This window comes from Dolichospermum planctonicum (assembly GCF_005402965.1).
Classification (GTDB): Bacteria; Cyanobacteriota; Cyanobacteriia; order Cyanobacteriales; family Nostocaceae; genus Dolichospermum; species Dolichospermum planctonicum.
In genome coordinates this window covers 1-57,671 of record NZ_BJCF01000010.1, presented here as the reverse complement: position 1 = coordinate 57,671, position 57,671 = coordinate 1, and the positions used below count along the sequence as shown (strand labels likewise).

At 36.9% G+C, this 57,671-nt stretch carries 44 protein-coding genes and 4 pseudogenes (1 of these 48 running past the window's edge); 34 read left to right on the top strand and 14 right to left on the bottom strand.

Annotated elements, in window-relative coordinates:
* On the bottom strand, positions 1-87 hold the 5' portion of the coding sequence (locus FFO06_RS06700) for an S-layer homology domain-containing protein (RefSeq protein ID WP_137907331.1). The gene continues 1,206 nt to the left of window position 1, outside the view; 87 of the gene's 1,293 nt are visible here — the first part of the coding sequence; its start codon is at positions 85-87; the stop codon falls past the left edge of the window.
* 285 nt (positions 88-372) lie between these two features.
* Between FFO06_RS06700 and FFO06_RS06695 the strand changes: the two genes are divergently transcribed.
* The 7 genes and pseudogenes from FFO06_RS06695 to FFO06_RS06665 all read left to right on the top strand — a co-directional run bounded on the left by FFO06_RS06695 (position 373) and on the right by FFO06_RS06665 (position 7,588).
* Positions 373-1,578: a histidine kinase gene (locus tag FFO06_RS06695; protein ID WP_190372509.1), complete on the top strand. Its 1,206-nt coding sequence runs from the start codon at positions 373-375 to the stop codon at positions 1,576-1,578.
* An 87-nt stretch (positions 1,579-1,665) separates the two neighbouring features.
* Positions 1,666-1,926 (top strand): CRR7 family NDH-1 assembly protein, encoded by a 261-nt coding sequence (locus tag FFO06_RS06690; RefSeq protein ID WP_137907367.1) that lies wholly within the window; start codon positions 1,666-1,668, stop codon positions 1,924-1,926.
* 458 nt (positions 1,927-2,384) lie between these two features.
* Entirely contained in the window at positions 2,385-3,104 is a 720-nt protein-coding gene (locus FFO06_RS06685; protein WP_137907330.1) for a rubrerythrin family protein, read from the top strand.
* A gap of 276 nt (positions 3,105-3,380) precedes the next feature.
* Complete coding sequence (locus FFO06_RS22545) at positions 3,381-3,590, top strand: hypothetical protein (RefSeq protein WP_370743528.1); 210 nt, start codon at positions 3,381-3,383, stop codon at positions 3,588-3,590.
* An 83-nt stretch (positions 3,591-3,673) separates the two neighbouring features.
* Positions 3,674-4,009 (top strand): annotated as a pseudogene (locus FFO06_RS06675) (RNA-guided endonuclease InsQ/TnpB family protein); the annotation flags it as partial.
* Between the two features lie 121 nt (positions 4,010-4,130).
* On the top strand, positions 4,131-5,372 hold the full coding sequence (locus tag FFO06_RS06670; protein WP_137907329.1) for a glycosyltransferase family 4 protein: 1,242 nt from the start codon (positions 4,131-4,133) through the stop codon (positions 5,370-5,372).
* A 521-nt stretch (positions 5,373-5,893) separates the two neighbouring features.
* On the top strand, positions 5,894-7,588 hold the full coding sequence (locus FFO06_RS06665; protein ID WP_137907328.1) for a serine/threonine-protein kinase: 1,695 nt from the start codon (positions 5,894-5,896) through the stop codon (positions 7,586-7,588).
* Positions 7,589-8,026: 438 nt separating this feature from the next.
* Here the strand turns inward: FFO06_RS06665 and FFO06_RS06660 are convergent, their stop codons facing one another.
* A complete protein-coding gene (locus tag FFO06_RS06660) occupies positions 8,027-8,992 on the bottom strand; it encodes a DUF4351 domain-containing protein (protein ID WP_137907327.1) in 966 nt (321 codons plus the stop codon).
* 57 nt (positions 8,993-9,049) lie between these two features.
* Here FFO06_RS06660 and FFO06_RS06655 point away from each other — a divergent pair, with 57 nt between their 5' ends.
* The 5 genes from FFO06_RS06655 (at position 9,050) to FFO06_RS06640 (ending at position 11,658) form a co-directional block, all read left to right on the top strand.
* Positions 9,050-10,240 (top strand): M20 family metallopeptidase, encoded by a 1,191-nt coding sequence (locus tag FFO06_RS06655; RefSeq protein ID WP_137907326.1) that lies wholly within the window; start codon positions 9,050-9,052, stop codon positions 10,238-10,240.
* A 94-nt stretch (positions 10,241-10,334) separates the two neighbouring features.
* The gene (locus tag FFO06_RS06650; RefSeq protein WP_137907325.1) at positions 10,335-10,649 is read left to right on the top strand and encodes a chromosome segregation ATPase; all 315 of its coding nucleotides are present in this window, start codon (positions 10,335-10,337) and stop codon (positions 10,647-10,649) included.
* A 223-nt stretch (positions 10,650-10,872) separates the two neighbouring features.
* On the top strand, positions 10,873-11,097 hold the full coding sequence (locus FFO06_RS06645; RefSeq protein ID WP_137907324.1) for a DUF167 domain-containing protein: 225 nt from the start codon (positions 10,873-10,875) through the stop codon (positions 11,095-11,097).
* Positions 11,098-11,103: 6 nt separating this feature from the next.
* The gene (locus FFO06_RS21885) at positions 11,104-11,247 is read left to right on the top strand and encodes a DUF7680 family protein (RefSeq protein ID WP_168359252.1); all 144 of its coding nucleotides are present in this window, start codon (positions 11,104-11,106) and stop codon (positions 11,245-11,247) included.
* 9 nt (positions 11,248-11,256) lie between these two features.
* Positions 11,257-11,658 (top strand): helix-turn-helix domain-containing protein, encoded by a 402-nt coding sequence (locus FFO06_RS06640; protein ID WP_137907323.1) that lies wholly within the window; start codon positions 11,257-11,259, stop codon positions 11,656-11,658.
* Between the two features lie 105 nt (positions 11,659-11,763).
* Here FFO06_RS06640 and FFO06_RS06635 read toward each other — a convergent pair whose 3' ends face one another.
* Positions 11,764-15,519: an Eco57I restriction-modification methylase domain-containing protein gene (locus tag FFO06_RS06635; RefSeq protein WP_137907322.1), complete on the bottom strand. Its 3,756-nt coding sequence runs from the start codon at positions 15,517-15,519 to the stop codon at positions 11,764-11,766.
* 4 nt (positions 15,520-15,523) lie between these two features.
* Positions 15,524-18,955 (bottom strand): helicase-related protein, encoded by a 3,432-nt coding sequence (locus FFO06_RS06630; protein ID WP_137907321.1) that lies wholly within the window; start codon positions 18,953-18,955, stop codon positions 15,524-15,526.
* 696 nt (positions 18,956-19,651) lie between these two features.
* Here FFO06_RS06630 and leuB point away from each other — a divergent pair.
* From leuB to FFO06_RS06590, 7 genes and pseudogenes are all read left to right on the top strand, one after another.
* The gene (gene leuB, locus FFO06_RS06625; protein ID WP_137907320.1) at positions 19,652-20,746 is read left to right on the top strand and encodes a 3-isopropylmalate dehydrogenase; all 1,095 of its coding nucleotides are present in this window, start codon (positions 19,652-19,654) and stop codon (positions 20,744-20,746) included.
* Positions 20,747-20,846: 100 nt separating this feature from the next.
* Positions 20,847-21,104, top strand: coding sequence for a hypothetical protein (locus FFO06_RS06620; protein ID WP_137907319.1), 258 nt, complete (start codon positions 20,847-20,849; stop codon positions 21,102-21,104).
* 151 nt (positions 21,105-21,255) lie between these two features.
* Positions 21,256-21,540 (top strand): annotated as a pseudogene (locus FFO06_RS06615) (hypothetical protein); the annotation flags it as partial.
* A gap of 602 nt (positions 21,541-22,142) precedes the next feature.
* Positions 22,143-23,096: an acetyl-CoA carboxylase, carboxyltransferase subunit beta gene (gene accD, locus FFO06_RS06610; RefSeq protein WP_137907318.1), complete on the top strand. Its 954-nt coding sequence runs from the start codon at positions 22,143-22,145 to the stop codon at positions 23,094-23,096.
* A gap of 184 nt (positions 23,097-23,280) precedes the next feature.
* Positions 23,281-23,394 (top strand): annotated as a pseudogene (locus tag FFO06_RS06605) (MerR family DNA-binding transcriptional regulator); the annotation flags it as partial.
* 74 nt (positions 23,395-23,468) lie between these two features.
* On the top strand, positions 23,469-24,554 hold the full coding sequence (locus FFO06_RS06595) for an RNA-guided endonuclease InsQ/TnpB family protein (RefSeq protein ID WP_137907317.1): 1,086 nt from the start codon (positions 23,469-23,471) through the stop codon (positions 24,552-24,554).
* A 184-nt stretch (positions 24,555-24,738) separates the two neighbouring features.
* Positions 24,739-26,058, top strand: a complete 1,320-nt coding sequence (locus tag FFO06_RS06590) for a recombinase family protein (RefSeq protein WP_137907366.1) — start codon at positions 24,739-24,741, stop codon at positions 26,056-26,058.
* Positions 26,059-26,109: 51 nt separating this feature from the next.
* Here FFO06_RS06590 and FFO06_RS06585 read toward each other — a convergent pair whose 3' ends face one another.
* Positions 26,110-27,714 (bottom strand): radical SAM protein, encoded by a 1,605-nt coding sequence (locus tag FFO06_RS06585; protein ID WP_137907316.1) that lies wholly within the window; start codon positions 27,712-27,714, stop codon positions 26,110-26,112.
* A gap of 253 nt (positions 27,715-27,967) precedes the next feature.
* Here FFO06_RS06585 and FFO06_RS06580 point away from each other — a divergent pair.
* Positions 27,968-29,320: pseudogene (locus tag FFO06_RS06580) on the top strand (ArnT family glycosyltransferase); the annotation flags it as partial.
* Positions 29,321-29,567: 247 nt separating this feature from the next.
* Here FFO06_RS06580 and FFO06_RS06575 read toward each other — a convergent pair.
* Entirely contained in the window at positions 29,568-29,945 is a 378-nt protein-coding gene (locus tag FFO06_RS06575; protein ID WP_137907315.1) for a hypothetical protein, read from the bottom strand.
* A 325-nt stretch (positions 29,946-30,270) separates the two neighbouring features.
* On the opposite strand from FFO06_RS06575, the gene FFO06_RS06570 reads away from it, so the two are divergent.
* Complete coding sequence (locus FFO06_RS06570; RefSeq protein WP_137907314.1) at positions 30,271-32,169, top strand: chloride channel protein; 1,899 nt, start codon at positions 30,271-30,273, stop codon at positions 32,167-32,169.
* Positions 32,170-32,249: 80 nt separating this feature from the next.
* Here the strand turns inward: FFO06_RS06570 and FFO06_RS06565 are convergent, their stop codons facing one another.
* Entirely contained in the window at positions 32,250-32,660 is a 411-nt protein-coding gene (locus tag FFO06_RS06565; protein ID WP_137907313.1) for an AbrB family transcriptional regulator, read from the bottom strand.
* A 364-nt stretch (positions 32,661-33,024) separates the two neighbouring features.
* Here FFO06_RS06565 and FFO06_RS06560 point away from each other — a divergent pair, with 364 nt between their 5' ends.
* From FFO06_RS06560 to FFO06_RS06545, 4 genes are all read left to right on the top strand, one after another.
* Positions 33,025-33,468, top strand: coding sequence for an Rrf2 family transcriptional regulator (locus FFO06_RS06560; protein ID WP_137907312.1), 444 nt, complete (start codon positions 33,025-33,027; stop codon positions 33,466-33,468).
* Positions 33,469-33,514: 46 nt separating this feature from the next.
* Positions 33,515-34,477 (top strand): adenosylcobinamide-phosphate synthase CbiB, encoded by a 963-nt coding sequence (cbiB, locus tag FFO06_RS06555; RefSeq protein WP_137907311.1) that lies wholly within the window; start codon positions 33,515-33,517, stop codon positions 34,475-34,477.
* Between the two features lie 97 nt (positions 34,478-34,574).
* Positions 34,575-35,111: a bifunctional pyr operon transcriptional regulator/uracil phosphoribosyltransferase PyrR gene (gene pyrR, locus FFO06_RS06550; protein WP_137907310.1), complete on the top strand. Its 537-nt coding sequence runs from the start codon at positions 34,575-34,577 to the stop codon at positions 35,109-35,111.
* Between the two features lie 13 nt (positions 35,112-35,124).
* The gene (locus FFO06_RS06545) at positions 35,125-36,423 is read left to right on the top strand and encodes an ABC transporter substrate-binding protein (RefSeq protein WP_137907309.1); all 1,299 of its coding nucleotides are present in this window, start codon (positions 35,125-35,127) and stop codon (positions 36,421-36,423) included.
* Between the two features lie 44 nt (positions 36,424-36,467).
* On the opposite strand, the gene FFO06_RS06540 is transcribed toward FFO06_RS06545, so the two are convergent.
* The 3 genes from FFO06_RS06540 to FFO06_RS06530 all read right to left on the bottom strand — a co-directional run bounded on the left by FFO06_RS06540 (position 36,468) and on the right by FFO06_RS06530 (position 38,861).
* A complete protein-coding gene (locus FFO06_RS06540) occupies positions 36,468-37,727 on the bottom strand; it encodes a bifunctional folylpolyglutamate synthase/dihydrofolate synthase (RefSeq protein ID WP_137907308.1) in 1,260 nt (419 codons plus the stop codon).
* A gap of 135 nt (positions 37,728-37,862) precedes the next feature.
* Positions 37,863-37,988 (bottom strand): photosystem II protein Y, encoded by a 126-nt coding sequence (locus FFO06_RS06535; RefSeq protein WP_028082918.1) that lies wholly within the window; start codon positions 37,986-37,988, stop codon positions 37,863-37,865.
* A gap of 366 nt (positions 37,989-38,354) precedes the next feature.
* The gene (locus FFO06_RS06530; RefSeq protein WP_137907307.1) at positions 38,355-38,861 is read right to left on the bottom strand and encodes a gamma carbonic anhydrase family protein; all 507 of its coding nucleotides are present in this window, start codon (positions 38,859-38,861) and stop codon (positions 38,355-38,357) included.
* Positions 38,862-39,100: 239 nt separating this feature from the next.
* Between FFO06_RS06530 and FFO06_RS06520 the strand changes: the two genes are divergently transcribed.
* The 5 genes from FFO06_RS06520 (at position 39,101) to map (ending at position 44,618) form a co-directional block, all read left to right on the top strand.
* Positions 39,101-39,616, top strand: a complete 516-nt coding sequence (locus FFO06_RS06520; RefSeq protein WP_137907306.1) for a TIGR02652 family protein — start codon at positions 39,101-39,103, stop codon at positions 39,614-39,616.
* A gap of 153 nt (positions 39,617-39,769) precedes the next feature.
* Positions 39,770-40,204 carry a VOC family protein gene (locus tag FFO06_RS06515; RefSeq protein ID WP_137907305.1) on the top strand — a complete coding sequence of 145 codons (435 nt, stop codon included), beginning with the start codon at positions 39,770-39,772 and terminating at the stop codon, positions 40,202-40,204.
* 143 nt (positions 40,205-40,347) lie between these two features.
* Positions 40,348-43,173 (top strand): M16 family metallopeptidase, encoded by a 2,826-nt coding sequence (locus tag FFO06_RS06510; protein ID WP_137907304.1) that lies wholly within the window; start codon positions 40,348-40,350, stop codon positions 43,171-43,173.
* A gap of 88 nt (positions 43,174-43,261) precedes the next feature.
* Positions 43,262-43,675 (top strand): plastocyanin/azurin family copper-binding protein, encoded by a 414-nt coding sequence (locus FFO06_RS06505; RefSeq protein WP_370743535.1) that lies wholly within the window; start codon positions 43,262-43,264, stop codon positions 43,673-43,675.
* 115 nt (positions 43,676-43,790) lie between these two features.
* Positions 43,791-44,618, top strand: coding sequence for a type I methionyl aminopeptidase (gene map, locus FFO06_RS06500; RefSeq protein WP_137907365.1), 828 nt, complete (start codon positions 43,791-43,793; stop codon positions 44,616-44,618).
* 76 nt (positions 44,619-44,694) lie between these two features.
* Here the strand turns inward: map and FFO06_RS06495 are convergent, their stop codons facing one another.
* From FFO06_RS06495 to FFO06_RS21880, 3 genes are all read right to left on the bottom strand, one after another.
* Positions 44,695-45,267: a peptidoglycan-binding domain-containing protein gene (locus FFO06_RS06495; protein ID WP_228036594.1), complete on the bottom strand. Its 573-nt coding sequence runs from the start codon at positions 45,265-45,267 to the stop codon at positions 44,695-44,697.
* Between the two features lie 434 nt (positions 45,268-45,701).
* Complete coding sequence (gene cax / locus FFO06_RS06490) at positions 45,702-46,814, bottom strand: calcium/proton exchanger (RefSeq protein WP_137907302.1); 1,113 nt, start codon at positions 46,812-46,814, stop codon at positions 45,702-45,704.
* Between the two features lie 13 nt (positions 46,815-46,827).
* On the bottom strand, positions 46,828-46,995 hold the full coding sequence (locus FFO06_RS21880) for a hypothetical protein (protein ID WP_162501179.1): 168 nt from the start codon (positions 46,993-46,995) through the stop codon (positions 46,828-46,830).
* 154 nt (positions 46,996-47,149) lie between these two features.
* Here FFO06_RS21880 and FFO06_RS06485 point away from each other — a divergent pair, with 154 nt between their 5' ends.
* Both FFO06_RS06485 and FFO06_RS06480 read left to right on the top strand, forming a co-directional pair.
* Entirely contained in the window at positions 47,150-49,840 is a 2,691-nt protein-coding gene (locus tag FFO06_RS06485) for a DUF3536 domain-containing protein (RefSeq protein ID WP_137907301.1), read from the top strand.
* A 334-nt stretch (positions 49,841-50,174) separates the two neighbouring features.
* Positions 50,175-51,893 carry a serine/threonine-protein kinase gene (locus FFO06_RS06480; RefSeq protein ID WP_306420187.1) on the top strand — a complete coding sequence of 573 codons (1,719 nt, stop codon included), beginning with the start codon at positions 50,175-50,177 and terminating at the stop codon, positions 51,891-51,893.
* A 51-nt stretch (positions 51,894-51,944) separates the two neighbouring features.
* Here the strand turns inward: FFO06_RS06480 and FFO06_RS06475 are convergent, their stop codons facing one another.
* Positions 51,945-52,244 (bottom strand): 30S ribosomal protein PSRP-3, encoded by a 300-nt coding sequence (locus tag FFO06_RS06475; RefSeq protein ID WP_015079494.1) that lies wholly within the window; start codon positions 52,242-52,244, stop codon positions 51,945-51,947.
* 813 nt (positions 52,245-53,057) lie between these two features.
* On the opposite strand from FFO06_RS06475, the gene FFO06_RS06470 reads away from it, so the two are divergent.
* A complete protein-coding gene (locus FFO06_RS06470; protein WP_137907300.1) occupies positions 53,058-53,303 on the top strand; it encodes a hypothetical protein in 246 nt (81 codons plus the stop codon).
* Between the two features lie 157 nt (positions 53,304-53,460).
* Positions 53,461-57,141: a DUF7149 domain-containing protein gene (locus FFO06_RS06465; protein ID WP_137907299.1), complete on the top strand. Its 3,681-nt coding sequence runs from the start codon at positions 53,461-53,463 to the stop codon at positions 57,139-57,141.
* Positions 57,142-57,671: the final 530 nt, after the last annotated feature.

Genomic DNA, 57,671 nt, shown 5'->3' with positions numbered 1-57,671 from the left:
GGCAGATGGACTGTTGGTACAAGCTGTTAAGGAAGATAGTAAAACAGCTAAACTCAAGAAAGCAGCAGGGTAGTTACGGAAAAACACAAAGAAATCACAAATTGATTTTCACCTTCTACCCTAGCATTTTTAACAACAGGTAAAAGACAAATTCGATTTGATGGGCATCTAGTGGCAAATTCGGGCTAATAGGTGTAAAAATCCAGGTAAAAGTCGGCAAAATTCCGCAAAAATTCGTCTGATGTCAAAAACCTAAATCGGACTACAGTAGGAAAAATCTAAAATAGATATTAAATTGGAAAAAACAACGGCCATCGACCAACGTTAGTTAGTCCATTTTATTTTCTGTAAAGCGTCGCCAGGTTGTTACCAGTGCTGAAACAAGATGTCATGCAAGTTTCCCAGGATCAGCCTAACTATTCTGAGGCTCCACTCCAATTGTTGCTGTTTGTTGATGGACGACCTAAGTCTCGACAACAAGTACAGCGAATTCGCGCTTACTTAAAAGAATTAGAGGCTGTGTATAGTTTTGAACTACAACTTATTGATGTTGAACAACAGCCTTATTTAGCGGAACACTTTAAGTTAATAGCAACTCCTGCTTTGGTGAAAATTCATCCAGAACCACAACAGACTATCGCTGGTACTAATATCATCCCGCAGTTAAAAACTTGGTGGCCGCGTTGGCAAACCACAGTAGATACGTTTTTGAAATTACAGGAGGATTTACAAGAACGTCTGGATGAAAAGAATCAAGTAATATCACCTAAGTATACTATTCATTCTGTTGCTACTTCATCTGCATTGATTCAACTCTCAGATGAAATTTTTCGGCTAAAGCAGGAAAAGGAAAAACTACAAGAACAGCTACAGTTTAAAGACCGCGTCATTGCCATTTTAGCCCATGACCTCCGCAATCCCCTCACGGCTGCGGCGATCGCTATTGAAACTCTTCAATCTCATTACAATCCAGAAACAGGGGAATTTCCCCGCTTAAAACCAGCCATGGCACTGCATTTATTAAAACAAGCCCGCGCACAAACACGGATTATTGATCGGATGATTGCTGAACTTTTACAAGTAGGGTTTGGTCAAGACACAGAACTACCAATTACACCCCAAAAACTACAATTAGGGGAACTGTGTTTAGAGGTGTTAGAGGAATTGAGCGATCGCTATATTAGCAAATCCCAAACTATAGAAACAGATATTCCTCAAGATTTACCATTAGTGTATGCAGATCCAGCCCGAATTAGGCAAGCATTAATTAATCTTTTAGATAATGCCATCAAATATACACCTGTTGGTGGTATTATCAGTTTGTCGGGACTACATCGCACTACGCAAAAGGTGGAATTTAGTATTGGTGATAGCGGTCCTGGTATTCCTGAAGAAAACCGCGATCGCATTTTTGAGCATCTTTTCCGTCTCCAACGTGATCAAAACGTAGATGGATATGGAATTGGTCTTTGTTTATGTCAACGCATTATCCGCGCTCACTACGGTCAAATTTGGGTGGATTCATCTCCCCACGGTGGTGCATGGTTTCATTTTACTTTGCCAGTATATCCATCGTAGTTATTAGTTATTAGTTAGTTATCAGTGGTAAAACTATTACCCATTACCCATTACCAATTACCAATTACCAATTACCCATTACCAAAAATGCCAAATTCATTAATGTATCAAGAGGACGATTTCGTGGTTTTGGAAACAAATCAACCAGAACAATTTCTCACAGCGGCTGAGTTATTAACAAAACTAGAGGAAATTGTATCACAACTTCCTGATCATGATTTACCGCCAGATGTACAAAAATTCCAGTCTGTCACCGAAAAAGCACGATATTTACTAAATACAAGTTGTAATTTGGATGTTGGACCAGGAAAATATTTACAGTGGTATGCGGTGCGCTTAGAAAAATAAAATCTCTTGAAAATCTCTTGAAAATCTCTTGGTGACTAGAAATCAAAGGGGCAAAAAACGCCTTGGCATCTGGTTTTAATGGGTTTTAATTCATACAATTATAAACAGTAATCATACCAATTTAGTATCTTTTGGTCTGCTATTTATAGCCAATCCAGATTTACCAAAAGACTTAGAAATTAACCCACATTTGCATACACTAAATCCTGAAAAGATTTATGGTTCAGAAGCCAGAGAATATATTGATTATCCCAGTTTATAATTCCCTCAACCGTCTCAACCAATTACACCACTATCAAAGATTTTGAGTTGGATAATTATCCTGAAATAGCTCAAAAAACTGGATTATTAAAAATGGGCTGATCACTATTCTATGAATACTTGAGAAATTGGTTAAAAGAGCCAATTTTCAAATCCTGTACCACGACATAAAAAATACTTCACAGACATTCAAAATTATGGATTTATCAAATTTTACCACACTACAAAATTTAGAATCTGCCTTTGCTGGTGAATCAATGGCAAATCGCAAATACTTATTTTTTGCAGCGGTAGCGCGTCAACTGGGTTTTTCCGATTTAGCGAAACTTTTTAAAGAAACAGCAGATCAAGAAACTGAACACGCTTTCGCACATTTTGAATTATTACATCCTGAACTTGTAGTTAAAAATGCTGCTGCTTTAAATGATGAACAAAAACGGGAAATAATTTCTCGTTGTTTATCTTTAGCCATTGAAGGTGAAACCTATGAATACACTACAATGTATCCCCAATTCGCGGCGGCTGCCCAAAAAGATCGAGATGATTTAGCAGCGGCAGAATTTCTCAACCAATCTCAAGAATCTAGTGATCATGCTAACACATTTCGCACCGCAGCCCACCGTTTTGGGTTGCTCAAATTCATTGAAAATTATCATGCAGATCGCTATATTGAGGCTTTAGAAGTATTAAATGGTGGAGAAACTATCACCAGAGTAATAAGCGAAGACCCTCACACTCAAAAATGGATTTGTAGACAATGCAGCATGATTTATGATCCTGTTATCGGTGATCCTGATTCGGGAATTGCAGCGGGTACAGCTTTTACTGATATTCCCGATGATTGGAGTTGTCCTATTTGTGGCGCTACTAAAAAGACTTTTAAACCTCTTGAGGAAAAAATGGCGACTAGAAAATAAGTAATAAAGAATATAGGGATGTTCCATAGTTAACTTTCAGCAAATGTACATTAGTCCATGCAGATGATAACAGAGTTTATCAAAGTGTGGACTTTATTTGTCTAGTAGTGAATTATATTTGCAATAATGTATTTTGTTCTATAAATTTATTAATAACTCAAGTTGCTAATTATCTAGTTGAGACTAGTAATGGGTAATGGGTAATGGGTAATAGGTAATGGGTGATAAAATCCCTGAAAACATTTGCAAGTATCACGTCAGCGTCAAGACTTGGCTGTGACAACAGCATTGTGCGTGGTCAAATCTAACGATTTGGTGGTCTTTGAAAAACTGCAAGTGAAAAATATGGTTAAGAATAGCAAATTAGCCAAGTCAATTAGTGATGCGGGGTGGTCAGTGGATTTTGGATTTACGATTTTGGATTTTGGATTGACTCCACCCTCAAGTGTGGATCTTGGGGATTTTAGATTAGCAATTTTGGATTAGTTCCGCCCTGAAATTGTAGGGGTCAACGGCCGTTGCCCCCTACTTATACCGAAAATTCCCAATCTAAAATCTAAAATCTAAAATCTAAAATTTCTTGGTCATTGTTTACTCAATGGTTAGAATATTTTGGTAAAGTCTATGGTCGTGTGGTTGTACCTGTTGCACCACAATATACTTCTCAAAATTGTTCTAATTGTGGAGAAATCGTCAAGAAGTCACTTTCAGTTAGAACTCATGTTTGTAAATGTGGGTGCATACTTGACCGTGACCACAATGCTGCAATTAACATTCTAGCAAAAGCACTAAAACAAACTGGCTATGATCTAAGTACGGTGGGGCGCACCGGAACTTCTAACCCTTGTGGAGAGATGACCCTCTGCTCAGACTTGGTAACAAGTTTGAGTAAGGTTGCTCATTGAAACAAGAATCCCCGTCCCTCTATAGGGCGGGGAGCGTCAATAATATCACCCTCAAAATAAAATGGCTGTAATGTATTATAAAATAAGTATCACATTGACTCAAAGATAAGTATTTACATATATGAAAAATGCTGCGACAATTCCCAAACGGATTTTATTCTTACATCCCAACTTTCCCGCTCAATTTCGCCATTTAGCCGCAGCTTTAGCCCAAGATAGCAATTACCAAATTGTATTTGGCACTAATCGTCAGGAAGGAACTATACCTGGTGTATTTAAAGCTATTTATCAACCTTCCCGTCAAGCAGCACCCCAAACCCATCATTATGTCCGCAATTTAGAAAATGCAGTTATTACTGGACAAGCTGTATATCGAATGGCAGAAAATCTGAAAACACAGGGTTTTATCCCAGATATAATTTACGGTCATTCGGGTTGGGGTCCGACATTATTTATGAAAGAAATTTTCCCCGAAGCAGAATTATTGTGTTTCTTTGAATGGTTTTATCATGGTCGCGGTTCTGATGCTGATTTTGATCCCAGTGAACCACTAAATGCAGATGATTTATGTCGTATTCGTGTGAAAAATGCCCCGATTTTAATTGATTTATATAATTGTCATCGTGGTCTTTCTCCTACTAATTGGCAACGGCAGCAATTTCCCCCAGAATATCATAGTAAAATCAGTGTTTGTCACGATGGAATTGATACTAATTTTTTTCAACCCCAGCCAGATGCTAAATTAGTTTTACCTCGCATTAATCTTGACCTTTCCCAGGTTACAGAATTAGTAACCTATGTAGGCAGGGGAATGGAACCTTATCGCGGTTTTCCTCAGTTCATGGAAGCAGTAGCATTAATTCAACAACAACGGCCAAATTGTCATGTTGTAGTTGTGGGGGAAGATAGGGTAGCTTATGGAAAAACTCTACCAGATGGTAAAACCTATAAACAGTTAATGTTAGAAAAGTTAGATTTGGATTTATCCAGATTACACTTTACCGGTAGACTACCTTATAGTGAATATCTCCAAGTTTTACAAGCTTCCTCAGCCCATATTTATTTAACCCGTCCTTTTGTCTTATCCTGGTCAATGTTAGAAGCCATGTCTACAGGATGTTTATTAATAGCTTCTGATACTCCACCAGTTTTAGAAGTAATTGAAGATGGTAAAAATGGACTGTTGGTAGATTTCTTTTCTCCCCAACAAATTGCTAACAAAGTCAACGCGGCTTTGGATAATTCCCCAGATATGATTCCTATTCGTGCCGCTGCCAGAAAGACTATAATCAATAACTATGATTTAGCAACATTATTACCACAGCATTTAAATTGGTTGTTGGGTCATACCAATTCTATGTGAGGAAAAACTCCCCAGAAAAAGAGAGTGGGAGGAGGCATTACCAAGCGCCTTTCTCTCCCACTCTACCATTTGCTGCTGAAGCGTTTAGGAATTTATTCATATAGACGAAACCCGTTAATTAGGGGGGTAATTTGCAGGTTAACGATCACGTCTATATTTAGCAGGTATTCCTGTGCAGCAAATACTAATTCTATTGATTTTTTAGACAATCTCCACAAGAGCTTTATGTTAGTTGATTTAACCTCTTAACAATCCCTTGTTTTTGCTTGTCTCATATAATTTAGCCTGGTTTATTTAACCATGGTTGCCAATTTGGCATTTTTCTGAAATTTTTTCATTCTTGATTATTAATCTTTTTTAATTACATTTTTACCGGATAATTAATAGGGGGTCAGACCCATCATTCCTGATCTGAATTGATTTGAATGGTCTGTGTTTGTGCCAATTTTTTTCTTGATTTTGATTTAACCCTATCCACAACCCTCAAGAGACGCTAAAATCAATCCAGCCTTTGTATTTTCGTGGTTTTGACCCAGATAACTCAGAGTGCAGTTCACTGCATAAATCCTCATTGTCAACGTCCTTATCCCCAACCCTGGGGAAACAAATTTTGTAACAGTTGTGGCGCACAGTTGCATTTGTTAGAACGTTATTTCCCTCTTAAACCACTAGGATCAGGGGGATTTGCTCAAATTTATACAATTTGGGATGAAAAGACACAAACAGAAAAAGTCCTCAAGGTGCTTGTAGAGACTTCAGCGAAGGCACTTGAATTGTTCATGCAAGAGGCGGAATTTTTAAGTAATTTCCGTAGTAATGCCGTCCCCAAAGTGGACAATGATGGGTATTTTCAAGTTAATTTGATCAATCCTCAACCCCTTCAATTACCATGTTTGGTGATGGAAAAAATCCATGGCTATACTTTAGAGGAAGTATTAATAAATTCCCCCCAAGGTTGTCCAGAAGATTTAGTTTTATGTTGGTTTATTCAAGCTGTACAGATTTTGCAGGAGTTACACAAGCGCCAAATTATTCACCGAGATATAAAGCCTTCTAATTTAATGTTACGAACCTCTACACCCGCTAAACCCCTCAAGGAGGATAAGTTAGTCTTAATTGATTTTGGGGGCGCTAAACAAGTTAGTGGTTCAGTTTTAAAATCCCATTCTACCTCCACCCGCTTATACTCCTCCGGTTATAGTCCTCAAGAACAAATTCATGGTAGTAATGTCGGTCCTGGGGCAGATTTCTATGCTTTGGGACGGACGATGATTCAACTCCTAACGGGTAAATATCCACCTGAATTGGAAGACAGTCTCACGGGAAAATTACGGTGGCGTAATTATTGTCAGATTAAACCAGATTTAGCAGACTTGCTAGATGAAATGGTACAGGATGACGCGCGATCGCGTCCAGCACACGCAGGTATTATTCACAAAAGATTATTAAAGATTGCTTCCCCATTACCACGGGAAGGATTATTTACCCGCATTGGCAAGTATTTAGTAAAATTAGTTGTTCAATTTTTCCAAGCTATAGGTAATACAACTTTATTTATTATTCGGGGAGTATTTAAGTTTTTATTTGCTGGTTTGGTGACTATTTGGGTAATGATTTTGACTAGTATTTGCATGGGAATAGCCACTATCATCGGTTTTATTCTGGCTGATTATACCAGTTTAGGCGATCGCTGGCTAGAATTACTAGCCTATCTATTACCAACATTAGTCAAAAATCAACCGTACATAGCCGCAGAAACCATAGTCTACGCTTTTGCAGGTTTGGGAACAGGTTTGGGACTAAGCTTGTCAGGTTGTTTTGGACAAAAGCGACGGTTTCTGGTTTCCGCTTTTATGGGTTTGATTGGTTATAGTCTAGGCTGGATAGCTTGTCAATTCATTCCCACTCAAAATAGTAGTGAAAACTTCGTAATATGGATTTTGATATCACTTCCCATACTGACATTAGGTTTAGGTATTCGCACTCATAAAATCGCTTATGCTGTAATTGCTGGTTTGGGTAGTGCTAATTTGATAGGTGTTTTCACTAACTTAGGATTAAGACTACATTTATTTCATTTTTATAGAGAACCACAAGGGTTTGATATATTTTCACCTCTGGGTTTTTTTAGTTTTGTGAGTATCTTAATTAGTTTTTCTTTAAGTATCAGCTATTACTTAATTAGTCCTTGTTTACGTTGGTTAGGTTGGAGGTAAATTCTGTTAATTAGCCCCAAAACACAGATACCCCCGGTTCATTTTGTGGTGAACCAGAGGTATCTCATAATTGGTAGACTATAAATCTTTCGGTATACTCAAGTTGACACTAATATACAGTCTTTGTTCCCATTTGCATAGTTCTGTAATAACAATTTATATAATTTTTGGATATTCTTAATTATTTCTTTATATTTGAGATTTACCTAAGTAGCAAATTTTCTAACTTTTCCAGGACTTACCCAACTGGCACATTGGTAGGGTGCTTTGCTACTGGATAAATCCTGCAAATAAACAGATTGTTGATATCTGACGCACCCTACAAGAGATTTTTGGGGTGACAGTTGCGTAAGTCCTAATTTAATTTCTCCCAAGAATCTCGGCTTCTAGAAAGTTGTTTTACCCCACAGTAATTAGTGAACCATGGGGTTTTGTTTTCTAAAACTCTGAGTTATTTTCTAACCATTGTTCTAAATCAGTGACAGTGGAGAAATCTAAGAGTGCTTCACCGAGTAATTCTAATTGGTCAATTGTCAATGTCCGAATTGTCTCAATGAATGATGATTCAATTCGACCAATTCGCCGATTTAGTTGCCGGAAAATCAGTTGTTGTTCTCCCTGCTCTATTCCCCTTTCTACCCCTCGTTCCATTGCTAATTCTTCTGTTGGACTAATAAAAGGCATTTGATTTTCCTCCTCCAAATGTTTAATTTTAGCGACTAATCCCTGTTGCAATTCTTTGGGCAATGTCATCATTTTATCAATTATCTTAAAAAGGTTAACAATCTTTTCTTTTGTTAAGCCTCGCTCGTAAAGTCCCCTAACTAATGTCCATTTCCACTGTTCCCGTTCTGCTAAATTACCTGTGGTGGCTTTGGTTTTCAAATGCGCCATTACTATGATAGCAAAGGGATTATCACTTGATTCTAGTTCATTCCACCGTGATTCATAGTCCAGGAGTTTAGCAATGGGGAACTTCAGACTTAATTCACAATCTAACATTGCTTGATGATAACTGTTAGGTCGCCAAGTGGAACTCGTATCACCTAAAATCGCCAAACTCACGACAAATTGGTGATAAAGGTCAAAGGCACGATAATTATAAGTGTACATCCGTTCTTGGAAGTCAACATCATATTGGCTTTGAATTTCAATATGAATTAAAATCCATACTTGTGTTTTATCCAATAACCAAACTTTATAAAGTTTATCGGCTATGCGTTTTTCAGTTGCTGATGAAGCCGTAATTTCTTGCAGTTCTTTATCTAGTGATTCCGGTGGTTTTGTCCAATCAATTGCTTTATAAGCTACAGGAAAGAAGAAGGATAAAAAACTATCAAAATATTCGTTTAATGCTTCTTTCCAGGATTCATCGTAATTCGCCGTGATTTCATTTTTGTTCATAAAATGCTATACTAATAATTGTGGTAATTCAGTCCCAATTAATTTAGAATTATTTCCATGCTCAACAGAATCAAAGAATTATCAATAAGTATATTATCTCGATTAGTCGAAATCCGCCGACATATTCATGCACATCCAGAATTGAGCGGAGAAGAATATCAAACCGCTGCTTTTATTGCTGGTGTATTATCCGCCAATGGACTGCACGTAGAAGAGGGAATAGGCAGAACAGGTGTGATTGGTGAATTAAAAGGGACACAATATAGTGATAATATACTGGCAATTCGTACTGATATGGATGCTTTACCCATTCAAGAACGTACAAGTTTAGAATATGCTTCTCGCATTCCCGGAGTCATGCACGCTTGTGGACATGATATTCATACTACAGTAGGTTTGGGAACAGCGATGATACTTTCCCAAATTGCCTCAGAATTGGGGGGAAAAGTGAGGTTTATATTTCAACCAGCGGAAGAAATAGCTCAAGGTGCAAATTGGATGGTAAAAGATGGAGTTATGAATAATGTTGCGGCCATTTTAGGGTTGCACGTTTTTCCTTCCATTCCCGCAGGTTCGATTGGTATTCGTTATGGTGCATTAACAGCCGCAGCAGACGATTTAGAGATTATTATTATTGGTGAATCTGGACACGGTGCGCGTCCCCATGAAGCCATAGATGCGATTTGGATTGCATCACAAGTAATTACATCATTACAACAGGCCATTAGTCGTACCCAAAATCCTTTGCGTCCCGTAGTATTGAGTATTGGTAAAATAAATGGTGGGAGAGCGCCAAATGTAATTGCTGATAGAGTACAATTATTGGGGACAGTGCGATCGCTACATCCAGAAACTCGTAATAATTTACCAGATTGGATTGAAAAGATAGTAGCTAACGTTTGTAATTCTTATAATGCGAAATATCAAGTTAATTATCGTCAAGGTGTACCCAGTGTCCAAAATGATAATACGCTAACGCAGCTATTACAATCAGCAGCCGAAGAAGCATGGACTAATGAGCGTGTACAGATTTTACCAGAACCATCCTTAGGTGCAGAAGATTTTTCTGTTTATTTAGAACACGCCCCTGGTGCAATGTTTCGCTTGGGTGTAGGCTATGAAGAGAGAATAATTAATCATCCCCTGCATCATCCACAATTTGAAGTTGATGAATCTGCTATTATGACAGGAGTAGTCACCCTAGCTTATGCAGCTTACAAATATTGGTTAAATAAGTCAGAACTGTGATTTGGCTGATTAGGATTTCCATGATCAATTAATCAAACAAATCAGGTTTTGAAATTCCTCTTGAAATAAATTCAAAAAAGTCAAACCTGCAATCATGTCACAAATCGAAACCATAGATTCAAACCCATCAGAAAAAAGCATTGATAACTGGTACTTGGTAACTGTTCGTTCCAAGAAAAGAGAAGTATTTTTGAAATATTTGAATATAGCTATCAGCCAAAATCAACTACAAGACTTGGTAATAGAAATAAAAATTCCCCAAGAAGCAGTTTATCAAGACATTGTTTTATTAAAAACGAGTAATTTCAAAACTGCTTACATACAACTAAAAAATATTGAATGTTTCCAAAATATCGAACGCAAACCCCTAGCATTACAACAAGTAAATAGAATGTTAGGGATTACTTAAAACCTCCAGAAAAAAATAGAGACAGGGAAAGTAGATAAAGAGTGAGAGTTTGAGAAATGGAGTTTTTGATTTTCACACCTCAATTCAGCAGCGCCAAAAAATTCCTCGTTCCCTGTTCCCAGTTAAGAGTTCCCAGTTAAGAGTTCCTTGTTCCCTGTTCCCAGTTAAGAGTTCCCTGTTCCCTTGTCATAACGACAATTTTTAACGCCAACCTACTTAGATAATGCAAAAAATAGTAAAAGTTAAACCAAATTCCCAGCAGCAAAAGATTGAAGAATTAGCAGATGGTAGTTTAAATGTACATTTAAAATCACCACCAGTAGACGGTAAAGCCAACGAAGAACTAATTAAACTATTAGCCAAAAAATTTGATGTTCCTAAATCATCTATTACAATTAAATCTGGTGTAACATCTAGAAACAAACTCATTATAATTGATAAAAATTAGACATCAATGGTACAGCACCCCCAGAATATGCCAAGCCTGGCTATGGGTAAGGAGGAAGCTGCTTATTGGTTGAGAATGGCTATGCAACGCAAAAGTCCTAGACGGGTATTAATGGCGTTACGGTGTTTGTTGACAGACCCGAATAGATAATAAAAATTAATGACCCTTACTTTTAATCGGGAAAAATACAAGGAATTATTAACAGCTTATCTTCCCAAGTTGATAAAAACTGAAGCGGAAAATGAGCAAGCTTTAGGAATCGTGGAAGATTTAATGCACCGGAAACGTACACCGGAAGAAGATGAATTATATCAGTTGTTAATTACTTTAATAGAAAAGTTTGAAAAAGAAAATTATCAACCTAATCAGCAAAATCATCCTCTATCTATGTTATTATTTTTATTGGAAGAATCTGAAAGAAGTCGAGATGATTTAGTAGCAGTTTTAGGAAATGAAGATATAGTTAATAATATTTTTAATGGACAAGAAAAGATAAATGCAGAACAAGCACGGAATTTAGGAGATTTTTTTCATGTAGAACCGAGTTTATTTATGGAATAATAATTAAGGCTTGCTGAAAAAGTGGAAAAAGGCAAAAAAAATTGGGTAGTTAGTTAAGCAAAAGAAAAGATAAGTTTTTGATTTTAATTTCTTTGATTCGCTTCATTATTTACTTTCCAAGATGGGTTTTAAAATATCAGGACTTCTGACAGCAAATAGTTTGATGCGGTTAGGAATTTCATTATCTGGATCTGTCCATTTGTCATAAAGTTGTTCAATTACTTTTTGTTTTTCTTCATCTAATAAATTTTTAAATTCCTTACCTTGCATAACTTCTGTAATATCTCTTTCGATAAAATCTAACACATTTATGCCACAATTTTTCATATGTTCAGGAAAATACACGTTGAAAACCAAAGAATCTAAAATATCATCAAGTTGCTTGTAAAATCCTCTTTTTTGAAAATTAGAAAAAATAATAACTTCAACTATAGTAGCAATCAATTTATTATTTGTTTCCGTATAGTTTGGAATTGGTATTCTCTTCAAATAAACAATCTTAACTTCGGCAAATGTTTTATCTAACTCTTGAACAGCCATACTATACCAAAAATCTATTAGCTTGGAATTAATTATTCCAAGAATAGCCTCTAAACTATAGCTATTTTTTGATTTTAGAATACCAATATTTACACTATTAAGAACAAGATTTTTATTCCTATCAATTGTTGCAATTATGCCATCTGCCGTTGTTCTTATTATAAGTTTTGGATTGGTATAGTGGTAACTAAGATCACCTCCCGATTTAATATTTTCTGATTTAAGTATAAAATACTGTTCAATTCTACCCAAATAAAATTTATTAAAATCACGTCCTTTAATGATAGGGTAAGTTCCATCAATTTGATCCTCAAAAATGGAATCATTGTTGCCCCTAGTTTGTATTCCATGATAAAATTCTATTAAATCATCAAGCTTTAAGATTTGACGATTTAATTTTTGGAAAATTTCAATTTCATCTTTACTACCAACACATATAACTTCTTGAAATGAACTTAACAATACATCTAGAGGAATGTTTGTTGGAGGTATATTATTTAGCGATTCTAGATAATTATTTTTTCTTAAATCGAGTAATGAACAAAACCTATGACTTGTATTTTTTTGAAGAAATATAATACAAGTATCTACTTCTGCTGCTTCAAATACTTTTTTTCCTAAAACTGTTAATTTTTTTAGACAATTATTCTTAATAAATTGTCTAAACTTTGAAAAGTATGTTCCTGACAAAAATGTGTAAGGTGTAATAAAATTTAATATTCCATCATTTGACAATAAATTTGTTCCTTTTTCAACAAAAACAGAATACGCCTCGATCTTATATTCTGCTGTCAAATATAATTTCAAAATTTGATCGAACATTTTTTTGTCTTTAAAAATGTTTCCATAAGGCGGATTACCAATCACGATATCAAAACCATCTGAAATATCAAACATCCATTCTGAATCAAAGAAAGGAGAAGAAACATTTTGGTTGTATGGGTCCCAGTTTGCTAATTTATTTGCAGTATCAGTTTCCCAGCCATTTTTTTGTAAAACTACAGCAATTTTTTCTCTCAAAGCCTTATCTTGATCTCTCAACTTGCGCTTATGACTAGGAGACTTAGAACTAAATAAACGATGCCTGACCTTCTTCAAATCCGCCTCTAATTTCTTGATTTCTGGCGTATCAAACAAACTTAACTGCACCTTTGGTTTCTCAATCCCAATCAAAGTATTAGCCGCTACAAACTTAGTTTCGAGGTTAGGCAAAGGACGAATCCCAAAATTATCCTTATTTAGATCAACCTTTTGATCAACCACCAACGAAATAAAGAACCGTAGCTTAGAAATTTGGGTAGCAATGGACTGTATATCTACCCCATAAATACAATTCTCAATCAGATATAACTTACGTCCATAATCTAACTCATTATTAGCAAAAGCCTCCTCAATATCCTTAATTTGAGCATTCAAATCTTGAATACTTTGCTCCCGATATTGAGCATCATCTAACTCCTCTAACTGACTAATAGCCGCTTCAACTCTGGCAATTTGACGGTGTTTCCATTCCGTATTTTTCGGGTCAACTTTAAATAGAATATGTACCATCTTTTGCAAAATCCCCATCGGGAAAGCACCCGAACCACAGGCAGGATCAAGAATAGTACATTTATCCAAAGCCTTAATAATCCGTTTCTGAACCTCAGCATTTCCTTCAAATGGATTAACAGCATCAAAAGAAACCAGTTGACGCAATTGCCGATCTAAATCTTCCTCTTTATATCCAGATTCTTGAGCAAGTAACTCATTTTTTAAGTAAGCAATGAGACTCTCATCCACCATGTAATTAACAATTTCACGGCCCGTATAAAAAGAGCCTGTTTGCTTTCTGGCTGTCGTCTTTGTCTCAGGATTATAACTAGCCAAAAGATTCTCAAATACTTTACCCAACAACTCAGGATCGAGTGCGACATCTTCTTCAATTGGGGTATTTTCTGTAATCGTAAATTTGTAAGCTTTGAGAATATTGATTAAACCCTTGACCGCCGCCTCTTTTGTCCCCTTATTAGTTGCACCATATTCTGCACTTAAATCAACTTTCTCTTCTGCTCCAAAAAACAAATAATCAGGAACAATCAATTGCTCTGTTTTAGGTAGATTGTCTGAAAATCCGTCAATAAATACCTTGTTTAACTTATCGTCCAAACATTCAAATAACCCACCGTTGAGGAAAGGGACAACACCATTCACCATTTCCACAAGTCTCTCTGGATTCTGGAAGTGTTCCCTGTAGCGCATCAAAAAGTTAGCGTCTCGGTGCTGTCCATAGTTATCCATTTTCCGAAAGCCTCTGACGCGATTATCGTGGCTTTCCATTGGTTTAATTGGACAGTTTAGCGTTGCAAAAAAGAGGTTTTGTAAGATAGCTTTGTAATAGATACTTTCTTGATTTACCTGCTTAAAGAGTCCTAAATCAGTATAGGGAGAGATATTCTTGAGAATATCCCTTTGTAAATCATCAAGATTAAAAAGCTCTGGAGGGATTAGTCCTTTTTCTTTAATAAACCACACAAAAAGCAATCGCGTCAGCAAACGAATCACATTTTTAGATTTGTGTTCTTGTTTCAAATCTTCAAGACTAACCTTCTTAGCCTGAGCTTCAAGCAAATTTGGTTCTGAGGGAAAAGTTACGCGCCCAACTGCCCAAAAATACCAGTTAGAAAGTTCTCTGTAAAAATTCTTATTCAGCAAACTAACATCAAGTACCTTCTGCCAATAAGCATATAAATTGGCAAAAGAATCAACTCGATCCTTACCTGTTGTTGGAATTGCTAACTCTGCTAAAATACGTTGATGCCCAGAATGCGGTTGTCGAATATCAATATCCCGTAACAGTGTCACCTTCCCCGGTTTCTCACCTTCTTGATTGTCCTTGTATTTCAATCTCTCGGTATTTGCAAACGCTAGATATTCGCTATTTGCATCAGTGTACTTAAACACCACCACCACAGGTGTATAGTAAAATTCCCGATTAAACGCCCGTGATATTTCTGCTAAATGCGATCGCTTTGGTAATTGTCCATGATCACGATTATTTAAAGTCACCCCAAAAATCAAAATTCCATCATAATCTGACTTAATCTGATCAATCGCTAAACTTTGATTACCTCTAAAAGCTGCATCATCTACTAACCCAACAAAATAAACATCATTAATTAACCTAAAAACCTCATTATCTTTATAAGTATTCTGTAATATTTTTTTTGCCGAAACCGGCTTATCATCTACATAATTAATCGGTATATTTAGATTTGACTTACCAAACAACTCCTTTAAAGCAGGTAAAAAATCTATTTCATTAAATCTTGTTAGTTGCATAATTTTATACCGTTAATAAAACCCAACTGATTAAGTCGAAATTATTAAGCTGATATTTACCATCAACTGTAACATTTTGCTTGATCCTATCTATAGAAGCCTTGTTACCTTTTTTTAAGCCTTGCAAAATTCCCAGCGTTTCATTACCCATTGTTTCTTTGATAGAACCATCTTCCATTTCCTCAGTTTGCATTGCTTGACTGCTTAACCAAGTTTTAAGCGCGTTCACCAACTCTGCAATTACCACTGCTTCACCACGATCAATTGCATCTGGTACAAAACGCTCATTATCTTTATACAAGGTTAGCAAATCTAAAACTTCTTTTTGATTTTTTAAAATTAATTTACCTGATTTATCAATGTAAATTAAATCAAACACCTGATATTGATGATCTAATTTCTTAGCTGGTTTGGCAGGATACCCCAACAAAGCAATGATACCATCACTCAAATCATCACTAACACCAGATTTCTGCTCTGCTACAAATCCCGTATAGACACCCTTGGGCATTTGGCGATATTTATCCTTGTCACGATTAAATTCTGCTAATAAATCCTGACGATATCGCTCCAAAGACAAACTATCAAAGCCTAACCCTTGATCGCTTACTTCAATATCATCCCAAGTGACTTGCATTTGCTGCATCATCAAATCATTCATCTTTTGATCAAACTCTTCATCATGAACCATCTTAGCAAAACTATCAGAAAATTGATGATCCACCTCTGCTCCCGCCAACTTCATCGTTGCCATTCGTTGCTCAATCCGTCCTTGCAAATTGAGATAGGAATTAATATTATCTGATGGCCAGAAGTTAATCCCAAAAATTTGTTGATTAGGACTACCCAAGCGATCAATCCGTCCCATGCGTTGAATAATTCGCACAGGATTCCAATGAATATCGTAATTAATCACCATATCAGCATCTTGCAAATTTTGTCCCTCACTGAGAGCATCCGTAGCAATCAAGATATCAAGAGGATTATTCAGCTTTTGATACGTCTGGGGGTGATTATCTTTAACCCATTCTTGCCATTGTGCAAAAGCTTCTAACCCTTGTTTCTCAGAGCTAAAAGACCATTCCTTTTCACAAAATAGCTTGGTATATGGTGCAAATCTTTCGAGAATTGCTTCCATAGACTGTTGGCGATCGCTATCATCTGAGTATGAGCCTGTCCCCGATGCAATCGCCATCTTGTCAAAACCTCTAGCTCGAAGCTGATTAAACAAATACATCGCTGTATCACGATAGACTGTAAAAATTACCACTTTTTGATTATGGTTATTTGCCCCTGATTTCCGCTTTTCGATAATTTCTGTAATCAGTCTCTCCAACTTGTCATCACAGGATTTAAACTGATTGGGCTTCTTAATTTCTTTATCAATTTTGATATGAAACTTTTGCAAATTGACAGACAGCTTATCGAGAGCATCTAAATCTTTTTTTAGATCCTCCTTAAATTTATCCAAATTACCAGCTTGATCAATTTCCGCGATCCTAATCGGGCGTTTTTTACCTAAGGTATATTGTTCAACTGCTTCAGTAAAATCATCATCATTTTCATCATTTTCATCATTTTCTAAATCATAAACATCATTTTCTAATAATGCTGTTTTCACCTTGCTTGCTTGATATGCTTTAATCCTATCTAAAGCATTTTGATGATGGTTTTTGATTTTCTCAACTGTTGAGTAAAAGGAAAACCAAGAAGACTCCAATCGCTTCACCATCAAGATATAAATCATCTTAACTAGAAAGCGATCGCGTGATTTTTCATCGCGTAATATATCTTTCTTAGCGTCTTTTTGCTGATTTGATTCATCATCTAAATAAAAAGCTGGCTGATATCCTGATAACATCGGTGGAAAATGATCAAACAATTCCTCAAAGGTTTCAAAATTACCAAGCTGATGTGGTGTTATAAATAAATTTTTAGGCTTTGTTTTGGTAGGAAATACTAAATTTGTCTGTTGACCTTCCACCCTTTTTCTAGTTCTCGCAACTAATAGAGAATCTGTTAACCTAAAAAAATCATTGTCTGAGAGCTTTTTAATAAAATTGCCGATTTGAGGTTTTGTATCTCTGCGCCACTCGTTAAATATAGTCTGTGCTTGTTTAAAGGAATAATCAATATTTTTTACACCTAATTTGCTATCATAGTCATGTACATCACCTTGAACCATTAACTTAAATTGATTTCTGACATCATTTAAGGAATTATTAATGGGAGTTGCTGATATCAGTAAAACTTTGATATCTTGATTCTTTTTTAAAATTTGATCAACTAAAAATTTATAACGATTAGATTTGTCATTTCTGAGATTATGACTTTCATCAATGACAATTAATTTGGGTTTGTCATCACAAAAAAACTTATCAGCGCGATCATGATAGGAATTTAGGCGATCGCTGTTCATATCAGTATGAAAACGAATGAAAAATTTAAGCTTATCGGTTTCAAATTTTGATGCTTGATCTTCCTTATAGCGTCTCCAATTACTTTCTAATTTTTTAGGACAAAGTAATATAACTTCCCGTCCTTGCATTTGAAAAAACTTCATCACAGCCAAAGCACTCCAAGTTTTTCCTAAACCCACCGCATCTGCTAAAATAGCTCCATTATATTTCTGTAGCATCCGAATCAGACTCAGAACACCCTTTTTTTGAAAGTCATAAAGTGCAGTAAAAATAGCAGTATTTTCTAATCTACCAACTTGACGATTAAAGTCTGGATCATTCTCAATTTCCAAAACTTGATTACCAAACAACTCAAATAATATCTTATAGTAAATATCTCTGGGAGTATATTTAATAAATATTTTTTCAATTTCATGAATTAGATATTGCTTAAAATCTACTTTTTCAGTTGTTCCATCTTTCAATAAGAGAGTTTTTTCTTGATGAGCTTGAGGTTTTATCCAAAGTGAATAAAACCATTTTACCAATTCTTTATATTGATGATTATTCCCCGTCTCAGCAATATTCAATTCTAAATTATTTGTATGCTTTAGGCCAATTCCTGCCTCAGTTAAGTTTGAACTACCCGAAATAAAATACTTATTGCGATCATCATCCTTCAATGGCTCAAATAAGTAACACTTAGCATGACAAAAATTTGGCTCTAAAGTTTTTACTTTAACCTTGTCCTGTCTTAAAAAAATAACGGCTTCCTGTGCCAAAAGACTAAGATTCAGAGCCGCTTCAATCGTAATATTCTCGTTTAGTAAATCTAACGGACGATTCTCGACTTGATCTAGGTTAACAATATCCCCAAGCACTAGTCGAAATTTAGCAATTTTATGATTAATTTGCTGAGAAAGATAAGCTAAAGCCCCAACAGTAAAATAACCTGTAACAATGTCTACAGTACCTTCCTCTGTATATTTTGTCATCCACTCATGAACTTTCCGATATTTTTCGTTGTCTAATATCATTTAGCGTTGCTTTGTAAAGGGGGTAAGTCTCGTAAGTGCGTTATTAGAAGTAAGTAATAAAGCAAAATTAATTATACTTTTATTTTATTTTATACCTTGATTAGATCCAACTTATCACTATCTGTGCCACCAGCGAACTGACAAGTCAGCGCTTGCGCTATCGCATTCACGCCATCTCCAGGATTTAGGTAGTTCCATCTCCCCCTTCTCAGGTATCATTGTCATCGGTTGGGATTGCCATAAAATCCGCTGACTAGATTTATTTAAGTGCATAAGGAATTGCCAAAATTTGATTAATAATCACACTGACCGTGTTCTCCTTTATCCTACATTGTTTTTGATTTACTGACAAGTAAGTTGGGGTGAAACAACCAAAATCTGTAAAGATAAGTAAATACGAAGAAAACATCTAGTAAAGTGATTGAGATATGGGCGCTCGTTTAAGAGTATTTTTAACTCAGAAGGTTAATCAACAGAAGACGAAACTCTGTTAAACCTGATCACTGTGGGTGTGCCACAAAAAGTCAACTAGTCCAAAAACTCAACATAAGTAGATAAACGGAAAAAAACCGACATAAGTAACGAAAAGTAAAGTTCCCTGTTCCCAGTTAAGAGTTAAGAGTTCCCTTGTCATAACGACAATTTTTCACGCCAACCTACTTATATCTGTAAACATTCACCCAGCAAAACCCAACCATGACCCAAAAATACTACATTACCCTACTACCTGGCGACGGCATTGGTCCAGAAATTATGGCTGTCGCGGTGGACGTGCTAAAATGCGTCAGTCAAACCTTTGATATTAACTTTGAATTTTCCACGGCTTTAATTGGTGGCGCTGCTATTGACGAAACCGGTGAACCCCTCCCTGCTGTCACATTGGATAAGTGTCGGCATAGTGATTCCGTCTTACTCGCGGCTATCGGTGGTTACAAATGGGACTCTCTTAGTGCCAATTTACGCCCAGAAGCAGGTTTATTAGGGCTGCGGGCTGGTTTAGGGCTATTTGCTAATTTACGCCCTGCGAAAATTCTCCCCCAGTTAATTGACGCTTCTAGTCTCAAACGGGAAATTGTCGAAGGTGTAGATATCATGGTCGTGCGTGAACTCACTGGCGGCATTTATTTCGGTAAGCCTAAGGGCATATTTGCAACGGAAACCGGAGAAAAACGCGGTGTAAATACCATGGTTTACAGCGAGTCAGAAATTGAACGTATTGGGCGCGTAGCCTTTGAAACGGCACGAAAACGCGGCGGAAAACTCTGTTCTGTGGATAAAGCCAATGTATTAGAAGTATCTCAACTTTGGCGCGATCGCATGATACAACTTTCCGCAGAATATACTGATGTTGAATTATCTCACTTATATGTAGATAATGCGGCCATGCAATTAGTTCGCGCTCCCAAACAATTTGATACGATTGTCACAGGAAACCTATTTGGTGATATTCTCTCAGATGCAGCCGCTATGTTAACTGGTAGTATAGGAATGTTACCTTCTGCTAGTTTGGGTGCTGATGGTCCTGGTGTTTATGAACCAGTTCACGGTTCAGCCCCGGATATTGCAGGACTTGACAAAGCTAACCCCTTAGCACAGGTTTTAAGTACCGCCATGATGTTGCGTTATGCTTTAAATCAGCCAGAAGCAGCAGACTTAATTGAAAATAGTGTTTTAGAAGTTTTAGAACAAGGCTATCGCACAGGAGATATTATGTCACCAGGAATGCAGCTTGTCGGTTGTCGGGCTATGGGCGCAGCACTGATACAAATTCTTGAGTTAAAATCACGTTAAAGTATAAATCTGGAAGTTTTAACATCTATAATGTTAAAAATTTCAGATAAACTAAGTTTGTCAAACGGCAGCAAATCTATAACTTATATAAAAGCAAATTGTGTACGCTTTAAAACAAGAACAAGCAAACTTTCCACAAAAAAATCAACCGTCTTTGATTGACCCTAATATAATTAAAGCCGCTAGTCAAATTTACTATACCTACTGTGAAGTACACCCGGAAATAGTAGGAAAAGCTACAGGAGTCGCCATCAGTCGAGTCACTCATCGGGGGAAAGTTATTTTTACTCAGTACCCAGTGCTGTTACCACAGGAATGTTTTATCCCGTTGAATCAAATCGAATCCTATATATATTAATTACCTGGGCAAAATTAATTGTACATTTGGGAAAACAATAGAAATCTAATCTCTGTATCTCTTGTCTGTCCTCCTTGTCCTCCTTGTCCCCCTGTCCTCCTTGTCCTCCTTGTCCTCCTTGTCCCCCTGTCCTCCTTGTCCTCCTTGTCCCCTGTCCCCTATGATGGGAGCATGGTGAGGATGGCGTTATTTACTACTAGCGAGTTTTATTTCCTGCATTTTGGGTGTATTAATAGGAAGTGGAGCAATTATCCTCTCCCGTCAGCAAATGGGTCAAAAAATGCCCTTTGGACCATTTCTAGCTTTAAGTGCGGTAATTACTGTCTTTAGCAGTGACACTATTTTGTCTCACCAGAAAATTGCCGAAAGGCACGGAAGCCACTTGGCTTTAGACAGTGGAGAAAGTGCCAACAGCGAATTTATTCGCCGAGCATAAGATATAATTAAACCGCAAGTAAGAACAACCATCTACACGAAGAAGTATTTTAATAAGGAGAAACCCCTGATTTATCTCGTTTCAGCATTTGACTGTAGCCTAGGTAAACAAGTAAAGGTAAAATATGGAGTGTAATACCGCCAAAATTTGATGGACTCGGAAAGCAAAAAAACGTAAAAGTAAGCGCAATTGCAATACCTGTCGTACTGGTAGTTGTTTTGAGCGTGTAGCGGAATAATTGACTATTCCTTTTAAGCAAGTCTTAAAGAATCTGTGTGTCTTTAGACCAGAGAGTGTCAATATATGAGATTATTGTTACCCGGATATTAACATCAAACTTTTAAATCTTTTTTATCTCATGCTGATGATTTTATCAATCCAAATCTTTATCCTTTCTGACTGTAGTTGTGATCACCCCATGAAGATATTAGATTTTGGTAATATCTAAGCAATCATCCAGGTCAAAGCAGTTACAAAAGTCATAATTCTAACCTTCTCAAATCCAAAATCTACAACTCTCAATCTCCACCTCCGGGTCGCTTAATGTCAATCACAATATATTGATCATTTTTGACCTCATACCTAATTAGATTCAGATAAAAATGGCAAATAACGAAGAATCACGCGGTTTAAAATCTCTATTGGATTGGTTCGCAAATCGCCGTAAATCGGGAAGTAGCAACTTAGAACGTCAAGAACGGGAAATTGCTGATGGTTTATGGCATAAATGCCCTAAGTGTGGTGTTTTAACATATACAAAAGATTTGAAAGCCAATCAAATGGTTTGCAGTGAATGTGGTTATCATCATCGGGTTGATAGTGATGAGCGTATTCGTCAATTAATTGATGTTAATACATGGAAACCATTAGATGAAGATTTATGCCCAACCGATCCCTTACAATTCCGCGATCGCAAACCCTATATTGATCGTTTAAAAGAAACCCAAGAAAAACTAGGACTGATAGATGCAGTTAAAACTGGGTTAGGGCAAATTAATACCCTTCCAATAGCATTAGGGGTCATGGACTTCCGATTTATGGGTGGAAGTATGGGTTCTGTCGTCGGGGAAAAACTCACCCGCATGATTGAACAAGCTACCCAAAGGCGTTATCCTGTAGTCATTATTTGCACATCTGGTGGTGCGAGAATGCAGGAGGGAATGCTGTCTTTAATGCAAATGGCAAAAATATCCGCCGCCCTACAACGTCACCGAGATTCTAAACTATTATATATTCCCGTTTTAACCAACCCTACCACGGGAGGTGTTACCGCCAGTTTTGCCATGTTAGGTGATATTATCATCGCTGAACCGAAAGCAACAATTGGTTTTGCTGGAAGACGGGTAATTGAACAAACTTTGCGGGAAAAACTCCCTGAAGATTTTCAGACTGCGGAGGACTTACTTAAACATGGGTTTGTTGATGATATCGTCCCCCGTACACAGTTAAAGGCTACTTTAACACAACTGATTGCTCTCCATCAACCTCTCCCCACCACCTCACCAAACATGGTTTTATGGGAAGCAGTGAAATTGAGTTCCACCGCTGTTGATTAGGAGTCTGGTCATTTAATCTCAAAATAACGTAGTATACTGGGGTTAATCGGATTTAACCGCAAGATGAAATACCTAACCCCAGAACAAGTTTATAAACAATCGGGGGCTAGTAACTGAATCAAAATGTATATCTAAATCTACTCATATCTCATCAATGAGTATGCTATACTTGTATACTTGAGATATGACTAAATTAACTATATCAGAGGCAGCAAAATTAAAAGGTGTGAGTATTTCCACTCTCAGAAGATGGGAACTAGATGGTAAAATAATACCAGAAAGAACCCCAAATGGACATAACAGTATTTTCTGCTAGACTTTATGGGTCGAGAAGTCATAAAAACCAGAAAATTATAGAGGAGTTAAAAGATATTGCTACTAGGCTTTAAAACTGAGTTAAAGTTCAACCAAAATCAACGGGTAAACATAGTAAAACACTGTGGAGTAGCCCGTCATGCTTGGAATTGGGGATTATCATTAACTAAACAAATATTACACCATAACCAAAATAATCCTCAAGAAAAAATCAAATTTCCTACAGCAATAGATTTACATAAATGGTTAGTAGCTTTAGTTAAACCTGAAAATCAATGGTATTATGAATGTTCTAAATCAGCCCCACAGGAAGCATTAAGGAATTTAAGAAAATCTTGGGATAGATGTTTTCAAAAAATCTCAGGAGTCCCCAGATTTAAAAAGAAAGGAAAACATGACAGTTTTACCTTAGAAGGAACAGTAAAAATCTTGGGTAATAATAAAATTCAAGTTCCCAAACTAGGAATATTAAAGACTTATGAAAGATTACCACAAGTTATACCTAAGTCTGTCACCATCAGTCGTCAAGCTGATAGATGGTTTATTAGTTTCAAAATAGAAGTAAAACCACAAGCATCTAATTTAACCAATATTGTCGGTGTAGATTTGGGAGTAAAAAACCTAGCGACATTATCTACAGGTGAAGTAATTACAGGTGCTAAATCTTATAAAAAGTATGAAGATAAATTCAGGAGATTACAATGGTTAAACAGACATAAAGTCATTGGTTCAAACAATTGGAAAAAAGCCCAACTGAAAATAGCTAAGTTACATGGAAAGATAGCGAATATCAGAAAAGATACATTACATAAGTTAACTACGCTAGTAGCCAAAAACCACGGTGTGATAGTGATAGAGGATTTAAATGTGTCAGGAATGTTAGCTAACCATAAACTAGCCAAGGCAATTTCTGATATGGGGTTTTATGAATTTAGGAGACAATTAGAGTACAAATGTCAACTGTACGGCTCAAAATTAGTCATAGTTGATAGATGGTTTCCTAGTTCTAAAACCTGTGCTGATTGTGGAGTCAAAAAAGAAACTCTGTCATTGAGTGAAAGAGTGTTTGAGTGTCATAGCTGTGGATGGAAATGCGACAGGGATTTAAACGCAGCTATTAATCTCTCAAAAGCTGTCAGCTAGACAGTCTTAGCCTGTGAACTGAGTAGTGCCGACACTTTTAGAGTGAAGCAGGAAGTAAACGACACTCAAGGATCAGCCTATCAGTAGATAGGTAGATTTGAGTAGGTTTTATATAGCGGTGTACGCAAAACGTTCCCAAAGGGTAAATCGTGGGGAATCTCAAATCTAAAATTGCGTGACTATGGTGAAAATAATTGTTTATACTTATACTGATCCACTATTAGATGTTCTTCCCACTCACAGTGACTGGGGTTGGGAGGTAGATAGAATTTATCAGGATTTGGGAAAGCGTACCCAACTACAACAATTATTAACTGACTTATTAACTGACTGTCAAACTCAAACAGAAACCGTCCATTATCTACTAGTTCGGCACTTAGAAGAATTAGGTGATACTTTAACAGAAGTAAGCGATCGCCTCAAGCAAGTGGAAACAATGGGAGTCGTAGTAATTGCGACACAACAACCATACACATCCAATTCTAGTCAAATCCGGTCTGAACTACTAGAATTATTACAAGAAATTCAAAATCAACACCGTAGTCGCCGCATTCGTCAAGGACACGCTCGTAATCGTCTTGAAGCTTCACCACCACCCGGAAAATCACCCTATGGCTACCGCAGAGGACAGGGTAAATATGGTAAATATATTATTGATCGAACTACTTCACCTGTGGTCAAAGATTTTTTTGAACACTTTTTACTCTATGGTTCTTTACGCGATTCTGTTCGGTTTTTAAGTAAAAAATACGGCAAAAATATATCCGTAACTACGGGGAGACGGTGGTTAACTAATCCAGTTTATCGAGGTGATACCGCCTATCAAAATAGTGAAATTATCTCTAATACCCACGCAGCTATCATTTCCAGAGCCGAAGCCGCGCAAGTTGATAGACTATTGCGACGCAACAGCCTTTTACCACCACGCACTGCTAGTGCGCCCCGTTCTTTAGCTGGTTTAGTTATTTGTGATCAATGTCAGTCACAGATGATTGTGACTCGTGTTACCCAAAATCATCAGGATAAAGAGTATTTATATTTACGCGCAATCAACTGTCCTCAACAACCAAAATGTCGTGCTATTCCTTACCAAGTAGTTTTAGAAAAAACCATTGATAGTGTTTGTCGAGATTTACCTTTAGCTGTAGCAGGAATGAATTTTCCCCAATTAGATGCTATTAAAAATAGTTTAGGGGATAGTATATCTCATCAACAAGAAATTCTTGAGAAATTACCCACTTTTATAGAAACTGGAATTTTAGATCCAGAAACCGCAAAATTAAGAGCTTACAAACTCCGCACAGAAATTTCTCAACTTCAAGCTCAGTTAGCCATTCTTCCTCCTGTTAATTTGCGTTCTGTGGCTCAAGCTGTTTCCATTCCCCAATTTTGGTTGGATTTATCAGAAGTAGAACGACGATTTTACTTCCGCGAATTTATCCAACAAATTCAAATTATTCGCCAAAATCAAGAATGGGATTTACAGATAATTTTTATTTTCTAAATTACTAAATACCCGACTTATTTAAGAAGTCAGGTATCTACGTTATTCAGATTATTCATCTTGATTTTTAGATGATTGTTTGCCTTTTTTACCCGCGTTGCGCACATTCATAACTTTACTCAATAAATCAAACCAAAAGGGCGCACCCATAGCAATAGCAATACCGCTAATAAACCAACCACCAATCATAATCAAAACTCTGAAAATAGGTGAATTACTAACTTGGAACTTTTTCCAGTCAATTTCCGTTACAGAAACATTTGATTGACCATTTTTTACTCTTACACAAAAAATTGCATTTTCCGCAGAAACATCATCTCCACAAATTTGCTGTGTTAAGTTAGGGATTGTCCAGCCAATTGGTAACTCAACATCCTTTAAAAGCTCATTAGGATCTGGTTGATTCATACCTAAATCATTAGATGATTTTACTTCTACAGCCTTTTTAATAATTATTTCCCGCAATAAGGAATCCTTAGATAGACGGTTAATAACATGAAAAGTATCTGTATTAGTAGCAATAGCTAAAGTTATACCAATTAAAATGGCAACTCCTTTTGCATTTCGTTTATAAACACCACCGGCTCTTTCCATAGAACTATCAAAACTATTTTCAATTTCTTTCCGCAAGAGAGTAATTCCTTCTTCCGTGCTTTTAGCTCTCATTTGCACCCGTTTGGCCATAGTTTCAATACCATTGACTACAGAATCTGGTAAAATATCAATTAGTTCTTTAACTTTTTTATAAGTTTCACTATCTTTGTCTTGGAGGTTGGCTATAACTTCATCATGAATATCACTACCTTTTTTAATAGATTTGACAATTTCATTGATATTAGGTTTTAGCCCTCCCAGAACTATGGCTTTTTCTGGATCTTCAAAAATATCTTTTCTCAGGAATTTTAGTTCCCGTAAAGGTTTATCGAGAATATCTTCATGATTTTCCATATTGGACTCGAAACAATATATATATTTGTCCAGGCTATCTCTCATCAGATTTATACTCATGTATATATCATATTTTTCGTTTTGAAATTCATTAACAATGCGATTATACTCAAATTCCAACTGCTTATAATCTTTAGCAATACTTTTAGCAAAATCACTCGATAATTCTTGATTATTAATGCTACTTTCCAAGGTAATTAAAACTTGTATAATCTCATCTAAATTTTCTTTCTTGAATTTCTCTAGCCTGATTTGGGTTATCTTTTTTACCAGAGTTGGCAATTGTAGGGTATCCATAAAAGTATTGGCAAAATTGTCTCCACCAATATAGGAAGGCGCACTACGTTTTTGATCACCAAAAACAGTTTCTTTTTTAAATCTAGAGTTAGACTTTCTCAAGAGACTAAAGAATGAAGCAAATACCCAAGTCGCCCGGCGCGGTAAAGTTGCTAATAAACCTTTGGCTTCTTGATTAATGCTTTGAATTAAAGGATTGCCATAAATTCTATTAACTAGTTGAATTACTTCCGGCTTTTCTGAATTTTGAGCATCACCAGCTAAGAAAATTTCCACGGATCTTCTCAAGTGTTCAGCACGCCATTGCAGCAATGTTGTTATTAGTTCTTGAATTTCTGAAGCCAGTAGACTTAAAATTAAGTAAATAAAAATTAGGCCTAGTGCCACATCTAAAATGAAAGGTAGGTTCATTGACATTCTCCTTAGGGATAATTGACTAACTTCTGATAGTAGTATTTATATCATTTAATAGGGAAAATGCTTGTAAACTTTTTTAAAAAATTAATAAGAAAATCTTCGCCAAAAAATTATCTCTGTTCCTGAGAAACTGAGTTAATTTGGGATATAGCCATTGTTTAAAATATAGGTTCTGGATGGTAAAACTGGAGATTGCCTCTGATCTCTATGTAATGAACCCCAGCAGTCATAATATTACCAATAAAATATGCAAGAAGGAAGTTTTGTTTGGACTCATCTGGAAAAACAACACCGTGTGGTTGAAAAGAAGATTGATTGGCTTTGGTTGCTAGTATTGCTATTGGCAGCAGTAATATTGTTTACCATTAATCTGGGGGGGTTGCCTTTACAAAATGGCGATGAGACAATTGTGGCACAGGTAGCACGGGAAATTTGGCAAGCCCCAGCAGATTCAATGCGCTGGCTTTACCCCACTTTAGATGGTGAACCCTATCATCATACATCCCCCCTTATACACTGGCTAATTGCTGGAGCTTATTCCCTGGGTGGTGTTAACCATTGGACAACCAGGCTACCCGGTGCGATTTTGACGGCAATTTCTGTACCTTTGTTATATTGTATTGGTAGAGAAATATTTCGCCAACGTTGGGTAGCTATTTATAGTTCTTTAATTTATCTGACAATGCTGCCTGTTGTCTGTTATGGCAGGTTGGCCATATTAAATGGCCCAGTTGTCAGTTTTTTGATATTGATGATGTGGTTTGTCTTGCGATCGCGTCGAGATTTACGCTACTGTTTAGGTATAGGCATTAGTTTTGGCTTAATTTGTCTAATTCAAGGCATAACGGGCATTTATTTGGGTGCAATTGTCTTAGTATTTCTCTATTGGGATACACCCAGACTGCTAACTTGTTATTATTTCTGGATGGGTATTTTTATTGGTTGTCTACCCGTACTTTGTTGGTATGGGTTTGAGCTATTCCACTATGGTTATCCGTTGAGACTTGATATCAATATGTTTTCGTCCGATATCAAAACTATTACTAATGGTACTAATGGTACTAATGGTACTAATGGTACTAATGGCAATTCAGAACCACCTTGGTATTATCTCCTCGAAATCTGTAAGTGGACATGGCCTTGGTTGATATTTCTACCCCAAATTATCCGTATCACCTGGGAGAATAATAACTTAAGTTGGGCAAAACTGATTATTGTCTGGTTTGGCGTTTATTTATTCATTATTTCCCTCATTAGCGTCAAACTTCCCTGGTACATACTCCCCATTTATCCTAGTTTGGCTTTAGCCTTAGGGTTTGGGTTAACAGAGATGTCTAATGTACCTTTATTCTCAAGCTATCCCCGTGCTTGGGTAACGAGTTTAGCAATATTGGCGGTGGTTGCTTCTGCCGGTAGTATTTATTTTAGCTGGAGAACTGTAGACAAAGTTGAGTTGCAGATCATTTTTGCGGCTGTAGCTTTAACTATGACTTTAGCTGCAATTTTGCTAGAACGAGGCGATAAGCAATTTCTAAAAATTCTCATTTGGGGAACTTATATATCTCTATTTCTATTCATGAGATCTAATTATTGGATGTGGTAATTACACAATATTGCAAGTAAATGAGGCATAATGAGGTGAGTATCCTACTGATATATCTGTACATTCAGATGGCCAGGCCAGGCTGGCTATCATATAAATCTAGCAGTTAAACAATTTTAGATTTTAGATTTTGGATTTTAGATTTATTCTTGTGTTTACATTTGAAGGCTTAAAAGCTTTGCAAATCTTGAGTTTTCAATCCAAAATTTAAAATCCAAAATTCAGTTCATGCTTCTACAAAAATCTATTTTTCAACCTTGTTGATGCTTTCGATTCGGGTAATTTCTTGGCTATCTTGACTCGTATTGTTTTGGGTTATAGTCATAATAGCCAAAAAAACCACACTTCCCAGCACCAAAGACAAAAGAGGACGTTTAATAGAGATAAAATCTCTGATCATCCTGGCTAAAGGTCGGCTTTGACGACGGAGATCCGAAGAGATCATCATCTGTCTCCAAATAAACGGATCACGTACATAATGTCCACTTTGGCAAACAACTAACTTTTCTTGACAATAAGGACAGGTAAACAAACCAATGTAAGACCTAATTGGCGTTGTTCTGTTATTTCTTTGACAAATTGGGCAAGTAACATAATGATTATCAAAAGTATTTGTACTCATCTACCTCGTCCGCCTAATCCCTTGATTTTCTATATAACAATAGCAGTATTGAATTTTACTTAAAATTTACTACCTCTACCATAATTACTTGTAATTATTTGAAGAATAGCATCAGATTGAGAATGGAAGTCCAGGTGACATACTCCTTTCAATCTTAACTCAAGTTGTCAGCACCACCAGGCGTAATTCTTTTTTCCCACATATTTTGTAATTTTAGTTAATCAATTATTGATCGGCTAGTTGCCCCCATAATGAACCACAATAAGAGATAACAAATAAAAAATAGATTTATTTTTTCTGAAATTTACCCCCGTTGTTAATGACTATGACTCTCTTGCCTCCTGCTTCCCAGAGGAAGGTCAGGGAATCCCCTGCTTTTCCCACACCTTCCATTCAGTTTACCCAGTTAATTAATCGTTTTCAACCCTCCCAAGAAACAGTAGTGCTGTTTTTAGCCGTATTAATTGGCGGTGGTACGGGTATGGGTATAGTCACCTTTCACTATTTAATCCAGCTAATTAACTACTTGATGCTGGAAAATTTTCTGGGACAGATTGGGGACTGGGGTGCTTGGACTTTAGCCGCTGTCCCTACTCTAGGTGGCATCGTTGTTGGTTTGATGCGTTGGCGCACTCAGGATTTTGGTCCGGGACTCTCATCTCTCATCGCTGTTTCTCAAGGCAAGGAAGCCAAGAAACCACTACGACCAGTGACAAAAATGATCGCTGCGGCTGTTTCTCTCGGTAGTGGTGCGTCCTTAGGTCCCGAAGGTCCAAGTGTAGAAATTGGTACGAATTTCGGAGTTTTATTGTCTGATATATTACAAGTCTCTCAGGAACGCCAGCGGTTACTTTTAGGCGCTGGGGCGGCTGCTGGTTTAGCCGCTGGTTTTAATGCCCCCATTGCAGGAGTATTTTTTGCCTTAGAAGTAGTCATGGGAACTACGTATTTTGCTACCTCGGCTGTAAGTGTAGTCTTACTTGCCGCCGTGGTGGCCGCTTTAATTGGTCAAATTGGCTTGGGTTCACAACCGGCTTTTGCTTTACCTGCTTATCAAGTTCGTAGTTACTTAGAATTACCTCTTTATCTTGGTTTGGGTTTGGGTGCGAGTTTAATTTCTCTGGCTTATACTGAATCAATTCGTTTAGCTAAAGCCGGCTTTGCTGGGAATTTACCAGGGTTAAAGTTATTAGGGAAAATTCCTCAGTCAATTCAGCCTATCATTGGTGGTGTAATTATTGGTGCAGTAGGTTGGCGCTACCCGCAAATTTTGGGTATTGGCTATGGAACTGTACAAGCAATGCTACAGGATGAGGATTTTTCCCTCAATCTATTACTAATATTACTAGCATTAAAACTCCTGATGACGGCAGTAAGTTCCGGTAGTGGTTTTGTCGGTGGACTATTTGCACCAGCTATGTTTTTAGGTGCGTCCTTTGGGTCTACTTATGCTAAATTTCTGGTTTTGATAGCACCAGAACTGGGGAAATATATGGCTGCTCCTCCAGCTTATGCCATGGTGGGTATGGCGGCGGTTTTAGCAGGTAGCGTCAGAGCACCATTAACGGCAATTATCATGTTATTTGAATTAACCCGCGATTACCGCATTGTACTACCTTTGATGGCGGCTGTGGGTCTAAGTGTTTGGTTGGTAGAAGGAATTAAACCAACAATAGATGCCAATTCTAATCTGCAACAGATTGGTTTGCCAGAGTTGAAAGATGAAAAGGTGGAAATGTGGCAGCAAATGTTAGTCGCAGATGCGATGCACACTCGTCCCCAAAAATTATCAGCTACCCTGGGAGTCATAGAGGCAGCGGTGGCAATGACCCAAGAACGTACACGCAGTGCTTTAATAATTGATGATGGAGGAAGATTGGTGGGAATTCTTTCCCTGGAAGATATTAAGCGAACTCTTTCTCTATGGCAAAATATCGCCAATTTGCCTCCGGAAATTCACGGAACTTTATCTACCCAAAAACTGATAGATATTTGTACTACTGATATTCTTTATGCTTGGGTTGATGAACCTTTATCTGAAGCTTTAAACCGCATGGCATTACGTGGTCTACATCAGTTACCAGTGGTAGCTAGGGAAAATCCCGATTTTATCCTGGGTTTACTAGAATTTAGGGAACTGGAATTGACTTGTAATATAACAGCAATTACTAAAGCACTCAATAGCTATTTACCAGTTCTACCTGTTAGCGATATAGAGGTATAGAGGGACATTGAAGATCAGTGTGCAGCCGTCAGGGGTAAAACTTAACCACTGACAACTGACAACTCAGAACTGAACTTGAACTAAACTGTAGCTTCTACTTCTGCATCTTCTAAAGATTCTGAATCTACTTGCCGGAGTCGAATATGTTTTTTGCCTAAGGTGATGATAAACTCATCTCCAGGTTTAAGATTCATCTGTTTTGTGTAGGCTGAACCGATGAGCAAGTTGCCATTTGATTGCACACTAATTCTATAGCTGGCACTGCGACCACCACGCCCATTAACACCAGGGGAACTATCTAATTGAATACCCTCTGCATCAATTAGGGCATTCAAGAATTTCATCATATTGACACGCTCTACACCATTTTTTGTAACAGTATAGTAGCCACACTCTTTAGCTTTCTCGTCTTTGCTGAGGGTTTCTAGCTCTCTGACTTTTGTGATCAGTTCTTCGCCAACTAGGGGTTCAATTTTTTTCTGTTTAGGCATTAACTTGGGTCGAAAACGAATTTTTGAAGTTGTTAAGTGAATTTTATTTTAGCTGACATTGAACTAATAGGAAAGGATTCCTTTAATTTTTCAATCACTCTAGCCAAGTATATTACACTCATGGACAAAATTGTTGTACTATCATCAATATTTTCCAGAAATTCTATAAGATCGGGACTTACACACAGGTCAATGAATAATGAACCACGAAGGAGCGAAGAACACGAATAAAAAAGGCTTTGAGGGATATTTTGCCTCAGTCCTAAAAATATATTGTTAACTGGATGGTTGTTTCCCGGGATTTTCCTTTCCCCTTTTCTGCTTTTTCATCAATCATTTTCAAAATTAAATAGGAATACTATAGATGAAACTAACGACTAGAGGACACTACAGTGTGAAGGCTCTGCTAGATTTGAGTTTACAGCCAAAATATGGTCCTGAATCAGTTAAAGCGATCGCTAAACGTCAAGATATTCCCGCTCCCTATCTGGAAAAGCTGCTCATAGAAATGCGTCGCGCTGGTTTAGTAACATCAATTCGTGGTAGCGTTGGTGGGTACAAGTTGGCCAGAAAACCTGCACAAATATCTATTGGACAAATCTTGGAGGCTGTTGGTGAAAATATCACTAATTTACCTCTCAATCATCCTATACCTTCTCAAACAGCCGATTGGGTAACATCCTCTCTCTGGAACAGGCTCAACCAAAAGCTCAAAGAAGCTTTGTACAATATTACCCTGGCTGATCTTTATTATGATGCTCGCAGTTGGCAAGCTTCTCTTGGTGAAGAGGCCAATTTTGTGGTTTAGTCGTTAGTTTTAACAGGGGTCGGGATCAGGAAACAAGGAATAATAAATGATATCTGCTTTCGTTTTGATTTTGGCTGCATTGTTAGATTACTTAATAGGTGATCCTTGGGGTTGGCCGCATCCAGTCCGGGTCATGGGCTGGGTAATTTCCCGTTTGAGTAATTTCTCCCTCAAATATTGTCAAAATCCTTTTTCTCAGCGTCTCGCGGGCATTATATTGGGTATTACTGTCATTATTGCCAGTGGGTTGCTAGGGTGGATAATAGTTAAAATCGCCCAGGGGGTACATCCATTTTTAGGAATTACTGTGGAAAGCATTCTTCTAGCTAGTTGTTTCGCTCTCAAAAGTTTAGGAAATGCAGCTATGGAAGTTCTACAACCTTTAAGTAATGGAGAATTAGCTCAAGCACGACAAATTTTAAGCAATTATGTGGGGAGAGATACAGCTAATCTTTCCGCAGCGGAAATTCTCCGAGCAGTTTTGGAAACTGTTACAGAAAATGCTACGGATGGGGTAATGGCTCCTCTTTTTTATACTATTATTGGTACATTTATCCCTGTTATCGGTCCTGTTCCTTTGGCTTTAGCATATAAAGCTAGTAGCACTTTAGATTCAATGATCGGTTATAAGGAAGCACCTTATACTTACATTGGTTGGTTTAGTGCGCGGTGGGAAGACGGTTTTACTTGGTTGCCCTGTCGCCTAACAGTGATAACTTTATCATTATTATCCACCAAACCTGTAAATGTTTGGCGAATTTGCCGCCGCGACGCAATTAAAGACCCTAGTCCTAATTCTGGTTGGAGTGAATGCGCTTATGCTGCGGTTTTAGGTGTACAAATGGGAGGTGTAAATTGGTATGGTGGGGTGGCTAAACATAAACCACTTTTAGGAGATCCTATTTATCCCATTACACCAGATTCTATTGATAAAGCTTTAAAATTAACCCGATATGCGTTTTTATTGTGGTTAGGATTAGCAATATTAGCAATATTTTTAATACCTTAGTTATCTGCTTCCCAGTATCTCGTGCTTATGGAGAGTATGGAAACGAGATAATGAAAAATTACCAATTACCAATTACCAATCACCAATTACCAATCCTATGTCTACTAAAATAGTTGAAATCCTTTCATCAGAGGAACTGCGTCGGACATTAACTCGTATGGCTTCTCAGATTGTGGAAAGAACGCGAGATTTATCTCAGTTGTTACTTCTGGGTATTCACACTAGAGGAGTTCCTTTAGCTTATTCATTAGCACGACAAATAGAAATTCTGGAAAATATTAGTGTTGCTGTAGGTGCTTTAGATATTACATTTTATCGTGATGATCTTGATCAAATTGGCTTGAGAACTCCAGAAAAAACCGATATTCCTTTTGATTTGACTGCTAAAACCGTGGTACTTGTAGATGATGTCATTTTTAAAGGGAGAACTATTCGTGCTGCTTTAAATGCAGTCAATGAATATGGTAGACCAGAAGTGATTCGTTTAGCTGTATTAGTAGATAGAGGTCATCGAGAGTTACCAATTCATCCAGATTTCGTTGGTAAAAAATTACCGACAGCAAAAGAAGAAATTGTTAAAGTTTATTTACAAGATATTGATGGACGAGATGCTGTAGAGTTAATTAGTAATTGAAACTGTTATTAAGATGATTCGATCACCAAAATTTAAACAACTGGTTTGTTGGGCATTATTAGGTTTATTTACTAGTTTTATTGTTAGTTGCGGTTCTAGCAATTCCAATAATAACCCGAAACTTCCTGTTAAAGGAATTGCCACTATTGAGTTCTGGACAATGCAGCTTCAACCTCAATTTACCAACTATTTTCAGGGTCTAATTACGACATTTGAATCACAGAACCCAAGTATCAAAGTTAAATGGGTAGATGTACCTTGGTCCGCTATGGAGAACAAGGTTTTAACCGCAGTATCCGCAAAAACACCTCCAGATGTTGTTAACCTTAACCCAGACTTTGCTTCCCAATTAGCGGGAAAAAATGCTTGGTTAGATTTAGACAATAAAGTTTCTAATCAAGTTCGTTCCTCCTATTTACCAAATATTTGGCAAGCAAGTACCCTTAATGGCAAGAGTTTTGGCATTCCTTGGTATCTTACCACGCGACTAACTATTTATAACACCGATTTATTAAAACAGGCTGGTATCACTAAACCACCTGCCACTTATGCTGAGTTGGGACAAATGGCACAACAAATCAAAGACAAAACTGGTAAGTACGCTTTTTTTGCTACTTTTGTCCCTCAAGACTCCGGTGAGGTTCTGGAATCACTGGTACAAATGGGTGTCACTCTAGTTAATAATGACGGTAAAGCCGGTTTTAATACACCTCAAGGAAAAGCTGCTTTTCAATATTGGGTAGATTTGTATAAAAAAGGTTTGTTACCAAAGGAATCTTTAACCCAAGGGCATCGTCATGCTATAGATTTATACCAATCTGGAGAAACTGCTTTTTTAGCTTCCGGTCCTGAGTTTCTCAAAACCATTGCTAATAATGCCCCCAAGGTTGCCTTAGCCTCCGCTATTGCCCCGCAAATTACGGGTAATACAGGTAAGAAAAATGTTGCTGTGATGAATATTGTCATTCCTCGTGATAGTAAATACCCTGATGAGGCTGTTAAATTTGCCTTATTTGTGACTAATGACGAAAATCAATTAGCTTTTGCCAAAGCCGCTAATGTCCTACCTTCTACAATTAAGGCATTGTCTAATACTTACTTTAAGGAAGTTCCTGCTAATGCTACTACCGCAGAAAATGGACGGGTAATTAGTGCGTCACAGTTACAACAAGCTCAGGTATTAACCCCTAAACTCAAAGATTTTAAACTTTTGCAAAAATCAATTTACGAAAATTTACAAGCAGCAATGTTAGGACAAAAAACAGTTGATAAAGCTGTAGAAGATGCTGCTCAACTGTGGGATAATCGCTAATGGGTAATGGGTAATGGGTAATAAAAGTGTTTCCTGACACCTGACTAGTGACCCCTGACTACTGACAAAAAATAACCAATTAAATACAGAGAACCACATAATACAACTTGATTATCTGTGGAGGGATAGGCAGCGTCTAAGGCTGAAAATACATCTGTATAAGTGTTACAAAAATTCAAGTCTGGACAGATTGACGCTGCTAAATTAGCTAATTCTCCTAAATTCGCTGAATTGCTATCGGGTACTGGCACTAAATACAATTTATCTCCTGGTTTGAGAAGTTCCTGGAAAATCTCACCATGATCTTTAGTGGCCAGCATTCCCATTACCCAAGTGATGTTTTCGCTGTTGAGTGTATCTACATAATGACGTAAAACATTAGCTGAGGCTGGGTTGTGTGCGCCGTCAATGAGGATTTGTTGACTTCTCCAAGTAATCCATTGCATTCTTCCTGGCCACTTGGTTTTAGCCATTCCTTGAATAATAGCTTCCTCAGAAATTTGCCAATTCTGTTTTTGCAGGATTTCTAAAGCAGCTATTGCTAAGGCTGAATTATGTAATTGAATTTGTCCCTGTAATGCTAAGGGGTATTTTATTGTTTCTGGACTTGCTATTTTTTGATATTCTACCCAGTTTTGATTGATTTTCCGAGATGGTTTAGGGGTAAAAATCGGGCATTTTAGTTCTAATATACGCGATCGCACGACTTTTTGAGCATCTTCTGGCAATAAACCCACCACCACCGGACATCCGGGTTTGATAATTCCCGCTTTTTCTCTGGCAATATGGGTTATAGTCGGTCCTAGTTGTTGCCAATGTTCTCGACTTATGGAACTAATTATTGTCACTAAAGGATGATCACAGACATTAGTGGCATCTAAACGTCCTCCTAGTCCCACTTCAATTACCGCAATATCAACTTGTTCCTGGGCAAAATATAACCAAGCTGCTGCGGTAATTACTTCAAATTGGGTAGGAGATTCTTCATCTGGATTAATTGCTGCTTGAACTTGAAGTATTGATTCACACAATTCATTACTATTAATTGCTTGTTCATTAACACAGATACGTTCTGTCCAATCAACCAAATGGGGGGAGGTGTAGCGTCCGGTCTTATAACCAGCTTCAGTAAGTACCGCAGACAGATAAGCACAAACAGAACCTTTGCCATTAGTACCAGCGACATGAATAATTGGCACTCGGTGATGGGGATTTCCCAAAGTTGCCAATAAATTGACAATTCGAGATAATCCCAAATTGACACCAAAATGCTGAAAGGGTTGGAGTAGGGAATCTATGCTCATGGGAATTGTGTAATTGGTAATTTGGGTAATTTGGTAATTGGTGAAACTTTTGCCTGTTCCCTGTTAAGAGTTCCCAGTTAAGAGTTAAGAGTTCCCAGTTAAGAGTTAAGAGTTCCCTATTCCCTATTCCCCAAATTACGCTTCTTTGCTCAAAAAGTTTTGTATTTGTCTAATAGCAGCAGCGCCTATATTGAAAGCAGCCCAACTAGCAGCGATCGCTAAAGGTGCTAAAACAATTACTACACGAGTATCAATGTCCATATTTAGAAACCCTCTGTAAATTAAAAATTTTAAGTTTTTGACATACCCCCTCGTCCTTTCATGAGCGAGGATTCCTTGACACTTCACTGACTGGTGCTACCGAAAAGTAGTGTGATCCGGTCTTGAGTGTCCGTTTATAGTCTCCCAATGCCCTGTGGCGACTATACCTAGTTTACTATAAAGCCGTCCTAGAAAGATGGGGCTTGTATCCGATTTTTTTCGGTCAACAGTTCTCAGTTTTTATTGTGATCTCAAGTGGGGAATTTTTTCAATGTTCTATGTAAAGTTTCATTAAAAGTTAGTGGTCAGTTGTAAAACGTGAATCACCCATTACCCATTACCCATTACCAATTACCTATTCCCTAGTCAGTTGTCATTAGCAGCATGAAGGAGGGCTAATTGATAGTATTTTTCGGCGTGTGCAATGAGTTCGGTGATTTCGGTGTCTGTGAGTTGACGAACTACCTTACCGGGGAGGCCGAGGACTAGAGAACCGGGGGGGACATTTTTGGTAACTACTGCACCAGCGCCGATAATACTACCTGCACCGACTCTCACGCCGTTTAAGACGATAGCACCAATACCAATTAAACTACCACGTTCAATGTGAGCAGAATGGACCACAGCCCGATGGCCAACAGTGACATAATCTTCTAAAATTGTTGGTACACCTGGATCACCATGGAGAATTGCACCATCTTGAATATTTGTATATTTGCCAATTTCAATCCGTTCTACATCACCTCTAACCACAGATCCATACCAAACACTGGCTCTGGCTGCTATGCTTACAGAACCAATGATTATAGCGTTGGCTGCCACAAAGGCGGCTTGAGAAAATTCAGGAGATTTTGAGTCAGAAGAGATAGACACGATAGAATATGGATATTGTACCCAGGAACACTGGAGAAACTCCAACCTTTAGGGCTGGTTGTCAAACCAGAATATCACGGCTTTGGCCTTCTATGGTCAGACGGTTGTGAAACTTGTTCTCAGGCACTATCCTCACTTTTATGCAGGAGTAAGCAAGTTATCTAAAGTAGTGGAGCAGGAGTGTAAAGTTAAACCTACTGGTGCTGGCAGAAAAACAATACTATGTTTATACGCACTTCATGATAAATCCAGGCTTTCAGTACCCGATATTTGGCCCTGAAATACAGTGTCCCCACTGTCGCCAAAATATTTCAGCGTTGACATTGACGGATACTTATTTGTGTCCCCGTCATGGCGCATTTGAAGCTGAACCCAAAACTGGGGAATTGGTTCATTTACAGTCCGGTCGTCACTGGCGCAGATGGGATGGCGAATGGTATCGTCAACATACTCATCCTGATGGGATTCGTTTTGAAATTCACGAAGCTTTAGATAAGCTTTATACTCAAGGTTATCGGGCTACGAGAATAATTGTTGCTAACCGTTATCAGGAGTTAATGAGTGGCTATTTAGAACGTAGTACACCTTGGCGTTCTGGACAAGGGGAAACTACTACAGGAGCGCGGTTATATGGCTTACCTGTAGATTTTAGCCCTGATTCTGCCGCAGAACCTTGTTGGGAAGTGATTAATTTTGATTTGGATAAAGAACCTGGTGTACCAGTCCGTTACCCATATTTCCGCTTGTTTGAATAGGTAATGGGTAATGGGTAATAGGTAATGGGTAATGGGTAATAGGTAATGGGTAATGGGTGATTGTAAATATCTTCTTGTATTCCTACCTGTTCTCTTTTTTGGGTTTTAGGTTGTAGATTAATCCAAAATCTAAAATCCAAAATCTGAAATTCTATGCACCATACTTCGATTAGAACGGCAAATATCCATCTAGCGATCGCTTTTTATGAAACACTAGGGTTTACGGTGGGCGATCGCTTCACCACCGGTTATACTCTAGCTTGCTGGATGGAAGGTTTGGGAGGGAGAATTGAACTCATCCAAATTCCCCAACCCAAACCAGCCCCAGATGCTTTTGAGGATGAACATTATGTGGGTTACTATCATCTGGCTTTTGATTTAACACACATTACACCAGATTTACCCACTTGGTTAGAAAGTTTAAAAACACGGTTAGCTGCAATAGAAAGTTTACCACCTCTAAAGATTCTTTTGCAGCCTACACAGCAGCAAATTGGCGATAACATCCTAGAAGTCACGTTTATCGCTGATTTTGACGGCTTACCTCTGGAGTTTATACGGTTTCTCCATAAATCGCCCGAAAATTAGTATTCATGCCTTTTGGGTGATAAAATATTTTTCCCTTTCAGGTACATTTTTATTTTCCATGGGGTGCTAAGGAAACATTTGCTCAATTTTTCTAGTCCATCAATATATGTAATCTAAGTTACATATATCTATTCGCCAAAGATATGCCTTTTTTTTCTCTAGCACAACGACATCGCTTTTCTTTAGTTATTTTGAGTCTTTGGGTAATAGCCGCATTTTCATTAAATCATGATGCTGCTTTTAATCTCAAAGAAGGGGGTTTATCAACAACACTCTACAAGTCCAACCCGGAAAAATCCCATCAAACACTAGTTACTAAAGAAACAGCCAATTTCGCCATTACAGCAAACGTTCGCAAAACAGTCCTCGACAATGGCTTAACTGTTCTCACGAAGGAGGTTCATAATGCTCCGGTGGTGACAGTACAAGTATGGTATAAATTTGGTTCTGGTCAAGAAGCAATTGGGGTAAATGGCATTGCTCACCAATTAGAACATATCATGTTTAAAGGTACTAGCGATCGCCGGATTCAATTTGGCCAGTTATTTAGTGCTTTAGGTAGTGATTCTAATGCTTTTACCAGTTATGACCAAACTGCATATTACAACACTGCTCAAGGGCATAAACTCACCTCTCTGTTGACGTTAGAAGCAGATAGAATGAAAAACTCACTTATAGATCCTCAACAGTTAGCTAGTGAGAAACAAGTGGTGATTTCTGAATTACTTGGTTACGAAAATAGCCCGGAATACCGTCTAAAACGCGCTGTGATGAAGTCGGTTTTTCCCAATCATCCCTACGGTTTACCCATTGGTGGTACTAAGGCTGATGTAGAGAAATTAACGGTTGAACAAGTAAGAGAATATTACCAAAAATTCTACAGTCCTGACAATGCTGTTTTGGTAATTGTAGGAGATTTTGACACCGCACCAACGTTAAAAAATGTCCAAGCTATTTTTGGTAAAATCCCTAAAGGCCAATATTCACCCGATAATCTTATAACTCCATCCTATTCCCCATCACCAGCAATTCAACTACAAGAACCGGGAGGAAATCCATTACTACAGATAGTTTATCCGCTTCCTCAAATTAATCAACCAGATGTACCCGCTTTAGAAGTCATGGATTATATCTTAACTGCGGGTAAAAATTCTTACCTATATCAAGAGTTGGTAGAATCGGGTTTAGCTAGTGATTTGAAAGCAAATGTCGCTAGTTTACGGGCTGGTGGCTGGTATGAAATATTAGTAACTGCTGCGAGAAATCAGGATTTGCATAAAATTGATATAGCGGTAACAAAAGCGTTGGAAAACCTTGTTAACATAGGTATCACAACAGAACAAGTAGAACGAGCAAAAACCCAATTAACAGCTTCAGTTATTTTAAATAATCGTGATATAACCAGTCAAGCCATGCAATTGGGTAATGATCAAATCACAACAGATAATTACCAATATACAGAAAATCATTTAGTAGATATTCGGGAAGTTAAACCTAGGGATGTAATTAATGTCATCAATAAATATCTACAACCAGAAGCGCGGACAGTGGGATTTTTTGAACCTACTCAACAAACAGGTACAAATCAGATCAAATCTGATTCCGGGATAACAAAAGATAATTTTGCCGTTGATTTTACGGTAGTTCCAGCAGAAGTAAAGAAATATTTACCACCTGTAGATATCTTACCGAAAACAGGAACAAAAGAAATACCCCAGGAGTTAAAATTTGCTAATGGGTTACGCATACTACTATTACCAGATAAAACTACACCTACAGTCACTTTAAGCGGACATATTAAAGCAGGAACAGAATTTGATGGAAGTAATAAGGGAGGATTAGCCTCCTTAGTAGCAGCAAATCTGATGAATGGGACGAAAAATAAAGATATGCGGACTATTGCTCAAGAATTAGCAGCAAAAGGCGCAAATTTGGACTTTCAAGCCTATCGTGAAGGTGTGAGGATCAAAGGTAGCAGTTTAGCAGTAGATTTACCGATTTTACTCTTAACATTGACAGACGTAATTAAAAATAGCACATTTCCAGAAAAAGAGTTTAAACTCTCGCGTCAACAGGCTTTAACCTCCCTAGATTCAGATTTAGATGATCCTGAAAAGATTGCAACTCGTATCTTTATTCAATCTATTTATCCAAAAAAACACCCATTACATAGTTTTCCGACAGCGGAGACTATTCAGAGCATTAAACGTGAAGACGTGATAGCTTTTAAAGCGCAACATTATCGCCCAGATACTACAGTGTTAGCAATTGTAGGCGATTTTGATATTAACAAAGTGCGATCGCTCATTCAAGCACAATTAGGAAATTGGCAAGTAAAAGGCCAACCACCAGTGGTAAAATACCCCAAGGTGGAGATGCCGAAAAATGTAATTAATGTTAATCCCGTTGTTCCTGGTAAACCCCAAGCGATTACTTATATGGGTTATACAGGGATTAATCGTCAAGATAAACGATTTTATGCGGCGATGGTCTTGAATCAAATTCTCGGAGGTGATACATTATCAAGTAGACTAGGGGCAGAAGTGCGCGATCGTCAAGGCTTAACCTACGGAATTTATAGTAATTTCATCACAGGTAAGAATGTCGGCACATTTTTAATTGAAATGCAAACCAGTCCAGAAGACGCACACAAAGCGATTTCCAGTACCCGTGACCTGCTCAAACAAGTTCACCAACAAGGTGTTACCCTAGAGGAAGTAGAAACAGCCAAAGCTAATTTAATCAGTAATTATAATATTTCCTTAGCCAGTCCAGAACAACTCAGTGAAAGAATGGTCATGAATCAGGTTTATGGCTTAAATCAGGTAGAATTGCGCTCATTTATTAGTAAAATAGAGCAGGTTAAATTGAGTCAAGTCAATCAAGCTGCTCGTGAGTTACTTCACTCTGATAAAATTGTTGTTGTGACAGCAGGTCCGCCAATTCTTGCCCATAAAAACATCAATTGAGTATAGTTATGAGTCATTGTCAAAGGTGTAATCTACAACTATCTATTTAGCTATGAGTAAATTTTTGACTGTTATTTTCTCCCTGCTCATGAGTATAGTAATCATGGGTACATCTCCAGCAACAGCAGAGAATCTATGGAATAATCTCTTAAAACAACCTCAGTTAGAAATTACGGTCAGCTTGGGTAATACTGCTAATGAATTAAAATTTGAACCAAATTACTTAGAATTTACCCCTGGTAAACGTTACAACCTGAAATTAAATAATCCTAGCTCCCAAAAACATTATTTTACTGCTAAAGACTTTGCTGATGGAATTTGGACACAAAAAGTCGAAGCGGGTAAGGTAGAAATTAAAGGTAATATTCACGAACTAGAACTTAAACCTGGTGCAGAAGCAGAATGGGTGTTTGTCCCCATAAAATCAGGAAAATATGCTTTACGATGTACTATAGCTGGACACACAGAAGCGGGAATGAAAGGAGAAATTGTGATTAAGTGATCATCTCTTTCTAGAGGCGCGAAAATAAGTTAACGTCAATATAGATATTTTTGGCAATAAATCTCAACAACTTCACACTCAATTAGTAAAGCACCAGTAATTTCTCAATTTAATGATGAACATTTTCACCAGCCTGCTTTCGCAACCAGTCGAGCCAAAACCCGAAAAACAACAACGTCGAGGGATTGAAATTAAATCACCCCGTGAAATCGAAATTATGCGGCAATCAGCTAAGATTGTAGCAACCGTCCTCAAAGAAATTTCTGAGCTAGTGCAGCCGGGAATGACAACTGCTGATTTAGATGCTTATGCTGAAAAACGTATCCGGGAAATGGATGCAACTCCTAGTTTTAAAGGATACCATGGCTTTCCTGCTTCCATCTGTTCCAGTATTAATAATGAGGTTGTCCATGGGATTCCTAGCCCTAAAAAGGTAATTCGGTCTGGAGATGTTTTAAAAGTTGATACAGGAGCTTATTATCAAGGTTTTCACGGTGATTCCTGTATTACTATCGCTGTCGGGAATGTCACAAATGAAGCTGCGAAACTGATTAAAATAGCTGAAGAATCCTTATACAAGGGAATTGAACAGGTAAAAGCTGGTGTACATCTCACGGAGATTGCGGGTGCGATTGAAGATCATGCGAAAGGTCATGGTTTTACAGTAGTAGAACAATTTACTGGTCATGGTGTAGGTAGAAATTTGCACGAAGAGCCAGCGGTTTTCAACTATCGGACTCATGAAATACCGAATGTAAAATTACGCTCAGGGATGACTTTAGCAATTGAACCAATTTTAAATGCTGGTTCTAAAAATACCAGAATTTTAGCTGATAGATGGACAGCGGTAACGGTTGATAATGCTTTATCGGCTCAGTTTGAGCATACGGTGTTAGTGACAGATACTGGTTATGAAATTCTCACTGATAGAGAACAACTTTAAAGGTGATTTTGGTGATTTTGGTGATTTTGGTGATGTAGATGATTAATGGACAACGGATAAAAGACAACCTACTTAATTACATTGTTAATTCCCACCAAGTTTTTTGACCAACCATACCATCTGCTGATAAAGTTCGACGATTTTGAAAGGCTTTAACAGCGGCTTCGGTGATTGGTCCAAAAACGCCATCAACAGGTATTCCATAACCATTAGAAACTAAAAGTTTTTGTAAAACTCTCACAGATATACCTGAGTTACCAAAACTAATCACGGGCATAGGATTATTCTGGGTTGTGGGATATCGTGTTGGTAATTTAATATCTGTTGTTGCTATAATGTCTATGTCACCAGCATCAGCCAAAAGAAGTTGTGCTTCAAAAGAATTGACAGACATTTGTTTTTGTGTAATTTGCTCAAAGATTTTGTTCCGTCGAAAAGAGATGGCTAAGGGATGAGTTGGGGAAGGTTCACTTATTTGTATAAATTCTGGTGGTATAATTTGAGTCGGGGAAATTAACTGGGTTGATTGACTATTTGTTAATGGCACACCATTTTCTAAGTGAAACAGGGTTTGGTTGAATGGAAAATGGGGAATATTTAGTTCTCTTGGATTAAATACACCCATCATCAGCAGTCCGATTTCAGTCATTGTATTTTATAGATATACTTACTCGCCAGGGAAAAGGGAAAAACAAAATATAATTACTGTATAAAACTACTAATATAAAACTACTAATATTTATACGTAATTTAAAGTTAAAGAAAATTACTACTATGAAATAGTCAAAAATAATGTTGTGTATGGAGTTTTTCTAGCCATTGAGGAGAATTGATGTATCACAAGCATGAAGATTTAAATTACAAGTAAATATCCTCAAGAAGTTGATATCAAAAGGACGATCTGATTTGAGACTATAAGAAGACTATAAGAATTATTAATTTTAGTCATCTATCTTAAGGGAGTTCAAATTATTAAAAAAATATTTATGGCAGATTGCAATGTGTTTGAGTATAAAAAAATTCCCAATCTATTTAGATTAGATTGGGAATCTCAGATTGTCAAGATTTGACTAGGGTAATAGTTTAACCAATACTATTGGCAACTGGATGAAAGTAAAAGGCAAAACCTAGTACAGTATAAGCTGCTAGAAGTAAAGTCCCTTCTAACCAATTAGATTTACCATCAGAACTAATACTATTAGCAATTAAAACTGAGACAGCAACGGCTACTAATTCAAATGGGTTAAAATCTAAATCCATGGGTTGACCAATTATCCAACCAGCAATGACTAAAACTGGGGCCACAAATAGGGCAATTTGCATACTTGAACCCACAGCGACAGACATAGAAAGATCCATTTTATTTTTCATGGCTACGGTGACAGCGGTAGCGTGTTCAGCAGCGTTACCGATAATGGGGACTAAAATCACCCCAGTAAATAGTGCGCTTAAACCTAGTTTAGATGTAGCAACTTCTAGGGAACTCACTAATAATTCTGACTCAAAGGCAACTAACAAGGTACAGGCTAAAAGTACACCAGTCCACAACCAAATATTTGGTTTTTCATGGGAAACTTCTTCTATTCCTTCTATACCTTCTATTCCTTCTACGTCTACTACACCAACTTCATACAAATACGCATGAGTTTTCATAGAAAACAGTAGTGTTAAGGCGTAAACTAGAATTAAGACTATAGCCACCGCTAGAGAGAGATTCTGTACCGTTTTTTCGCTAATACCTGCGGAGGTATAGTTCATTGCTGTTGGTAGTAAAATGGCAATTACCGCCAAGTTCATGGAGGAAGCATTTACCCGCGCTACAACTGACTCAAATGTTTGTTCTTTGTAACGAATACCGCCTAATAACATGGATAAACCCATGACGAGGAGTAAATTACCGATAATTGATCCAGTAATACTGGCCTTGACAACATCAATTAGTCCTGCATTCAGAGCCACCAAGGCAATAATTAATTCTGTAGCATTACCAAAAGTCGCGTTTAAAAATCCGCCCAGAATTGGACCGACTACCACAGCTATTTCTTCGGTCGCTGTACCCATCCAAGCGGCTAGTGGTAGTATAGCTAATGCAGCAGTGATGAAGATTATTAAGTCTCCCCATTCTAAAAAGTGGGCTGCTAGAGATACGGGTATAAACAGCAGCAGTACGGTGAAAATAATGTTCTTGATTGACATTTTTACCTTAATTTCAGGGTATCTGTGCCAGATCCCCTGAAATATCATCTACATTTGCACACCTATCATATCTGCCAGAACTGGTAATTGGTAATTGGTAATTGGTAATTGGTAATTGGTAATTGGTAATTGGTAATTGGTAATTGGTAATGGGTAATTGGTAATGGGTAATTGGCTTCATCTATAGTTGTATTCTTGTTTAGAAAAGATTGTGATAAGATTTAGTTTTGTTTCTTATGTTTTATTTATAACTGATTTTGTGAGACAACAATTGTAGAAAGGTAGACATAGCAAGAATCTTCTTCAAAATTGCACATTTATTTGGGTAACAATATATGACTTCAGCAGCGGAAATACCAAGTAGTTCTGTCTCGATCTTACCATTAGATAAACGGGCTAAATACAGTCCTGAACATGATCCCCTGAAAATTGCTCAAGGTGTTTATGTTACGGTTCATGGTCATTTTTATCAACCCCCTAGAGAAAATCCTTATCTGGATGCGATTGAACGTCAACCCAGCGCCACGCCTTTTCATGACTGGAATGAGCGCATTCATTGGGAATGCTATCGTCCTAATGCCTTTGCAAGGGTATTAAATGACCGTGGAGAAGTTGTGGGGATTGTGAATAATTATGAGTACATGAGCTTTAATATTGGTCCAACGCTGATGTCGTGGTTAGAACGCTATGATGTGGAGGTTTATCAGCGGATTTTGGAGGCTGATGCTAAAAGTTGCCAACGGTTAAATGGTCATGGCAATGCGATCGCTCAAGTATATAATCATATTATCCTACCTTTAGCCAACGAAAGAGATAAATACACACAAATTCGCTGGGGTAAAGAAGATTTCCGTTCGCGCTTTGGCCGTGATCCCGAAGGGATGTGGTTAGCAGAAACAGCCGTAGATTATGCCACCCTACAGGCATTGGTAGCGGAAAAGATTAAATTTATCATTTTAGCACCTTCTCAAGCCCAGCGTTGTCGTCCTTTCCCGACAGAGGATGATCCCCATAGTCAATGGCATGAGGTAGGGGGTAATCAGATTGATCCCACTCGTCCCTATCGTTGTTATTTGGATAGTCGGGAAACTGGAAAAAAATCACAGGCCTATATTGATATCTTTTTCTATGATGGTCCGATTTCCCGGGATATGGGTTTTAGTGATGTTGTCTATAATTCCCATCATTTTGCTGGCCGGGTGGGGGCGGCTATTCGTGGGGATCATCGTCGGTCCCAGTTAATTTCTGTAGCCACGGACGGGGAAACTTTTGGACACCACAAAAAAGGCACGGAGAAGACTCTGGCCTATGCCTTTATTGGTGAGTTTCCTGATCATGGTTGGACTGTCACCAACTACGCCCATTATTTGAGTTTAAATCCTCCTAGTTGGGAAGTGCAATTAAAGCCCGTCACAGCCTGGAGTTGCGCTCATGGTGTGGATAGATGGCAAGATGATTGTGGTTGTGGTGGGGAAGGGGGTGTGTGGCATCAAAAATGGCGGCGGCCACTACGAAATGCGTTAAATTGGTTACGGGATCAGTTAACTGATGTTTATGAAAAACATGGTGGTATGTTATTCCGTAATCCTTGGCAAGCAAGGGACGAATATATTCACGTCATGTCTGATCGTTCTCATACTAATGTTAGCCATTTTTTATCTCGTCATCAAACTCATAAACTAGACGCTGGTGAACAGGTAGAGGCTTTACGCTTGTTAGAAATGCAGCGTCATTCTTTACTAATGTTCACTAGTTGCGGCTGGTTTTTTGAAGAAATTTCCCGCCCAGAGGGAACACAGATTTTGCGTTATGCCGCCCGTGCTTTAGAATTAGCAGGAGATGTATCAGGTGTACAATTGGAAAAGGGTTTTCTCAAACGCCTGATGTTAGCTCCTAGTAATGTGGAAGAGTTTAAACATGGAGCAGATATATATCATAAATTGGTATTAACTGCTCAAATTGGATTTAAACAAGTCGCCGCCCATTATGCTATTACTTCCTTATTTAATCATCGCAAAAATACTGTTTCTGGACAGGACACAGATAAACAATCCCATGGTAATTATCAGCGAGTCTATTGCTATACTGCCCATGAGTTAGATTACTATAAGCAGCGTATTGGTCCGTTAACTATGGTAGTAGGACATTTGCAGCTAGTGTCAGATATTACTTGGGAAAGTGAAAATTTAATATTTGCTGTACTGCATTTGGGGGGTTGGGATTTTCACTGCTGCATTCAACAGTTTACTGGCAGACGTAACTATGGTGAAATTAAAGAAAAGCTGCTTACAGCCTTACAGCAAGCTAGTGTAGCTCATGTTATTTTGGTAATGACTCAAGTATTTGGGGGTGAAGCTTTTAGTTTACAGACTCTATTTGCTGAAGAACGTCATCGGATTATGCGGTTGTTAAGTCAGGAAACATTGGCGCGATTAGACCAATTATATACTCAGGCTTATCGTGATAATTACGGTGTCATCATGGCTTTTCATCGAGATGGATTAGAAGTACCACGGGAATTACAAGTAGCAGCGGAAATTGCTTTAGGACATCGTTGTTTGATAACATTGCGATCGCTACAGCAAGCGCAGCTATCGCTACAGCAAGCGCAGCTATCGCTAGAACAAGATATTAATGAAGCACAATTAAGCTGGAATCTCATGGTAGAATTGGAGGCGATTTCTCATGAAGCGGAACATCTTCGTTGTCAATTAAATATTCCCGAAGGCAATCAAATCCTAGAACAATTAATAGTTAAGTTATTGTGGCAATTATTGTATGATGCCAATAGCAATTTGGATACAGATATCCAACGGTTAGAACGGTTGATTGATATTGGTTATAAGCTGCATATTGGCATTAATTTAAACCATTCCCAAGAACTATATTGGAGTTGTTTACATAGCCAAATATTGCCACGAATTGCGAATATTAACAGTGAAGCAGAAACCATACAATGTCGTCAATTGCTGAAATTAGGACAAAAACTAGCGGTTGATGTTAGTCCATTTTTGGATAAATTATAGCATTTCCCATGCTCGTAAGGTACAAAGTTTTTTAGTTTTAGGGAACAGGGAACAGGGGACTCTTAACAGGGGACAGGGGACAGGGGACAGGGGACAGGGGACTCTTAACAGGGAACAGGGGACTCTTAACAGGGGACTCTTAACAGGGGACAGGGGACAGGGAACAGGGGACTCTTAACAGGGAACGATGAACCCTTCTAGAAATTTTGTAAGTTGTAGGGTGCTTTACTACTGCATAAATCTTGCAAATAAACAGATTGTTGATATCTGACGCTCCCTACCAATGTGCTTTCTGTTGCCTCTTGCTTTTTGCTTTGCTATAATTCTGCGATTTATGATGTTAATTAAAAACCGTTATCGTTTGCTCAAACAGATTGCTAAAGGGGAATTTTATCAAACATTTCTTGCAGTAGATGAAAATCAATTTCCTCCCCTTGCTTGTATTCTTCAAAAATTGTCGTCTCCAGGGCAAACAGTTGAAGATTTTGAATATCAAGCACAGCAATTAACAGAATTAAGTAAACATCCTCAAATTCCCAAATTAATCACCCATTTTACAGAAGATAAATATGATTATTTAATTCAGGAATTTATCGAAGGTGATAATTTAGCTACTGTGTTAGAAAAGCAAGGTATTTTTGATGAAAATCAAATTTGGCAAGTTTTAAAAAGTTTATTACCCGTTCTCAGTTTTATTCATAATCATCAAATTATTCACCGCAATATTAACCCAGACAATATTATTTGGCCGACTGTTAACCAAAATCAAAATTTATTAGAAAATCTATTTTTAACGGATTTTACAGTCGTTAAATTTGTCCATAGAAATCAATCAAAAGATGATATAGTTGGGAGTCCAGAATATATTTCTCCAGAACAAATACAAGGTAAAGCCGTTTTCGCAAGTGACTTATATAGTTTAGGTGTAACTTGTATTTATTTACTAACTCACATACCACCATTTGAATTATTTAATATAACTCATCATAGCTGGATATGGCGGGATTATTTAACTAATCAAATTAGTGAACATTTAGCGCAAACCCTGGATAAACTGGTAAAACACAATTTACAAGAACGCTGGAAATCAGCAAATGAACTTATTTACAACTTGGGAATTAAAGCTAATGATTTACGTTTATCATCTCATATTTCCCAGAATGATTGGCAACTTTATCATACAATCACAAATCAAATTCATAGTCCTATTAATACCATAGCATTAAGCCCTGATAGTCAAATTTTAGCAAGTGGTGATGATGATAAAAGTATTAAATTATGGGATTTAAAAACTCAACAATTAATAGCTAACTCCAAAGGACATACCCAAGCCATAACAGCAGTTAAATTTAATCCCAATGGGACAATTTTAGCCACTGCTAGTGATGATAAAACTATCAAATTATGGGATACAAAAACATTAACAACAATTCAGACCTTAAGTGGACATTCCCACGCTGTCAAGTCTCTAGCATTTCATCCCCATGGGCTTTTAGCCAGTGGAAGTTGGGATAAAACCATTAAAATATGGGATATAAATACAGGTTTAGAACTTCACACTTTAACTGGACATAAATTACAAGTAAATGCTGTTGCTTTTAGTCCTCAAAGGGAACTTTTAGCTAGTGCTAGTCATGACAAAACAGTTCGTATTTGGCAACTACAAAACGGAAAATATAACTTATTAACAACTCTTTTAGGTCATACTTGGGCAGTTTTGACAGTTGCATTTAGTCCCACCAATCAGAATTTATTGGCAACTGGTAGCGGTGATAATACAATTAAATTATGGGATGTTAACACTGGTGAAGTAATTAACACACTTTCCGGTCATTCCTGGTCAGTAGTAGCTGTAGCCTTTAGTACAGATGGGGAAAAGCTAATTAGTGGCAGTTGGGATAAAACAGTGAAAATTTGGCAAATCAGCACAAAATCAGAAATTACCAGCCTTGTAGGTCATACAGACTCAGTATCTAGCCTTGCTATTAGCGATGATACAGAATTAATTGTCAGTGGTAGTAAAGACAATACAATCAAATTATGGCGTAGATGATAATTGACAATAATTAATTATCGTCAATTATCAATTATCAGTTGAAAATAATCAGGCGCTACCAGTGAAGGCAACTTCTGGAAATTTTAATTGCGCTTCTGCCATTGGGCGTTTTCTGCCTTCTTCTTGCCAGTAGTTAATTACTTCTGTGGCTTTATTGAGCAACTCCACGCGGTCAACATCTGTAATCCAATGTTTGGATTCTAACTCTTTTTTTAGTTCTTCCCAGGCATCATTTCTGGGCCAGAAAAAGTATTTGGTTAGGGGACTAGAACCTTTACCAACCACTTGGTCAACTGCAAGGGCGACGTTTTCGTCTAACCAGAGAATTTTTAAAATGAACTTGGTCAATTACACCTCCGGGGAATATCCGGGTTTTTTGCTTGGGTTTGCGACCCCTTATTCTAACTCAATCTTTGACTAATTGACCAATAAATATTGGTAAAATCTGATTTTTTTAGTTATTTTCTTGTTTTCCCTCCATAACATACAGCACTTCTCAATGTTATGAGGTACAAGAACCCCACCCCCAAACCCTCCCCGCAAGCGATAAGGGGGCTTAAGATGTACCTCATAAGAGCGGAAACGGCTGTATGTTTCTGACCTCTACTATAAATGTATATATAGTTGCGTGTTCAAAAGTATTTTAATTATTGTATTTACACTTTATTAGATTTAATTTATAATTAATTTGCTTAACTGAGTTTTTTAAAGCTTATCATCCAAATTCCCCATTCTTTTAAAAAAATTAGGTTTGCTGATACTATTTATCACTCAGTTTTTGTCGGTGAAGTAATTAATTATTTCTTGGTAGTGAAAATGGTAGTAAACATCATCAACATTCCTCCTACTAAAATCATGATTGCTAATCCTCCGGTGACTAAATCTAAAGTATTGTTATCTATGGTCATATTATTCATTCCTCTAAATTGTACATCATAAATAATAATACACAAATAATAATACACAGCTACAAATTAATAATGCAGATATTGATCAAAAAGCGGCCAGTTTTTTACAAAAATGTCCTGGTCTGCGATTGGGAAAAGATAAGTTATGATTTATTAGCATAAGTGACTCATCTTGCACACAGAGAAAATCCATCTGCGTGGGTTTTAAGACACTGTGAACACACAATAAAGTATATTTTCCAGGAATACTACTATGTATCAAACAGATCCACCTCCTTCACCCCAAGAAGTGTTACCAACGATGTATGATCTCAAAAGTGAAGATCCAGAGGAGAAAGGTTTGCCTGATCAATTCCATTTATTACAGTTGGCGTTAAAAATTGTCGTTATGACAAGGGAACAGGGAACAGGGAACAGGGAAGAGGTTTTCGGCAACTTTACTTTTCGTTACTTATGTCGGTTTTTTTCCGTTCACCTACTTAATATAATAATTATATAATAATTTATCTGATAGCGTAGCATGACACAAGCCCAGGGTGTCCGGTTACTGAGCGACTTGTACTGAGCTAGTCGAAGTACAGGACTTAGGGATTTACAGAATGTTTTATGAGATAATAGAAATTAACCAACCGTAATAAATATCAAAGTGTGAAAAAATGAACTTACAAAAATTACAACCTAGAGCAGCATTAAATAAAGCATTTCTGAAAATTAACCCCTTTAGAAATGATGTTGAAAATTTTAAAAATCATCTGCAAAATCTAATTAATAAAATTAATGAATCGGAATCTGAAGAATTTCATAAAAATCTGATTGTGGATTTTTTCAAGAATACTTTTTATAGTGCAAATCATTTCATTAATACTAAGGGACGCAATGATCTAGTTATTTATAATGGTAAAGATGCTAAAACTAGTGTAGGGGTGATTTTAGAATTTAAAAAGCCAAATAATAAAAGTGAAATGTTGAAGGTTGATCATCTCAATACTAAAGCATTTCAGGAATTAGTTTTGTATTTCTTGCGAGAACGTTTAACAGGGAAAAATTTAGAAATTAAATATTTAATCGCTACTAATATTTACGAATGGTTTATTTTCGATGCTCAGACCTTTGAAAACTTATTTATTGGTAATAAATCTCTAGTTAAACAATTTACTGATTTTGAAGCAGGGAGATTAACCAGCAAAAAAACTGAATTTTTCTATAAAGAAATTGCTCAACCTGCGATTACTGAAATTACCGATAAAATTACCTTTACCCATTTTGATATTCGAGAATATCAGGAATATTTAAACCCTGGTAAACATCCAGATGAACATAAGTTAATTTCCCTATTTAAACTATTTTCTCCAGAACATTTATTAAAATTACCTTTTACTAATGATAGTAATACTCTTGATAAAGGTTTTTACAGTGAATTATTACATATTATCGGTTTGGTAGAAACTAAGGAAGGTGGTAAAAAGCTGATTCAACGCAAAAAACAACATGATAGAAATATTGGTTCTTTGATAGAAAATGCTATTTCCCAAATTGATAGTTTAGATAAAATTTCTCGTTTAGAAAAACCCGAACTATTTGGAGAAACATATCAACAACAACTTTTTAATCTAGGTTTAGAATTAGCAATTACTTGGATGAATAGAATCCTGTTTTTAAAATTATTAGAAGCTCAATTAATTAGATATCATAAAAATGACCTGTCTTGGGGATTCTTGAATTTACAAAAAGTTGCAAATTATGATGATCTCAATAGTCTATTTTTTAGTGTTTTAGCGCGTAAACCACAGGAAAGAAGTCAGAATTTACAACAAAAATTACAAGAAAGATTTGCTCATGTTCCTTATTTGAATAGTTCTTTGTTTGAACCGACAGACATTGAACAAGAAACTATTTGTATTAGCAATTTGAGAAATGAAAAATTGCCCATTTTCCCTGGTACGATCTTAAAAGACAATAATGGTAAAAAACTGACCGGAGAAATTAATACCTTAGAATATCTGTTTGCTTTTCTCAATGCTTACAATTTTAGTAGTGACATTGGGGAAGAAATTCAGGAAGAAAATAAAAGGTTAATTAATGCTTCTGTATTGGGTTTAATTTTTGAGAAAATTAATGGTTATAAAGATGGTTCTTTCTTTACCCCCGGTTTTATTACTATGTATATGTGTCGGGAAACCATTAGAAGAGCGGTTATCCAAAAGTTTAATGATCTTAAAGGTTGGAATTGTAAAACTATTGATGATTTATATGATCAAATCGAGGATAAAAAAGCAGCTAATGATCTTATTAACAGTTTGAAAATATGTGATCCTGCTGTGGGTTCAGGACATTTTTTAGTTTCTGCTTTAAATGAAATTATTGCGATTAAAAGTGAGTTAAAAATTTTACTGGATAGACAAGGTAAGAGATTAAAGGAATATAGTTTTGAGGTTGCTAATGATGAGTTAATTGTCACTGATGAAGATGGTTTATTATTTGAGTATAACCCGAAAAATCAGGAAAGTCAACGAGTACAAGAAACTCTATTTTATGAGAAACAAACGATTATTGAAAATTGTTTATTTGGTGTGGATATTAACCCCAACTCTGTAAAAATCTGTCGGTTGCGTTTATGGATTGAACTTTTGAAAAATGCTTATTATAAGACCTCTCCCCTAACCCCTCTCCTGGGAGGAGAGGGGAATATGAGAGAATTGGAGACTTTACCGAATATTGATATTAATATCAAATGTGGTAATTCTTTAATTAGTCGGTTTTCCTTAGATGGTAATTTGCAAGTTGCTTTAAGTAAGCAGAAATACACTATAGAAGATTATAAAAATGCTGTCAAAACTTACCGCAATGCTGAAAATAAGGAGCAGAAGCGGAAAATGGAGAGATTAATTCAGGAAATTAAGGGTAATTTTAAGACTACTTTACAGGGAATTGATCCTAATAAAACTAAGTTAAGAAAGTTAGAGGGTGAGGTTGAGAATTTGGAAAATCAAATTTTTCTGATTCCAGAAACTAAAGCTGAGAAAACTAAGCGGGAGAAAAAAATTGCTAAGTTAAATAATGAGATTGATAAGTTACGGGTTGAGATTGAGGATATAGAAAATGGTAAAATCTATGAAAATGCTTTGGAATGGCGTTTTGAGTTTCCTGAAGTATTAAATGATGACGGTATTTTTATCGGTTTTGATGTGGTTATTGGTAATCCCCCTTATATCGGAGGAAGAGAATGGAAATTAGAAAAATCTGAATTTAATTATTATGTGAATACTTATAAAGGTGCGGAATATCAATTTGATGCTTATGTTTTATTTTGGGAATTAGCTACTATTTTATCAAAGGATTTGATTTGCTATATAACTCCAAATACATGGTTAAATAATCAGAAAAACCTCTTAATTAGAAATATAATCCTTAAATTAAATATCATAAAAATAGCTGATTATTCTAAAACAAAAGTTTTTGAAGATGCTACAGTTTTACCAATAATTACACTAATTCAGAAAAAAATTAACTCTACTACTCAAACAGAGATTTTAATTCCTAGTTTAGAGAATAATTACCAGCTTATGAGTAAGTGTATAGTTAATCAATCTCTTTGGAAACAAGATGATTTACAAATTATTAATATTGATATTACAGAAAAGGATGTTTTTTTAAGAACTAAAATAGAAAATGGCAGTCAGTTATTAGAAAATTTAGCTGTAATAAAAAAGGGTATACAAATTTACGAAACAGGAAAAGGAAATCCCAAGCAAAAAAAAGAAGATGCACAAAATAAAATATTTGAAGCTAATTCCCAGATAGATGATACCTATAGACCATATTTGGAAGGAAAAGATGTTAATACATATTCGATTTCTTGGCAAAATAGGTGGCTTAAATATGGTTCAAACCTTGCTGCTCCCAGAGATATTTCTCTTTTTGAAGGAGAAAGAATATTAGTGAGACGTATTGTTGGTAAAAAACTTATTTCTTGTTACACTAATGATAATTTTGTAACCAGTCAATTATTGCAAATAGTCAAACCTTACAATCAGTCGCTTACAAAGTATATTTTAGGGATTCTAAATTCTCAACTAATTGCATTTTATTTTAAGAAGAAATATAATAGACAAGATGTAACTTTCCCAGAGATTAGGATTTATGAACTTTCTTCTTTACCAATAAAGATTTCTAATAACAAATTAGATTTAGAAAAATTAGTTGATCAAATTCTCAACGCTAAAAAATCAGATCCCAATGCAGATACAACCGCATTAGAAACAGAAATTGATCAAATGGTTTATCAACTATATAATTTAACAGCAGAGGAAATTCAAATTATCGAAAGTTCTCAATAATATCACTTTATCCATGTCCCCAACTTCTGATATTAATTAGTTTTCGTAGCTTGGGTTAAGCGACAGCGCAACCCAACAAATGCTTAAAAATCTTGGTTTTCCTAACGTCAACCCACCCAATATCTGATTCAGACAATTATAATTTATTGACAGAATAAAAAAGAAATTCGGGATATTATCCTTCTCAAAACTATTTGTATTAGTTTACATCCTGTAAATCCTTAAATCCTGGATATCCTGATTCTGACAATAATCTTGCTAAAATTGCAGATACTGATTTAATAACTTGGTTAAATCAACAAGATCATCCATAATAGTTTTCCTAGGTTGGGTTAAGCAACAGCGCAACCCAACAAACGCTTGAAAATCTTGGTTTTCCTAACGTCAACCCACCCAATATCTCATTCAGACAATTATAATTTATTGACAGAATAAAAAAGAAATTCGGGATATTATCCTTCTCAAAACTATTTGTATTAGTTTACATCCTGTAAATCCTTAAATCCTGGATATCCTGATTCTGACAATAA

Bases quoted from the DNA above. Each gene is read 5' to 3' on its own strand.
- FFO06_RS21885 (WP_168359252.1), top strand. From the start codon at position 11,104: ATGGTACAGCACCCCCAGAATATGCCAAGCCTGGCTATGGGTAAGGAG.
- FFO06_RS06520 (WP_137907306.1), top strand. From the start codon at position 39,101: ATGATAAATCCAGGCTTTCAGTACCCGATATTTGGCCCTGAAATACAG.
- FFO06_RS06505 (WP_370743535.1), top strand. From the start codon at position 43,262: ATGAGTATAGTAATCATGGGTACATCTCCAGCAACAGCAGAGAATCTA.
- FFO06_RS06540 (WP_137907308.1), bottom strand. From the start codon at position 37,727: ATGAGCATAGATTCCCTACTCCAACCCTTTCAGCATTTTGGTGTCAAT.
- cbiB (WP_137907311.1), top strand. From the start codon at position 33,515: ATGATATCTGCTTTCGTTTTGATTTTGGCTGCATTGTTAGATTACTTA.
- FFO06_RS21880 (WP_162501179.1), bottom strand. From the start codon at position 46,995: ATGAAGCCAATTACCCATTACCAATTACCCATTACCAATTACCAATTA.
- FFO06_RS06645 (WP_137907324.1), top strand. From the start codon at position 10,873: ATGCAAAAAATAGTAAAAGTTAAACCAAATTCCCAGCAGCAAAAGATT.
- FFO06_RS06630 (WP_137907321.1), bottom strand. From the start codon at position 18,955: ATGATATTAGACAACGAAAAATATCGGAAAGTTCATGAGTGGATGACA.
- FFO06_RS06480 (WP_306420187.1), top strand. From the start codon at position 50,175: ATGATGTTAATTAAAAACCGTTATCGTTTGCTCAAACAGATTGCTAAA.
- FFO06_RS06560 (WP_137907312.1), top strand. From the start codon at position 33,025: ATGAAACTAACGACTAGAGGACACTACAGTGTGAAGGCTCTGCTAGAT.
- FFO06_RS06635 (WP_137907322.1), bottom strand. From the start codon at position 15,519: ATGCAACTAACAAGATTTAATGAAATAGATTTTTTACCTGCTTTAAAG.
- FFO06_RS06670 (WP_137907329.1), top strand. From the start codon at position 4,131: ATGAAAAATGCTGCGACAATTCCCAAACGGATTTTATTCTTACATCCC.
- FFO06_RS06650 (WP_137907325.1), top strand. From the start codon at position 10,335: ATGTCACAAATCGAAACCATAGATTCAAACCCATCAGAAAAAAGCATT.
- FFO06_RS06470 (WP_137907300.1), top strand. From the start codon at position 53,058: ATGTATCAAACAGATCCACCTCCTTCACCCCAAGAAGTGTTACCAACG.
- FFO06_RS06585 (WP_137907316.1), bottom strand. From the start codon at position 27,714: ATGAACCTACCTTTCATTTTAGATGTGGCACTAGGCCTAATTTTTATT.
- FFO06_RS06640 (WP_137907323.1), top strand. From the start codon at position 11,257: ATGACCCTTACTTTTAATCGGGAAAAATACAAGGAATTATTAACAGCT.
- leuB (WP_137907320.1), top strand. From the start codon at position 19,652: ATGACCCAAAAATACTACATTACCCTACTACCTGGCGACGGCATTGGT.
- FFO06_RS06465 (WP_137907299.1), top strand. From the start codon at position 53,461: ATGAACTTACAAAAATTACAACCTAGAGCAGCATTAAATAAAGCATTT.
- FFO06_RS06685 (WP_137907330.1), top strand. From the start codon at position 2,385: ATGGATTTATCAAATTTTACCACACTACAAAATTTAGAATCTGCCTTT.
- FFO06_RS06565 (WP_137907313.1), bottom strand. From the start codon at position 32,660: ATGCCTAAACAGAAAAAAATTGAACCCCTAGTTGGCGAAGAACTGATC.
- FFO06_RS06575 (WP_137907315.1), bottom strand. From the start codon at position 29,945: ATGAGTACAAATACTTTTGATAATCATTATGTTACTTGCCCAATTTGT.
- FFO06_RS06545 (WP_137907309.1), top strand. From the start codon at position 35,125: ATGATTCGATCACCAAAATTTAAACAACTGGTTTGTTGGGCATTATTA.
- FFO06_RS06510 (WP_137907304.1), top strand. From the start codon at position 40,348: ATGCCTTTTTTTTCTCTAGCACAACGACATCGCTTTTCTTTAGTTATT.
- FFO06_RS06660 (WP_137907327.1), bottom strand. From the start codon at position 8,992: ATGAACAAAAATGAAATCACGGCGAATTACGATGAATCCTGGAAAGAA.
- FFO06_RS06485 (WP_137907301.1), top strand. From the start codon at position 47,150: ATGACTTCAGCAGCGGAAATACCAAGTAGTTCTGTCTCGATCTTACCA.
- FFO06_RS06535 (WP_028082918.1), bottom strand. From the start codon at position 37,988: ATGGACATTGATACTCGTGTAGTAATTGTTTTAGCACCTTTAGCGATC.
- FFO06_RS06495 (WP_228036594.1), bottom strand. From the start codon at position 45,267: ATGACTGAAATCGGACTGCTGATGATGGGTGTATTTAATCCAAGAGAA.
- FFO06_RS06655 (WP_137907326.1), top strand. From the start codon at position 9,050: ATGCTCAACAGAATCAAAGAATTATCAATAAGTATATTATCTCGATTA.
- FFO06_RS06690 (WP_137907367.1), top strand. From the start codon at position 1,666: ATGCCAAATTCATTAATGTATCAAGAGGACGATTTCGTGGTTTTGGAA.
- map (WP_137907365.1), top strand. From the start codon at position 43,791: ATGAACATTTTCACCAGCCTGCTTTCGCAACCAGTCGAGCCAAAACCC.
- FFO06_RS06515 (WP_137907305.1), top strand. From the start codon at position 39,770: ATGCACCATACTTCGATTAGAACGGCAAATATCCATCTAGCGATCGCT.
- accD (WP_137907318.1), top strand. From the start codon at position 22,143: ATGGCAAATAACGAAGAATCACGCGGTTTAAAATCTCTATTGGATTGG.
- pyrR (WP_137907310.1), top strand. From the start codon at position 34,575: ATGTCTACTAAAATAGTTGAAATCCTTTCATCAGAGGAACTGCGTCGG.
- FFO06_RS06570 (WP_137907314.1), top strand. From the start codon at position 30,271: ATGACTCTCTTGCCTCCTGCTTCCCAGAGGAAGGTCAGGGAATCCCCT.
- cax (WP_137907302.1), bottom strand. From the start codon at position 46,814: ATGTCAATCAAGAACATTATTTTCACCGTACTGCTGCTGTTTATACCC.